General features: G+C 64.3%; 54 protein-coding genes (2 of these 54 only partly in view). 35 read left to right on the top strand and 19 right to left on the bottom strand.

Features of this window, described 5'->3' with window-relative positions:
• From ACVIJ6_RS34060 to ACVIJ6_RS34035, 6 genes are all read left to right on the top strand, one after another.
• Positions 1 to 768, top strand: partial view of a glycerol-3-phosphate dehydrogenase gene (locus tag ACVIJ6_RS34060; protein WP_456776310.1) — the 3' portion only. Its footprint begins 741 nt before the window's first position; the window shows 768 of its 1,509 coding nt (coding positions 742-1,509); its start codon lies off the left edge, out of view; the stop codon is at positions 766 to 768.
• Positions 769 to 1,031: 263 nt separating this feature from the next.
• Positions 1,032 to 1,982, top strand: coding sequence for a PDR/VanB family oxidoreductase (locus ACVIJ6_RS34055; protein WP_456776309.1), 951 nt, complete (start codon positions 1,032 to 1,034; stop codon positions 1,980 to 1,982).
• 18 nt (positions 1,983 to 2,000) lie between these two features.
• Positions 2,001 to 3,341: an aromatic ring-hydroxylating dioxygenase subunit alpha gene (locus ACVIJ6_RS34050; RefSeq protein WP_456776308.1), complete on the top strand. Its 1,341-nt coding sequence runs from the start codon at positions 2,001 to 2,003 to the stop codon at positions 3,339 to 3,341.
• Positions 3,338 to 3,814, top strand: coding sequence for an aromatic-ring-hydroxylating dioxygenase subunit beta (locus ACVIJ6_RS34045; RefSeq protein ID WP_456776307.1), 477 nt, complete (start codon positions 3,338 to 3,340; stop codon positions 3,812 to 3,814). The genes ACVIJ6_RS34050 and ACVIJ6_RS34045 overlap by 4 nt, the downstream gene beginning before the upstream one ends.
• Positions 3,815 to 3,821: 7 nt before the next feature.
• Positions 3,822 to 5,438 (top strand): ATP-dependent acyl-CoA ligase, encoded by a 1,617-nt coding sequence (locus ACVIJ6_RS34040; protein WP_456776306.1) that lies wholly within the window; start codon positions 3,822 to 3,824, stop codon positions 5,436 to 5,438.
• A 5-nt stretch (positions 5,439 to 5,443) separates the two neighbouring features.
• Positions 5,444 to 6,184 carry an SDR family NAD(P)-dependent oxidoreductase gene (locus tag ACVIJ6_RS34035; RefSeq protein WP_456776305.1) on the top strand — a complete coding sequence of 247 codons (741 nt, stop codon included), beginning with the start codon at positions 5,444 to 5,446 and terminating at the stop codon, positions 6,182 to 6,184.
• Between the two features lie 10 nt (positions 6,185 to 6,194).
• Here the strand turns inward: ACVIJ6_RS34035 and ACVIJ6_RS34030 are convergent, their stop codons facing one another.
• The 4 genes from ACVIJ6_RS34030 to ACVIJ6_RS34015 are packed head-to-tail and all read right to left on the bottom strand — an operon-like array spanning position 6,195 to position 10,938.
• Positions 6,195 to 6,677, bottom strand: a complete 483-nt coding sequence (locus tag ACVIJ6_RS34030) for a MarR family winged helix-turn-helix transcriptional regulator (protein WP_456776304.1) — start codon at positions 6,675 to 6,677, stop codon at positions 6,195 to 6,197.
• Entirely contained in the window at positions 6,677 to 7,171 is a 495-nt protein-coding gene (locus ACVIJ6_RS34025) for a MarR family winged helix-turn-helix transcriptional regulator (protein WP_456776303.1), read from the bottom strand. Before ACVIJ6_RS34025 ends, ACVIJ6_RS34030 begins: the two co-directional genes overlap by 1 nt.
• 51 nt (positions 7,172 to 7,222) lie before the next feature.
• Positions 7,223 to 8,782, bottom strand: coding sequence for an indolepyruvate oxidoreductase subunit beta family protein (locus ACVIJ6_RS34020; protein ID WP_456776302.1), 1,560 nt, complete (start codon positions 8,780 to 8,782; stop codon positions 7,223 to 7,225).
• Entirely contained in the window at positions 8,779 to 10,938 is a 2,160-nt protein-coding gene (locus ACVIJ6_RS34015; protein ID WP_456776301.1) for a thiamine pyrophosphate-dependent enzyme, read from the bottom strand. The genes ACVIJ6_RS34020 and ACVIJ6_RS34015 overlap by 4 nt, the downstream gene beginning before the upstream one ends.
• A 280-nt stretch (positions 10,939 to 11,218) precedes the next feature.
• Between ACVIJ6_RS34015 and ACVIJ6_RS34010 the strand changes: the two genes are divergently transcribed.
• The 4 genes from ACVIJ6_RS34010 to ACVIJ6_RS33995 are packed head-to-tail and all read left to right on the top strand — an operon-like array spanning position 11,219 to position 14,424.
• On the top strand, positions 11,219 to 12,325 hold the full coding sequence (locus ACVIJ6_RS34010) for a cupin domain-containing protein (protein WP_456776300.1): 1,107 nt from the start codon (positions 11,219 to 11,221) through the stop codon (positions 12,323 to 12,325).
• Between the two features lie 40 nt (positions 12,326 to 12,365).
• Positions 12,366 to 13,274, top strand: a complete 909-nt coding sequence (locus ACVIJ6_RS34005) for a fumarylacetoacetate hydrolase family protein (RefSeq protein ID WP_456776299.1) — start codon at positions 12,366 to 12,368, stop codon at positions 13,272 to 13,274.
• Entirely contained in the window at positions 13,274 to 13,711 is a 438-nt protein-coding gene (locus tag ACVIJ6_RS34000; protein WP_456776298.1) for an acyl-CoA thioesterase, read from the top strand. The genes ACVIJ6_RS34005 and ACVIJ6_RS34000 overlap by 1 nt, the downstream gene beginning before the upstream one ends.
• The gene (locus tag ACVIJ6_RS33995; protein ID WP_456776297.1) at positions 13,708 to 14,424 is read left to right on the top strand and encodes a hypothetical protein; all 717 of its coding nucleotides are present in this window, start codon (positions 13,708 to 13,710) and stop codon (positions 14,422 to 14,424) included. The genes ACVIJ6_RS34000 and ACVIJ6_RS33995 overlap by 4 nt, the downstream gene beginning before the upstream one ends.
• A gap of 70 nt (positions 14,425 to 14,494) precedes the next feature.
• On the opposite strand, the gene ACVIJ6_RS33990 is transcribed toward ACVIJ6_RS33995, so the two are convergent.
• The 4 genes from ACVIJ6_RS33990 to ACVIJ6_RS33975 are packed head-to-tail and all read right to left on the bottom strand — an operon-like array spanning position 14,495 to position 19,205.
• Positions 14,495 to 15,208 (bottom strand): ABC transporter ATP-binding protein, encoded by a 714-nt coding sequence (locus ACVIJ6_RS33990; protein WP_456776296.1) that lies wholly within the window; start codon positions 15,206 to 15,208, stop codon positions 14,495 to 14,497.
• On the bottom strand, positions 15,205 to 16,974 hold the full coding sequence (locus tag ACVIJ6_RS33985) for a branched-chain amino acid ABC transporter ATP-binding protein/permease (protein WP_456776295.1): 1,770 nt from the start codon (positions 16,972 to 16,974) through the stop codon (positions 15,205 to 15,207). Before ACVIJ6_RS33985 ends, ACVIJ6_RS33990 begins: the two co-directional genes overlap by 4 nt.
• Positions 16,971 to 18,014 (bottom strand): branched-chain amino acid ABC transporter permease, encoded by a 1,044-nt coding sequence (locus ACVIJ6_RS33980; RefSeq protein ID WP_456776294.1) that lies wholly within the window; start codon positions 18,012 to 18,014, stop codon positions 16,971 to 16,973. The genes ACVIJ6_RS33985 and ACVIJ6_RS33980 overlap by 4 nt, the downstream gene beginning before the upstream one ends.
• A 42-nt stretch (positions 18,015 to 18,056) precedes the next feature.
• A complete protein-coding gene (locus tag ACVIJ6_RS33975) occupies positions 18,057 to 19,205 on the bottom strand; it encodes an ABC transporter substrate-binding protein (RefSeq protein ID WP_456776293.1) in 1,149 nt (382 codons plus the stop codon).
• Positions 19,206 to 19,798: 593 nt separating this feature from the next.
• Between ACVIJ6_RS33975 and ACVIJ6_RS33970 the strand changes: the two genes are divergently transcribed.
• Genes ACVIJ6_RS33970 through ACVIJ6_RS33940 form a run of 7 tightly spaced genes read left to right on the top strand, consistent with a single transcriptional unit; the run spans position 19,799 to position 27,179 of the window.
• Positions 19,799 to 20,629: an aspartate/glutamate racemase family protein gene (locus ACVIJ6_RS33970; protein WP_456776292.1), complete on the top strand. Its 831-nt coding sequence runs from the start codon at positions 19,799 to 19,801 to the stop codon at positions 20,627 to 20,629.
• Positions 20,616 to 21,044: an organic hydroperoxide resistance protein gene (locus tag ACVIJ6_RS33965; protein WP_456776291.1), complete on the top strand. Its 429-nt coding sequence runs from the start codon at positions 20,616 to 20,618 to the stop codon at positions 21,042 to 21,044. The genes ACVIJ6_RS33970 and ACVIJ6_RS33965 overlap by 14 nt, the downstream gene beginning before the upstream one ends.
• A gap of 17 nt (positions 21,045 to 21,061) precedes the next feature.
• On the top strand, positions 21,062 to 22,246 hold the full coding sequence (locus ACVIJ6_RS33960; protein ID WP_456776290.1) for a thiolase family protein: 1,185 nt from the start codon (positions 21,062 to 21,064) through the stop codon (positions 22,244 to 22,246).
• Positions 22,243 to 23,484 carry an SDR family NAD(P)-dependent oxidoreductase gene (locus tag ACVIJ6_RS33955; protein ID WP_456776289.1) on the top strand — a complete coding sequence of 414 codons (1,242 nt, stop codon included), beginning with the start codon at positions 22,243 to 22,245 and terminating at the stop codon, positions 23,482 to 23,484. Before ACVIJ6_RS33960 ends, ACVIJ6_RS33955 begins: the two co-directional genes overlap by 4 nt.
• 34 nt (positions 23,485 to 23,518) lie before the next feature.
• Positions 23,519 to 24,301 carry a cyclase family protein gene (locus tag ACVIJ6_RS33950; RefSeq protein ID WP_456776288.1) on the top strand — a complete coding sequence of 261 codons (783 nt, stop codon included), beginning with the start codon at positions 23,519 to 23,521 and terminating at the stop codon, positions 24,299 to 24,301.
• A 59-nt stretch (positions 24,302 to 24,360) separates the two neighbouring features.
• Positions 24,361 to 25,515, top strand: coding sequence for an ABC transporter substrate-binding protein (locus tag ACVIJ6_RS33945; RefSeq protein ID WP_456776287.1), 1,155 nt, complete (start codon positions 24,361 to 24,363; stop codon positions 25,513 to 25,515).
• 26 nt (positions 25,516 to 25,541) lie between these two features.
• On the top strand, positions 25,542 to 27,179 hold the full coding sequence (locus ACVIJ6_RS33940) for an ATP-dependent acyl-CoA ligase (RefSeq protein ID WP_456776286.1): 1,638 nt from the start codon (positions 25,542 to 25,544) through the stop codon (positions 27,177 to 27,179).
• 81 nt (positions 27,180 to 27,260) lie between these two features.
• On the opposite strand, the gene ACVIJ6_RS33935 is transcribed toward ACVIJ6_RS33940, so the two are convergent.
• Both ACVIJ6_RS33935 and ACVIJ6_RS33930 read right to left on the bottom strand, forming a co-directional pair.
• On the bottom strand, positions 27,261 to 27,818 hold the full coding sequence (locus tag ACVIJ6_RS33935; protein ID WP_456776285.1) for a MarR family winged helix-turn-helix transcriptional regulator: 558 nt from the start codon (positions 27,816 to 27,818) through the stop codon (positions 27,261 to 27,263).
• A gap of 254 nt (positions 27,819 to 28,072) precedes the next feature.
• Complete coding sequence (locus ACVIJ6_RS33930) at positions 28,073 to 29,041, bottom strand: GlxA family transcriptional regulator (RefSeq protein ID WP_456776284.1); 969 nt, start codon at positions 29,039 to 29,041, stop codon at positions 28,073 to 28,075.
• Positions 29,042 to 29,166: 125 nt separating this feature from the next.
• Here ACVIJ6_RS33930 and ACVIJ6_RS33925 point away from each other — a divergent pair, with 125 nt between their 5' ends.
• Positions 29,167 to 29,961, top strand: a complete 795-nt coding sequence (locus ACVIJ6_RS33925) for an SDR family NAD(P)-dependent oxidoreductase (RefSeq protein WP_456776283.1) — start codon at positions 29,167 to 29,169, stop codon at positions 29,959 to 29,961.
• 150 nt (positions 29,962 to 30,111) lie between these two features.
• On the opposite strand, the gene dinB is transcribed toward ACVIJ6_RS33925, so the two are convergent.
• Together dinB and ACVIJ6_RS33915 are read right to left on the bottom strand one after the other, a co-directional pair.
• A complete protein-coding gene (dinB, locus tag ACVIJ6_RS33920) occupies positions 30,112 to 31,215 on the bottom strand; it encodes a DNA polymerase IV (protein WP_456776282.1) in 1,104 nt (367 codons plus the stop codon).
• 125 nt (positions 31,216 to 31,340) lie between these two features.
• Entirely contained in the window at positions 31,341 to 32,222 is an 882-nt protein-coding gene (locus ACVIJ6_RS33915) for a LysR substrate-binding domain-containing protein (RefSeq protein ID WP_456776281.1), read from the bottom strand.
• A gap of 108 nt (positions 32,223 to 32,330) precedes the next feature.
• Here ACVIJ6_RS33915 and ACVIJ6_RS33910 point away from each other — a divergent pair, with 108 nt between their 5' ends.
• The 5 genes from ACVIJ6_RS33910 (at position 32,331) to ACVIJ6_RS33890 (ending at position 37,906) form a co-directional block, all read left to right on the top strand.
• Positions 32,331 to 33,080 (top strand): SDR family NAD(P)-dependent oxidoreductase, encoded by a 750-nt coding sequence (locus ACVIJ6_RS33910; RefSeq protein WP_456776280.1) that lies wholly within the window; start codon positions 32,331 to 32,333, stop codon positions 33,078 to 33,080.
• Between the two features lie 14 nt (positions 33,081 to 33,094).
• A complete protein-coding gene (locus ACVIJ6_RS33905) occupies positions 33,095 to 33,943 on the top strand; it encodes a transketolase (protein WP_456776279.1) in 849 nt (282 codons plus the stop codon).
• A complete protein-coding gene (locus tag ACVIJ6_RS33900; protein WP_456776278.1) occupies positions 33,943 to 34,956 on the top strand; it encodes a transketolase family protein in 1,014 nt (337 codons plus the stop codon). The genes ACVIJ6_RS33905 and ACVIJ6_RS33900 overlap by 1 nt, the downstream gene beginning before the upstream one ends.
• 80 nt (positions 34,957 to 35,036) lie before the next feature.
• A complete protein-coding gene (locus tag ACVIJ6_RS33895) occupies positions 35,037 to 36,050 on the top strand; it encodes a TRAP transporter substrate-binding protein (RefSeq protein WP_456776277.1) in 1,014 nt (337 codons plus the stop codon).
• Positions 36,047 to 37,906, top strand: coding sequence for a TRAP transporter large permease (locus ACVIJ6_RS33890; RefSeq protein WP_456776276.1), 1,860 nt, complete (start codon positions 36,047 to 36,049; stop codon positions 37,904 to 37,906). Before ACVIJ6_RS33895 ends, ACVIJ6_RS33890 begins: the two co-directional genes overlap by 4 nt.
• 159 nt (positions 37,907 to 38,065) lie before the next feature.
• On the opposite strand, the gene ACVIJ6_RS33885 is transcribed toward ACVIJ6_RS33890, so the two are convergent.
• Together ACVIJ6_RS33885 and ACVIJ6_RS33880 are read right to left on the bottom strand one after the other, a co-directional pair.
• Positions 38,066 to 38,470 (bottom strand): hypothetical protein, encoded by a 405-nt coding sequence (locus tag ACVIJ6_RS33885; protein ID WP_456776275.1) that lies wholly within the window; start codon positions 38,468 to 38,470, stop codon positions 38,066 to 38,068.
• An 11-nt stretch (positions 38,471 to 38,481) separates the two neighbouring features.
• Positions 38,482 to 38,703 (bottom strand): hypothetical protein, encoded by a 222-nt coding sequence (locus ACVIJ6_RS33880; protein ID WP_456776274.1) that lies wholly within the window; start codon positions 38,701 to 38,703, stop codon positions 38,482 to 38,484.
• Positions 38,704 to 39,206: 503 nt separating this feature from the next.
• On the opposite strand from ACVIJ6_RS33880, the gene ACVIJ6_RS33875 reads away from it, so the two are divergent.
• The 7 genes from ACVIJ6_RS33875 (at position 39,207) to ACVIJ6_RS33845 (ending at position 45,308) form a co-directional block, all read left to right on the top strand.
• A complete protein-coding gene (locus tag ACVIJ6_RS33875) occupies positions 39,207 to 39,410 on the top strand; it encodes a hypothetical protein (RefSeq protein ID WP_012043401.1) in 204 nt (67 codons plus the stop codon).
• 30 nt (positions 39,411 to 39,440) lie between these two features.
• Positions 39,441 to 40,379, top strand: a complete 939-nt coding sequence (locus ACVIJ6_RS33870; protein WP_456776273.1) for a TauD/TfdA dioxygenase family protein — start codon at positions 39,441 to 39,443, stop codon at positions 40,377 to 40,379.
• 170 nt (positions 40,380 to 40,549) lie between these two features.
• Positions 40,550 to 41,395, top strand: coding sequence for a CmcJ/NvfI family oxidoreductase (locus ACVIJ6_RS33865; protein WP_456776272.1), 846 nt, complete (start codon positions 40,550 to 40,552; stop codon positions 41,393 to 41,395).
• 163 nt (positions 41,396 to 41,558) lie between these two features.
• Positions 41,559 to 42,677 (top strand): methionine ABC transporter ATP-binding protein, encoded by a 1,119-nt coding sequence (locus tag ACVIJ6_RS33860; protein WP_456776271.1) that lies wholly within the window; start codon positions 41,559 to 41,561, stop codon positions 42,675 to 42,677.
• Positions 42,667 to 43,332, top strand: a complete 666-nt coding sequence (locus ACVIJ6_RS33855; protein WP_456776270.1) for a methionine ABC transporter permease — start codon at positions 42,667 to 42,669, stop codon at positions 43,330 to 43,332. Before ACVIJ6_RS33860 ends, ACVIJ6_RS33855 begins: the two co-directional genes overlap by 11 nt.
• Before the next feature lie 185 nt (positions 43,333 to 43,517).
• Positions 43,518 to 44,300, top strand: a complete 783-nt coding sequence (locus tag ACVIJ6_RS33850) for a class II aldolase/adducin family protein (RefSeq protein ID WP_456776269.1) — start codon at positions 43,518 to 43,520, stop codon at positions 44,298 to 44,300.
• Positions 44,301 to 44,531: 231 nt separating this feature from the next.
• Positions 44,532 to 45,308 (top strand): MetQ/NlpA family ABC transporter substrate-binding protein, encoded by a 777-nt coding sequence (locus ACVIJ6_RS33845; protein ID WP_456776268.1) that lies wholly within the window; start codon positions 44,532 to 44,534, stop codon positions 45,306 to 45,308.
• Here ACVIJ6_RS33845 and ACVIJ6_RS33840 read toward each other — a convergent pair.
• Positions 45,290 to 46,714: an FAD/NAD(P)-binding protein gene (locus tag ACVIJ6_RS33840; protein WP_456776267.1), complete on the bottom strand. Its 1,425-nt coding sequence runs from the start codon at positions 46,712 to 46,714 to the stop codon at positions 45,290 to 45,292. The two genes, ACVIJ6_RS33845 and ACVIJ6_RS33840, sit on opposite strands and share 19 nt — an antisense overlap.
• Positions 46,715 to 47,157: 443 nt before the next feature.
• On the opposite strand from ACVIJ6_RS33840, the gene ACVIJ6_RS33835 reads away from it, so the two are divergent.
• The 5 genes from ACVIJ6_RS33835 (at position 47,158) to ACVIJ6_RS33815 (ending at position 51,769) form a co-directional block, all read left to right on the top strand.
• A complete protein-coding gene (locus ACVIJ6_RS33835) occupies positions 47,158 to 48,756 on the top strand; it encodes an FAD-dependent oxidoreductase (protein ID WP_456777140.1) in 1,599 nt (532 codons plus the stop codon).
• Positions 48,753 to 49,130, top strand: coding sequence for a 4Fe-4S binding protein (locus tag ACVIJ6_RS33830; RefSeq protein ID WP_456776266.1), 378 nt, complete (start codon positions 48,753 to 48,755; stop codon positions 49,128 to 49,130). Before ACVIJ6_RS33835 ends, ACVIJ6_RS33830 begins: the two co-directional genes overlap by 4 nt.
• Positions 49,127 to 50,347 (top strand): LLM class flavin-dependent oxidoreductase, encoded by a 1,221-nt coding sequence (locus ACVIJ6_RS33825; RefSeq protein WP_456776265.1) that lies wholly within the window; start codon positions 49,127 to 49,129, stop codon positions 50,345 to 50,347. The genes ACVIJ6_RS33830 and ACVIJ6_RS33825 overlap by 4 nt, the downstream gene beginning before the upstream one ends.
• 139 nt (positions 50,348 to 50,486) lie before the next feature.
• Entirely contained in the window at positions 50,487 to 51,341 is an 855-nt protein-coding gene (locus ACVIJ6_RS33820) for an NADPH-dependent oxidoreductase (RefSeq protein WP_456776264.1), read from the top strand.
• A 41-nt stretch (positions 51,342 to 51,382) separates the two neighbouring features.
• A complete protein-coding gene (locus tag ACVIJ6_RS33815) occupies positions 51,383 to 51,769 on the top strand; it encodes a tautomerase family protein (RefSeq protein WP_456776263.1) in 387 nt (128 codons plus the stop codon).
• A gap of 116 nt (positions 51,770 to 51,885) precedes the next feature.
• Here the strand turns inward: ACVIJ6_RS33815 and ACVIJ6_RS33810 are convergent, their stop codons facing one another.
• From ACVIJ6_RS33810 to epsC, 4 genes are all read right to left on the bottom strand, one after another.
• Entirely contained in the window at positions 51,886 to 52,731 is an 846-nt protein-coding gene (locus ACVIJ6_RS33810; protein ID WP_456776262.1) for a MetQ/NlpA family ABC transporter substrate-binding protein, read from the bottom strand.
• Positions 52,732 to 52,808: 77 nt separating this feature from the next.
• Complete coding sequence (locus tag ACVIJ6_RS33805; RefSeq protein WP_456776261.1) at positions 52,809 to 54,152, bottom strand: LLM class flavin-dependent oxidoreductase; 1,344 nt, start codon at positions 54,150 to 54,152, stop codon at positions 52,809 to 52,811.
• Between the two features lie 64 nt (positions 54,153 to 54,216).
• Entirely contained in the window at positions 54,217 to 54,444 is a 228-nt protein-coding gene (locus ACVIJ6_RS33800) for a hypothetical protein (RefSeq protein WP_456776260.1), read from the bottom strand.
• Between the two features lie 248 nt (positions 54,445 to 54,692).
• Positions 54,693 to 55,104: the final stretch of a serine O-acetyltransferase EpsC gene (gene epsC, locus ACVIJ6_RS33795; RefSeq protein WP_456776259.1), read on the bottom strand. Its footprint extends 548 nt past the window's final position; the window shows 412 of its 960 coding nt (coding positions 549-960); its start codon lies beyond the right edge, outside the window; the stop codon is at positions 54,693 to 54,695.

Raw genomic sequence — 55,104 nt, 5'->3', positions numbered from 1 at the left:
GTGGTGCCGAAATTCTGGAGCGGATCGCAGGCCTATCTGTTGCAGAACACCGACCGCCGCGTAATCTTCGTCAATCCCTATGAGAGCGACCTCGCGTTGATCGGTACCACCGACATCGTGCACAATGGTCGCGCCGAGGACGTCGCGGTCGATGACGGCGAGGTCGATTATCTCCTGGCCGTGCTCGACCGCTATTTCCGCGCCGCGCCGGGCAAGGGCGACATCGTTCATGCATTCTCCGGCGTGCGGCCGCTCTATGACGACAATGCCGACAACCCGTCCGCGGTGACGCGCGACTACGTGTTCGAGGTGCATGGGGCGGCCGATCAGCCGCCGCTGCTGTCGATCTTCGGCGGCAAGATCACGACCTTCCGCCGCCTCGCGGAGCAGGCGCTGGAGCGGCTCGCGCCGTGGTTTCCGCAGCTGGCGCCGGCGTGGACGGCGGGCGCCTGTCTTCCCGGCGGCGACCTCGGTGGGACGTTCGAGCAGTTCCTGATCGATCTCGCGCGCGACTATCAGGGACTCCCGCGCGAGCTGGTGGCGCATTATGCGCGGCTCTATGGCAGCAGCGCGCGGGATCTGCTCGGCGCCGCCCGCAGCCCGAACGATCTCGGCCGTCATTTCGGCGGCACCTTCTATGAACGCGAGCTCGCGTATCTGCGCGAACGAGAGTGGGCCGTGACCGCGGCCGATGTGCTGGACCGGCGCACCAAGCACGGGCTGCATCTGACCCGCAGCGAACGCGAGGCGTTCGAGCTTCAGTTCTGAGGCGGTGCGAGCGCCGGTGCGATCCCGGGCCGGCGACCGGCCCAATGCGACGGCATTCACCGGGGCGATGTGCTGCTATTTTTACCTGGAGGGCCGTCATACCAGCCGCTACGCTTCAAGCGGCGGCAGATTGCTCTTGCGGTGCATCCGAGACTGCCCGGGAGAACCGTGCAGAGCGGGCTGTCGACAATCGGCCCCGACGATTGACAGTCAATTATTACACCTCTAAAAATATGCAAATTCATATAATGTGAGATGCCGGAATGGAGACGCATCCGCTGACGCTCAAGGTGCTGTCGATCGCTGCGGAGACACCGCACGTTCGGAGCCTTGTGTTCGGCGTGGAAGGCGATGCCGTCCCGGAATGGCAGGCCGGGGCACATATTCGCGTCGCCCTCCCGAACGGTGGAGACCGGCCGTATTCTCTGCTGGCCCTGCCGGACTTGCCGGCTGGCGCGCTGGCGCTCGGCGTGTTGCGCGAGGCCGCGTCGACCGGCGGCTCGCAATACATGCACGCGCTGAGAGCGGGCGATGTCGTGAAGGCGTCCGCGCCGGTCAACAACTTCGCCTTGCATGCCGACGCCGCGCCGGCGCTGCTGTTCGCCGGCGGCATCGGCGTCACTCCCATTCTCTCGATGGCTGCCGAGTTGAGCGCGCAAGGACGTCCGTTTCGGCTGCATTATGCGGGACGGGCGCCGGGAGGGCTCGCCTTCCTGTCACAGTTGCAGGCGATCTGTGGTCGCAGCCTTTCGATCCATTATGACAGCGACGAGACGCGGCTGGACATCGAGGCCGCCCTTGCCGCGGCAGCGCCCGGGTCTCACGTCTATGTCTGCGGCCCGGCAGGCATGATCGAGGCCGTGAAGGCCGCGGCGCTGACGAAGGGCGTCTCGCAGGATCGCATTCATTTCGAGCTGTTTCGGGCCGAGGCGCCCGGTTCACCCGACCGGCCGTTCGAGGTCGAGCTGAGATCGACCGGGCAGGTGGTCACGGTCGCGGCAGACCAGACGATCATTCAAGCGTTGGAGGCGGCCGGGCTCGATGTCCTCTATGATTGTCAGCGCGGCGATTGCGGCATCTGCCAGTGCGGCGTGATCGCGGGCGTTCCTGATCATCGCGACGTCATCCTTAGCGATGAGGAGAAGCGCTCCAACAGGCTGATCCAGATTTGTGTGTCGCGTGCGAAATCAGACCGGCTGGTGTTGGATCTTTGAACAGAGTCGAGGCTCGCCATGGGAAGATACGGGAATGATGCCGGCGCCATCATGGCGCTGGTCCGCAAGGCCGAGGTTCATCGCGACGTCTATGTCGATGCCGAGATCTTCGATCTTGAGATGGAGCACCTGTTTCCGAACAGCTGGATCTATATCGGGCATGCGAGCCAGCTTGCGAAGCCCGGAGATTTCATCACCGCCAATGTCGGCCGCCAGCCGCTGATGGCCAGCCGCCATAGCGATGGCGCCGTCCACGTCTTCTACAATCGGTGTCCGCACAAGGGCGTCAAGATCGCCTCGGAGCCGTGTGGCAACACTGGAAAATTCTTCCGCTGCCCTTATCACGCCTGGTCGTTCAAGACCGACGGCTCGCTGCTCGCCATCCCCTTGAAGAAGGGATATGAGGGCACCGGCTTCCCCGATACGCAAGCCAATGAAGGATTGGCGAAGGTCAAGAACGTCGTGGTCTATCGCGACTTCATCTTTGTCCGTCTGAGTGCTGAAGGCATGTCCTTCGAGGACTATTTCGGCGAAAGCCTCTCGACCATCGACAACATGGTCGATCGCTCTCCGGAAGGAAAGCTCGCCGTCGTGGCCGCGTCGATCCGCTACATGCACAACTGCAATTGGAAGATGCTGGTCGAGAACCAGACCGATACGTGCCATCCGATGGTTGCGCATGAGAGCTCGGCCGGCACCGCGGTGAAGGTCTGGAAGCGCGAGCAGCGCGACTCGACCGAGACGCCGATGGCGGTGCAGCTCTACGCCCCGTTCATGAGTCCTTACGAGTTCTACGAGCAGAGCGGCATCAGGATCTGGCCGAACGGCCACGGCCATACCGGCGTCGCGAATTCCATCCACTCGAACTACTCGGATGTCGAGGGGTATGTCGAGCAGATGGTCGCCACCCATGGCGAGAAGCGCGCGCATGAGATCCTGGGCGAAGTCCGGCACAACACGATCTACTTCCCGAACATCATGGTGAAAGGCGCGGTGCAGATCCTGCGCAATTTCATCCCGATCGCGGTCGACAAGACCCTGGTCGAGAGCTGGGTGTACCGGCTCGTCGGCGCTCCCGACAAGCTCTATGAACGCGCGCTGATGTACAACCGCTTCATCAATGCACCGACCTCGATCGTCGGTCATGACGATCTCGAAATGTATGAGCGGGCTCAGGAAGGCCTGAAATCGAACGGCAACCAGTGGGTCAATCTGCAGCGGCTGCACGAGTCCGACGAAGCGGATGACGTCACCGCCGTCATCAATGGCACCTCGGAGCGCCAGATGCGCAACCAGTTTCATGCCTGGGCCAAGTTCATGACCATGAACATGGACAAGCGCGTCGAGGCCGCCGAATGATCACCGACAAGAGCATCACCGATTTCATCTATCGCGAGGCCGAGCTTCTCGACACGATGCAGTGGGACGCGTGGCTCGCTCTGTTCCACGACAGCGGGCGCTATTGGATGCCGCTGGAATGGCAGCAGCAGGATCCCGTGCTGCAGCCGTCCTTGATGTATGAGGATCTGCTGCTGCTGAAGGTGCGTGTGGAGCGATTGGCGGGCGAGCGAACCTTCAGCCAGAAGCCGAAGAGCCGCTGCCATCATCTGCTGCAGGCGCCGACGATCACAGCCTGCGATCCGGCCAATGGAGTGTTCAAGGCGCGGACCTCCTTCATCTACACCGAGACCCGTGGGGATGTGCTGGAACGCTATTCGGGGTGGGCGTCGCACGACCTGATCGAGAGCGATGGTCACCTGAAAATCAAGCTGAAGCGGATCGATCTCGTCAATTTCGACGCCCCGTTTGGCAACATTCAGCTCTTCATGTGAGGGCCCCTTGACGACTTCTTCTTCCGTCTACGCCCGCTTTCGCGACACCGCGCTACGGTTCGGTCCATCGGCATTTCTCAACGTGCTGACGGAGACCGCCACGAATTACGGCATCGCGGCCGGTGAGATCAGCTATGCCACCATGCTCGCGCGGGTGGACGCGTGGCGGGCTGCGTTCGCAGAACAGGGCTATGGCGAGGGCCATCGGGTCGGGCTGCTGCTTCAGAACAGACCGGTGTTCGTCGAGTTGTGGTTCGCGCTCAACGCGCTCGGGGTATCGGTCGTCCCGATCAACCCGGACCTGCGGCTCAGCGAGCTCGAATACATCATCGCGCATTCAGAGATGAATGCGGCCTTCGTCCTTGCCGAACGGCGCGAGGAGGTGGAAGCGGCTGCGCGCAATGCCGGCCGTCCAATCCCGGTGGTGACGGTTGATGACGACATTCCCGCGCCCTTTGGCGGCCCGCGTCCGTCCCGGGCGGGCGTCGCATCCTCCGAATGCGCCTTGCTGTATACGTCGGGGACGACAGGTCAGCCGAAGGGCTGCGTGCTCAGCAATACCTACTACCTCTACAGCGGAGACTGGTATCGGGACGTCGGCGGGTTGATTGACCTCAGGGCTGGCGGAGAGCGCATGATCACGCCGTTGCCGCTGTTTCACATGAACGCCATGGCGGTATCGCTGATGGCGATGCTGTCGGTCGGCGGCTGTCTGACGATGCTGGATCGCTTTCATCCGCGCTCCTGGTGGGACTCGGTCAAGGAAAGCCGCGCGACCTGCCTGCATTATCTGGGCGTCATGCCGTCGATGTTGATGAGCGCGCCGGCATCGGCGGAGGATCGGGCGCATTCAGTGCGCTTCGGCTTCGGGGCCGGCGTGGACAAGCTCCTGCATGCGCCGTTCGAGGCGCGTTTCGGCTTCCCGCTGCTGGAAGCCTGGGCGATGACCGAGACGGGAAGCGGCGGCGTCATCGCCGCCAATGTCGAGCCGCGCAAGGTCGGCACCAGCTGCTTCGGGCGGCCGTCCGCCGACGTCGAGATCCGCATCGTCGACGACAGTGGCAATGAGGCGCCGGCGGGATCGCCGGGCGAATTGCTGGTGCGGCGGGCGGGCCCGGATCCGCGCTACGGATTCTTCCGGGAGTATCTGAAGAATCCGGAAGCCACTGCGGAAGCGTGGCAGGGCGGATGGTTTCATACCGGCGATATCGTCTCCCGCGATGACGACGGCGATCTGCATTTCGTCGATCGCAAGAAGAACGTCATTCGCCGGTCGGGCGAGAATATTGCCGCGGTCGAGGTCGAGTCGGTCCTCAATCGCCATCCTGCGGTCCGGCAGGCTGCGGTGGCAGCGACACCTGATAAAGTCCGTGGCGACGAGGTCGCGGCGGTCATCATTGCGGAGCAGGGCGGTGCGGACCGCAAACTGGCCGAGGAGATCGTCCGCTGGAGTCTCGAGCAGATGGCCTATTACAAGGCTCCGGGCTGGATCTGCTTCGTGGACCGTTTGCCGCTGACGGCAACCGAGAAGATCCAGCGCGGCGGACTGAAGGATCACGTCGCCAGACTGATGCAGGATGGCGCGTTCTTCGATGTGCGTGATCTCAAGCGGCGGCAGGTGTGATGACCATGCAGCAGACCTCCGGTCAAATCCGGACCACGCTCATCACCGGTGGAAATTCCGGGATCGGCGAGGAATTGGCAAAAAGGCTCGTCGCGAGGGGGCAGCGCGTGGTCTCGGTCGGCCTGGACAAGCCGGACTGGACGCATGACTTGCTGGCGGCCTATCGCGCCGACCTGACCAGCATCGACGCCACGCGCGCGATCGCGCAGGAGATCTGCCAGGCCCATGCCATTGATTGTCTCGTGCACAATGCCGGCGTGATCCTCCCCAATCTGCTGCCCGATACCAGGCCGGAAGATATTCTGACGCTTGCGCAGTTGCATCTGGGGGCGCCGATGCTTCTGACACAGGCTGCGTTGGACGGAATGCGCGCGCGTCGGTTCGGGCGAATCGTCTTCGTGAGCTCGCGGGCTGCGATGGGGGCGGTGACGCGCTCGGCCTATTCCGCGACCAAGGCCGGTGTCCATGGGATGGCGCGGACCTGGGCGCTCGAACTTGCGTCCGGGGGCATTACGGTGAACGTCGTCGCCCCAGGCCCGATCCTGACGGAGAATTTCTGGGGCGTCATTCCCAAGGGATCGGAGCAGCAGGAGCGGATGGCGCGCAACATCCCCGTAGGGCGGCTCGGCGCGCGCGAGGATGTCGCCCACGCCATCGAATTCTTCCTCGACGAGCGTTCCGACTTCGTCACCGGCCAAGTGCTTTATGTCTGCGGCGGCGCCAGCCTGGTCGGCCTCGGTCCTTGACCGCTGCAGGTCAGATGTCGTTCTGCCGGATGTTGGCAACCATCTTGGCGAGAACGCGCGCGCAGATCTCGATCTCGTCGGGGTCGATGCCCGCGGTCAGTCGATCATAGTTGCGCTCCATGATCGGCCAGACCTTTCGCAGCAAGGCTTCGCCGTCCGGAGTGAGGCCCACGACCCGTCGGCGCTGGTCTTCCTCGGCAATCTCCCGCTTCACCAGGCCTGACGTCACCATGGATTCGACCATACGGCTTGCGGTCGACTGCTCGGTCACGGCGAGAACGGCGACCTCGTTGACGGTGAGGGTCTTGTAGATGAACAGCACCGACAAGGTTCGGAATACAACGTTGTTGATGCCGTGCTCGCTGAGATCACGGTTCTGATCGAGGTTCCAGCGATTGGCGAGACGGTTGAGGAGATAGGGAATGTAGCTCTGCAGCTGGTCTCGCGTCCGGGGTGGTCCCGATTTCCAGCGATTCCTGGAGTCCTTGGCCATTAGGTCCTGCGATTCTGATTTTTCTGCTCGGAGCGGACTTTGGAGGAGATCGACCGCATGATCGAAAGCGCGGCCTCCAGTTCGTGAGCCGGGACATTCTCCAGGCGCTGTCGGAGATGCTCATTGTGCACGCCGGCCGCCTTCCTGAACACCGCTTCGCCCTTGGGCGTCAAGCGAACAATGAACGAACGCCGGTCCTCGCTCGACATCTCCCTGCTGATGAGTTCGTCGGCCGCGAGACGTTGCACCAGCCCCGACACATTGCCGCCCGACACTTTCAGGTTCTGCGACAACCGCCCGAGCGTCAGACCGTCAGGATAGCGGGCGAGCTGAGCGAGCGCATCGAACTTCGCCAGCGACAAGCCCTGTTCCGCGATCATCGCCGCATTCAGGGCGGCAAACAGCTCGCCGTGGAGAGACAGAAGTTGCAGCCAGAACCGGGTCTCGGTCTGGCCGGGGGCGGGCGTGGTGGCCTTCTCGCGTGCTGCAGGCATGGCGTCCCATTGAGTAGGGTCTGTGAACGGCAAGACGCGCGGCCGGCGCGATCAGGCGAAAGACTTGATGGTCTGGATCACACCATCGAGCTCGGTACCCGCGCTGTCCTTCAGCGCGGCTTCGCGCAGCCGCCGTGCCCAGTCGGCGGCATCCTCGCGCCGCTCGATCAGCTTGATCGCTGCGAGCGTGCGGTCGAACTTCGAAAGACCTCTTCCGTGCGTATCGGAATATCCCTTCACCAGACGGCGGCATTGCAGGATCTCGACGCCCAGCTGGTAATTGCTCTGGATGGCCGCGGTGGCTGCCGCGAGCCATTCGTCCCGGTGCGCCGTCTCGACAGCGTGACGCAGGGTGGCGCGGCGCAGGCCGCGAAGTCCGCCGACGGCATAGAGGGCAAGAAACCAGGGGAGGGAATAGGTCCGGACCCGGCGCCCTTTGCTGATTCGGCGGTCGAGCCAGCCGACGAGACGAGGCTGGCCGCCGAGCCAGCGGCCGAGGCGCGCCGGCAGCATGCCGATCACCTCCTCCATGCGGGGATGCATGAATTCGGTCGTCTGCAGCACGGAATCCTGCGACAATTCGAGTTCATTCGCGATCCGTGCGCGGCGTCCCGCCCGTGTCTTCAGATCGGCGACCCGGATGACGTCATCATAGGCCATGGCGTTGGCGAGGTATTTCGCCGCGGCCTCGGTGAAGGCGAACGCCTTGTCGCCGCCACCGCATTGGCGGTCGGCCGCCAGCAGCCTGTCGAGCAGATCGAGATATTCGCTGCCGTAAGCGAGATCCTGGAAGTCGATGACCTTCTTCAGTCCGGCCAGCGCAATGGCCTGCACCGGGGCCGGGAATTGCTGCTTGAGGCGCGTGACAAGGGCGGCGAGATCCGGCTCCATCGGAGCGGGAGCCGGGCGGGTGGCCTCCGCCGGTTTTGGTGCCGCGGCCGCGAAGGACCCCGTCTGAACCTGGGCGAGGGCGGCATCGAAGGTCCGCAGGCTGGCATTCGCGCCCTTGCCGCCGGCGCGGATCACCGTGCGAAAGCTCTCCACATTGAATGGCAGAACGCCGGCCGCCGCGAGTGCGCCGAACATCGCCGCCGAAATGACGCTGCCATGGGCGATCGCCAGCGCATTCATGTCGAAGACGATCTCGGTCTTGGCCGCGACGCCGATCGCGCCCGTCACCGCGCCCTGGTCGGCGATGCCATTCCCCGGCGCGATCTTCTCGGCGATCGCGAATGAGCGGTGATCCGACGCGATCAGCGTGGTCCGGTCCGGGGTCACCAGGCCGCGCAGGATCGAGCGGCCGGCCTCCATGAATTCAGCCGCCATGACCACGTCGACGTCGCCGGGGGTCGGCGTGAGCGCGAGCACAGGCTTGCGGCCATCGAGCGGCGGCATCGCTTCGATGTAATAGATGGTCGCGCCGGTGCGTTGGGCGACGCCGGGAACCGATGTCGATTGCGCGACCCAGCCCTCGTCCTCGGCGAGCTGAACGATCCAGTCGGTGAGCACGCCGCCGCCCTGCCCACCCATCGCGACGATGGCAATCGAGATCGGCCGTTCGGTGGCATCGCCAGCCGCGGGAAGCGCCAGGCGGGTGGATTCGTCTCTCATGCCAGCGCCTCGAGCACGGGGCGCTTGCGGTCTCGCCGCTGCTGCAGCCAGCCGATCACGGCCATGCTCAGCTTGGATTTGAATCTGTCCCAGCGCGACGGATTATGGATGACATCGGCGCGGTAAAAGGACGGGCAGAGCACGGCCGCCTCCGCGACCTCGCCGCAATTGCCGCAGCCGACGCAGGAATTGTCGATGGCGGCGACGGGATCATCCCGCAGCGGATCGTCGAGCTGCTTCACGGACAGCGACGGACAGCCGGAGAGCCGGATACAGGCATGATCGCCGGTGCAGACGTCTTCATCGACGCCGAACCGCTCCTTCACGGTGCGCACACCGTCCTTGATGGCCTTGTTGATCTGCGGCCGCACGCGACGCTGCTTGTTCAGCATGCATTCGGAGGACGCCACGATGACCTTCGGGCCTTCCGCCAGCGTGGTCAGCGCCTCCTTGAGGGTGTCGCGCATCCGGCCGACGTCATAGGTGCGGTCGATCTGCCGGACCCATTGGCCGCCAATGCCCTTGACAGCTTGCACGATCGAATTGTTGGTCTTGCGCCGCGTATTGATCGCGCGCGACGACAGGATGTCCTGGCCGCCGGTGGCTGACGTGTAGTAGTTGTCGACGATGACGAACACGCCGTCATGCTTGTTGAACACGGCATTGCCGATGCCGCTGGTCAGTCCATTGTGCCAGAAGCCGCCATCGCCCATCACCGCGATCGCGCGCTTGTCGGCCTTCACGTTGAAGGCCGAGGTCGAGGCCGGGCCAAGGCCGAAGCCCATGGTCGTCGCGCCGATGTTGAAGGGCGGAAGAATCGAAAACAGATGGCAGCCGATATCGGCCGAGACATGGTGCTGGCCGAGCTCCTCCTCGACGAGCTTCATGGCAGCGAAGATCGGCCGCTCCGGACAGCCGGTGCAAAGGCCGGGGGGACGGGCCGGCACGACCTGTTTCAGCCTCTCCACGGCTGGATGGTTGAGCACGGGCGTGGCATCGGGAGCGGGCGGCCGATTGCCGAGCAGCCTTGGCTCGCACCTCTCCAGAAAGTCGCGGACGCCGCCAAGCAGGACCTGCGCAGTATAGTCGCCCCCCATGGGCAAGACGTCCTTGCCGTGAATGCGCGCCTGAATGTCTTTGCGCCGGAGCACGGTGTTGATGGCTTGTTCGAGATATTCCGGCTGACCTTCCTCGACGATCAGCACGGCCTCCTTGTCCAGGCAGAACTCCGCGACCTCGCTGTCGATCACGGGATAGGTGACGTTCATGACGTAGAGCGGAACCTGGGTGTTGCCGTAAGCGTCGGAGAGGCCGAGATATTGCAGCGCGCGAATGACGTTGTTGTACATCCCGCCCTGCATAATGATGCCGACCTTGCCCTGCTTCGGCCCGAACTGTTCGTTCAACCTGTTCTCGTGAACGAACCGGATCGCCGCCGGCATCCGGGTCTTGATTTTCTCCTGCTCCTGCTCGTAGGCCGCTGGCGGCAGCACGATGCGGTTGACGTCGCGCTTGGGATTGTTCAGGGCGTCTCTGATGGTGTGGCGCGGCTTGATATTGTCCTTGCAGACGAAGCTTCCATGCATGTGGCAGGCGCGAACACGAACCTCGAGCATGACAGGCGTGTTCGAATATTCCGAGAGCTCGAAGCCCTTCTCGATCAGATTGACGATGCATTCATGATCGGGGCGTGGGTCGAGCAGCCACATCTGCGACTTCATCGCGAAGGCATGCGTGCGCTCCTGCATGATCGAGGAGCCTTCGCCGTAATCCTCGCCGACGATGATCATCGTGCCGCCGGTGACGCCGCCTGACGCGAGGTTGGCAAGCGCATCGGAGGCGACATTGGTCCCCACGGTCGATTTCCACGCCACCGCGCCGCGCAGAGGATACATCACCGACGCCGACAGCATCGCCGCTGCAGCCGCTTCGTTCGCTGAGCTCTGGAAGACGACGCCAAGCTCATCGAGCACGTCCTTGGCGTCGGCGAGCACGTCCATCAGATGCGAGATCGGCGATCCCTGGTAGCCGCCGACATAGGCTACTCCCGACTGCAGGAGCGCTTTGGTGATTGCGAGGATGCCTTCGCCGCGAAAGGTGTCGCCGTGCCCAAGCCGGAGATCCTCGATCTCGCGCGCAAAAGAACGTTCCGCCATTGCACCCTCCAGAAATATGCGATATCATAATTTTATATGTGAAATAAGTCAACGCGGTTAAGCGTTGCCGATCCTTCCGGAGCATCGCTCCGGGACGTTACCACAGGCCGGTGACAGCGGTCCGGATGCTGAAACACTCTTGTTTCAGGGCTGCCGCGGTCCAGGCCTCATCCCGCCTGTCTCGACGCAAGCGCGACCGCTGCCAAGGCCGCATTGGTGACGAGGCCGCCGCCAGCAGATGCCGTGACGCACACGCCGTCACGCACACATGGAGGGAAGAATGCGCGAGAACGTCATCGGTCGGGCCAATGTCGAGGATACGCCCGAGCTGCAGGCCTACTACAAGGATCTGGAGAAATACGAGGCGGGTGCGCTCTGGACGGTCGCCAACAAGATCGAGCCGTGGCAGCCGCAATCGGCGTCCGTTCCCGTGCTCTGGCGTTACCAGGATCTGCGCGAGCATGTGCTCCGGTCGGTGGAACTGGTCTCCCCGGAGAAGGCGGGACGCCGCGTGATCTATCTCAACAATCCGGGCCGCCGTGACGTGTCGGCCGCGGTCGGCTGGCTGTATTCCGGCCTGCAGGTGATGCATCCCGGGGAAGTCGCGTCCGCGCATGCGCACTCCGCCTCAGCCTTGCGCTTCATCATGGAGGGGACGGGCGCCTACACCATTGTCGACGGTCACAAGATGACGCTCGGGGCGCGCGACTTCGTGCTCACCCCGAACGGGACCTGGCACGAGCATGGGGTCGAGGCCGGCGGCTCCGTCTGCATATGGCAGGACGGTCTCGACATTCCGCTGGTCAACGCGCTGGAGGCCAACTTCTTCGCGGTGCATCCAAAGATCCAGCAGGAGGAGTCCGGCTATCCCGTGGACGACATGACCAAGACCTGGGGCAATCCTGGTCTTCGTCCGGCGGATACGCGTTGGTCGAAGGGCTATTCGCCGATGTTCAAATATGAATGGGAGCCGACTTACGACTCCTTGCAGAAGTATGCCGCCGCGACCGACGGGTCGCCCTATGACGGAATTCTGATGAACTACGTCAATCCGATCTCCGGCGGGCACGTGATGCAGACGATCGGCGCCAGCATGCAACTGCTCCGGCCCGGTGAAAAGACCAAGTCGCATCGGCACACCGGCAGCTTCATCTACCAGGTCGCCAAGGGGCGGGGGTATTCGATCGTCGCCGGCAAACGGCTGGATTGGCAGGAGCGCGATATCTTCTGTATCCCGTCCTGGGCCTGGCACGAGCATGGCAATGCGTCGGACAGTGACGATGCCTGCCTGTTCAGCTTCAACGACCTCCCGGTCATCGAGGGGCTTGGGTTCTATCGGGAAGAGGCCTACGGCGACAATTCAGGCCATCAGCCCGCAGCGGCCTGAGCCTTTAACAGTTCCACCAGAAAAGCCGGATCGTCACGTCATGCGCCTTGTTACTTACACCTTGGGCTCCAGCGGCGCCCGCCTGGGTGCCCTCGTCAATGGATTGATCGTCGATGTCGAGCGCCTGGGTGCCTCGCGCCATCTCTCCTGGCCGAACGACATGCTGTCGTTCATCGACAATAGCGTCACGCTTCTTCCCGCGCTCGGGCAATGCCTGGACAGCGCAAGCGGATCTCTGCCGAGCGGTTCTGCCGTTCCGGTCGAGGACGTGAAATTGCTGGCTCCCATTCCCCGTCCGCGAAAGAACATTTTCGGCATCGGCCTCAACTACCGCGCCCATGTTGCGGAATCCGCCAAGAGCCTGGACACGGACAAGGATCTGCCGAAGCATCCGGTGGTCTTCTCCAAGCCGCCGACGGCGGTGATCGGGCCGGGGGCGGCCATCCAGCACAATGCGAGGATGACGCAGCAGCTCGACTGGGAGGTGGAGCTCGCGGTGATCATCGGCAAGACCGCAACGCGCATTGCGGTCGCAAATGCGATGAAGCATGTCTTCGGCTATTCGGTGATGATCGACATCTCCGCGCGCGACAATCGTCGCGCCGGCCAGTGGATCTTCTCCAAGGGCATGGATACCTATGCGCCGTTCGGCCCGTGCATCGTGACGGCCGACGAGATACCCGATCCGCACGACCTGCGTCTCTGGCTCACCAAGAACGGACAAACGAAGCAGGAGTCGAATACCAAGTACATGATCTTCGACATTCCAACTCTGATCGCGGACATTTCTTCGGGCATGACGCTGGAGCCCGGCGACATCATCGCGACCGGAACGCCCGACGGCGTCGGCGCCGGAATGACACCGCAGGAATGGTTGTGGCCGGGCGACGTGGTCGAGGCCGGCATTGACGGTATCGGCGTCATCAGGCACCCGGTGGTGGCGATCTGATGAGCCGGTTCTCATTCGAGCGCGAGCTGAGATTCGGCGACTGCGATCCTTCAGGGATTGCCTACTTCCCGTCCTATCTCGACATGCTCAATGGAGTTGTCGAGGAGTTCTGGGCGAAGATCGGTTTCCCCTGGCAGGAGTTGATCACGGTCCGCAAGATCGGGACACCCACGGTGCATCTCGACTGCGATTTCTCGTTCCCGTCGCTGTTCGGCGACCGGCTGACCTTCGAGCTCCAAGTCAAGCGCGTCGGCCGGGCATCGCTTCAACTGGGCCACGTCATATCGGGATCGGATGGCACCCGATGGACCGCAAATCAGATCCTGGCTGCGACATCCTTGGTTGATCGCCGTGCCATTCCATGGCCGGACGATGTTCGTGCGGCGCTCGTGAAAGGCCTGGAGATCTCGGCCGACGGAGCGCGATCCATCGCATGATCTCTTTCTTCATGACCTTCGCTGACACGGCGGGCGAGCGGCGCATCAGTGCCGAGGATCTTGCGGCCGCCATCGAAGCGGTCGCGTCGCTCCCGGATATGAGGGAAGGGCTGCTGTTTACGCCACTCGAGCAGTCCGTCGACCATCCCTATCGCGCCGACGGTGCCGGGCCGGCATTTGCACTGCAATTGCGGTTTCCGGACCTGCCGACCTGTGAGGCTGCCCTGAACAGGGGCGGCATTCTCGCTGGCCTGGCAACGGGCAGGGGGCTGTCGAGCCTCGCTGGATTGGACGTCGCGCATCAGGTGATGGTGACGCGGCGTTTCCCTGTCGATGTTGGCACGCATTCGGACGGCACGGTGAGACCGTGCAGCTATCTCGTTCATTATCCGGGGCCAGCCGAGGACATGAACGCCTGGAATCGGCACTATATCGAGCATCATCCCGCGATCATGCGGACGTTTCCGGATGTCCGCCAGATCGAGATCTATACGCGGGTCGATTGGATCGACCGGCTGCCCTCACGACGCGTCGAGCACATGCAGCGCAACAAGCTGGTGTTCGACAGTCCGGAAGCGCTGTCGCGGGCGCTGAGCTCCGATGTGATCAAGCGGATGCGGGACGACTTTCTCCGCTTCCCGCCATTTGCGGGCGGCAACAAGCATTTTCCGATGCTGACCACGACGGTCCGTCCCGGCACGGCACATCCATAGCGTGGCGTAACGTTGCTGCCCGCTTGGACCAGTTGTCCGCGCGCGGCGGACAGCCCGTCACAGCATCGCGTCAATGGCCGCCGAGATAGGCTGTGATCAGCCGGGGATCGTGGATCAGGTCCTTGGCCGGGCCCGACTGGACGATTTCGCCGGTCTCGAGCACATAGCCGTAATCGGCCGTCTCGAGTGCGGCGCGGGCGTTCTGCTCGACCAGCAGGATGGACACGCCGAGATCGCGCAAGGACGCGATGGTGCGGAAGATTTCGCGCACGATCAGCGGAGCAAGGCCAAGGCTGGGCTCGTCCAGCATGAGCAGCTTCGGCTTGGCCATCAATGCGCGCCCCAGCGCCAGCATCTGGCGTTCTCCGCCGGAGAGTGTTCCGGCAGTCTGGCGTTGCCGCTCGCGAAGCCGCGGGAACCGATCATACACCTCGTCGAGCGCCTGGCGGACACAAGAGCGATCGCGCAGGCTGTAGGAGCCGAGCAGGAGATTGTCGGCGACCGTCATGTCGGAGAACAGCTCGCGCTTTTCCGGAACGAGACACAGCCGCCGCTCGACGCGGTTTTCGACCGACATCCTGCCGATCTCGCTGCCCTGAAAACTGATGCGGCCGCGCGACGCGAGCAGCCCGATTGCCGCCATCAGCAGCGTGGTCTTGCCGGCCCCGTTCGGGCCGATCACCGTGACAATCTGTCCTTCTTCGACCGATAGCGACACGTTGCGGACCGCTTCGACATGGTCGTAACAGACGGTCACATCCGTCATGGCGAACATCGGGCTCACGCGACGCCTCCGAGATAGGCCTCTTGAACCCGTTCGTCGTTCCGGATCGCAGCGGGGTCGCCTTCACAGAGCTTGGATCCGAAATCGAGCACCACGATCCGGTCGACCAGGGACATCACGAACTCCATGTCGTGCTCGACGATGAGGATGGTCAGGTGGTCATTCCGCAGCGACCTGAGCAACTCGGCCAGCCGCAGCTTCTCCTGGCGGCGGAGTCCTGCAGCCGGTTCGTCGAGCACCAGCAGCGCCGGGTCCGCCGCGAGGGCCCGCGCGATCTCCAGGATGCGTTGATTGCCGAGCGGCAGGTTGCCGGCGATGTCGAACGGCTTGTCGCCGAGCCCGACGCGCTCCAGCTGTCGCAGCGCTTCGAACTGCGCACTGGCTTCCTCGCGTCGGTTGAGCCGCAAGGCGCTCGCGAACAGGCCGGTGCGGGTCCGAGCATAGGTGCCGAGCATCACGTTTTCGAGCAGGCTCATCCGCGGCCTGAGCTTGACGTGCTGAAACGTTCTGGCGATGCCCGCCTTGGCGATGCGCGATTGCGCCTCACGGGTGATCGAGCGTCCGGCAAAGACGATGTCGCCCTTGTTGACGCGCAGCGCGCCCGTGAGGCAGTTGAACATGGTGCTCTTGCCGGCGCCGTTCGGCCCGATCACGGCCAGGATCTCCCCGGAGCGCACGTCGAAGCTCACATTGTTGACGGCGACAAGGCCGCCGAAACGCCGCTCGGCGCTGTCCACTTTGAGCAGCAGCTCTCCAGGCGCAGGCTGTGCACGGCGCGGCAGGGCAGGCGCGGGTTGCGGCCGGTCGCGACGCAGCTTCGGCAGATAGCGCCCGATGAATGGCACGATTCCCTGTCGGGCCCATTGCAGGAACAGGATGAACAGCGCGGAGAAGGCGACGATCTCAAGCTGGCCAGATGCCCCCTTGGCGATCAATGGCAGATAGTCCTGGACGCTGTTCTTGAGCAGCGTCACGATCGCGGCGCCGACGACACCACCGAGCAGGCTTCCTGCGCCGCCGACCATCGACATCATGAGGTATTCGATGCCCATGCCGGCATCGAACGGACCCGGGCTGATGAAACGGCTCATATGGGCGTAGAGCCAGCCCGACAGCGCCGCCAGAAACGCTGCAATGACGAAGATCAGCAGCTTGATCCGAAACGCGCTGATGCCCAGGCTCTCGACCAGCGTATTGCCGCCCCGCAGCGCGCGCATCGCGCGGCCGAGGCGCGAGTCCAGCAGATTGTATCCGATCCAGAGAACGGCTGCGACGATGCTCCAGATCAGGAAATAGACCTGCGCGCTGGAGACCAGGGCATAGGATCCGAAGCTGATCGGCGGAATCGATGCGATGCCGTTGAAGCGCCCGAGCCCTTCCACATTGCCGAACAGGAAGCCGATCGCGAGCCCCCATGCCACGGTGCTGAGCGAGAGGAAATGACCCTGCAGCCGCAGGGTGGCGAGCCCGAGAAGGGTCGCGATGCTGCAGGTCAGCGTCAAGGCCAGCAGGAGGCCGACCCAGGGGGATTGACCGTTGAGGGCCGACACCCAGGCGGTTGCATAGGCCGCGATCCCCACGAAAGCCGCCTGTCCGAACGAGACGATGCCGCCGACGCCGGTGAGAAGCGCGAGGCCGATTGCGACCAGCGAATAGACGCCGATATAGTTCATCAGCGTGATCGTGAACGGGGGCAGGAGGAAGGGCGCGACGGCAAGGCACAGCACCGCCACCAATGCTGCAAGCTGGACGTGAAGACGGGTCATTCCTCGATCTCCTCCTCGGAATGCAGGGAGGATAGGGACCGCCAGATCAGAATCGGGATCAGGAGCGAGAACACGATGACATCTTTCAGCGCGCTGCTCTCGAAGGATGCGAAGCTTTCGAGAATGCCGACGCCCACGGCGCCGATCGCAGCGCCAGGATAGCTGGTCAGGCCGCCCACGATCGCGCCGACGAAAGCCTTGAGGCCAATCAGGAAGCCGGAATCGTAGAACACGGTGTTCACCGGCGCGATCAGGATGCCCGACACGCCGGCCATCAGCGATCCGAGAAGGTAGGCGATGGTACCGGCGCGTGCGGGCCGGATTCCCATCAGGCGCGAGCCGGTCCGGTTCACGGCGGTGGCGCGAAGCGATTTGCCGACCAATGTGAAGTCGAAGAACAGATAAAGCAGGCCGCTGAAGACGAGCGCGGCGATCACGATCAGCATGGTCTGACCGGAGATGAGAATGCCCGCGATCTCAGTGGACAGCGAGGTCAGCGGTTCGGTGCGCACGCCCTCAGGTCCGAAAAACAGCAGGCCAAGACCAACCAGCGCGAAATGCAATGCGACCGAGACCGTCAGCAACAGCAGCACCGTCCCGTCGGCGATCGGACGAAACACGATCCGGTCGAGAAGGGGAGAGATCGGGGTGATCAGCATCAGCGCGAGCACGAGCCGGACCGCCAGCGGCGGATCCATGCGCGTCACGATCCAGGCTGCGCCGACGATCGCGCATGGCAAAGCGAGATAAAGCAGCAGCGCGCGCGGTACCAGCCGCGGCTCGTTCGTGCGCAGCAGCGAAATGATTTCTACGATGGTTGCGAGGCAGGCCAGCACCAGAACGAGCGTTCCGGTGCCGGGAAACCGCTTCGCATCGAGAGCAGCCAGCGTCAGCGCGGTGAACGCGGCAATATCGCCGAACGGAATGAAGATCACGCGGGTGACCGTGAAGATCAGCACGGTTCCGATCGCCACCAGCGCATAGACCGCGCCGGTGGCGATGCCGTCGATCGCAAGAATGGCGGCGATATCGCTCGTCATGACCGCGCGCTTCCCCGTTCCGAGTGGTGGCCAGACTTTGAATTATGGCGCATACTTCCACGCGCCATCGGTCAGGCGAACGATGACGAGAGATCGTTCGTCCACGCCCGTGACCGCTCCCGGCTTGAAATTGTAGATGGCGTGGACGCCGGGCAGTTCCCGGGTGCTGAGAATTGCGTCGCGCAGGGCGCCGCGGAATGCGCCGGTGCCGGGCTTTGTGGTTTTGAGCGCCTGTTCGGCGGCGTTGGCGAAGATGAGCCAGGCGTCGAACGAATAGGCGGAGAAGCCGTCCGTCGTCGGAATATTATGGGTCTTCTGGTAGACCGCGCGGAAATCCAGCGCGAGCTTCTTGGCGAAATGATCGTCCGGGAGCTGCTCGGCCACGATCACCGGGCCGGCCGACACCTGGATCCCCTCGGCGGCCTTGCCGCCGACATGGACAAAATCCGGATTGACCAGGGCGACCGTGCCATACGTCTTGCCCTTGAAGCCTCGCTCGGCCAAGCTGAGGAGAGGCAGCGCACCCTGCGTGCCCGAGCCGCCGTCGAGGACGGCATCCGGCCGGGCCGCGAGCACCTTCAGCGTTTGCGCCGTCACCGACGTGTCCGTCCGAGCATAACGCTCGTTGGTCTGCACCTTGATGTCGTCGGTGGCTTCGGCCGCCTTCGCTCCGTTGTAGACGAGATCGCCCCAGGCGTCGGAGAAGCCGATATAGCCGATGTTCTTCATGCCGTCGCGCTTCATGCGGTCTGCAACGATCTTGACCAGCAAGGAGGCGGGTTGCGGGACCGAGACGACCCATTGCTCCGGCGACTCTGGCAGCTTGCCGATCGGCGATACTGCGATCATCGGCACCTTCAATTCGCTGGCGACGGCGGCCATCGCGATGGTCGAGGGAGCCGTGGCCGTGCCAATCAGGAGGTCGACCTTCTCTTCCTCCACGAGCTTGCGCGCATTGCGGGTTGCGGCGGACGGGTCGGATCCATCGTCCAGCTGGATCAGGCGAATGGTCTCACCATTGATGACCTTCTTGTATTCATACGCCGCCGCGATACCGCGGCCATACGGAATGCCGATCGAGGCGCCGGGGCCGCTCAGCGATGTCACGAAACCAATGGTGATGTCGGCCTGAGCAGCTGTTGCCGCAAAGACGCTGGCGACAAGCGCGAGTATGCTCACAGTCCTTCGCATTTGCGTTCTCCTCCTGGGTTGACCGGTTGGGAAAGCTTGCTCCCCATCGGGAGCTGACACAATGATAGGAGACAATGCTGCAGCGCCGCAGGCCGGGCGCGCCGATGAAGGGCTGCTTGGCGGGCGTCAGCGGTCATGGCATCGGCCGCTGTCGAAGCCGCGTTGCCATGCGAGAGACTCAGGAGATTGTTCGGGCATCGTCTGAAGAGCGCTGCAGCCGCGACGCGAGAGCGACGATGCTGCCGGCTGCTCTGTGGCTGTCCAGGCGATCGAGAGTCTCAAAATCGGTGCCCTGCAACATCGGTGTCTGGGTCCAGCGGCTGCGCCGATGGATTAGTTAAAGCCTAAAGTATTTTCTGCGAAGCCGTCAACACGCGCCGGCGTTTCGTAAGAAAAAAATGTGATTGCATACATTTTCGTCAGGTTGCGCCGATTGCCGCGCCATGGGTTGCCGAGCAATGTGCAGCCTGACCGGTCGTCGTCCAGCGGCCCGCGTATCCCCGCTGAGCGCATTGACGCACCAATTAGTTTATGATTGAAATTTCTGCGGCGGCAGTCGAGGATGGATCTTCCGACGTCCGGGGAGAAGGGCGATGCGCATCTTCTGGCAGAGCTTCGTTGATGCGAGCGTGAATGCGCCCTACATGGCGCGGCTGTCGGAGTACCTCAACACGATCGCGGCGCCCGGTACGAGCGTTCACGTCGAGGGGATCTCGCCGCCTGATCGCGAGTTCGGTCGCCTCGCGGAATTGCGCTGCGCGGTTCAGGCCATCGATAACGGCATCGCGGCCGAACAGCGCGGGTTCGATGCTTTCGTCATGGGACACTTTCAGGATCCCGGGCTTTATGAGCTTCGCTCCGCGCTCGACATCCCGGTGATCGGGACAGGGGAGGCGACCCTGCTTGCCGCCTCGCAGCTCGGCAGGCGGCTTGGCCTGGTGACGCTCGATCCCGTCTTCGAGGTCTGGCATTATGAGCAGGCCGAGCGTTACGGTCTCGGTGGTCGCATCGTCCACGTCGTCGGACTTGGTTGCAAGCCAGAGGATTTCGCAGCCGCGTTTGCCGGCGACCAGGAGGCGCAGGCGCGGATGATCGGTGACTTCGTGGCGTGTGCGCGTCCGCTGCTAGAGCGCGGCGCTGATGTGGTGATTCCCGCCGGCGTGCTGCCGGGGTTGTTGATCGGGCGTGAGCGCGGTTTGAAGATCGATCACGCGCCGGTGGTCAATTGTGCGGCGGTTGCCTTGAAGAATGCCGAGATGTGGGTGCAGCTCAGGCGACTCAACGGGACCGAGCCGAGTCGCGGCCCCAGCTTCAGCCGGGCTAGTGCGCTCGCTCGCGAGGATTTTCGCGCGCTGCTCGTTCGCAACAAGCAATCGTACCGGGAGCCGAGTCCGGTGGTGGAGACCAAGAATGGTGCAGCCTGAGAAGATCCTCTACGAGGCCGAGGTCACGGCGACGGGCGGTCGCGACGGGAAGGCGGCGAGCGCGGACGGCTTGCTGTCGGTGTCGCTGTCCTTGCCGAAAGCGTTGGGCGGGCCCGGTGGCGAGGGAACCAATCCGGAGCAGCTCTTTGCTGCCGGCTATGCGGCGTGTTTTCTCGGCGCGGTCAAACTCGTGGCCCGTACCAGGAAGATTATGCCGTCCGCCGAGCCGTCGGTCACGGCGAAGGTGGGGATGGGCCCGATCCCCGTTGGCTATGCGCTTGCGGTCGAGCTCAAGGTCAGCCTGCCGGGCGTCGAGCGGTCTCTGGCCGAGGAGATCGTTGCTGGCGCGCATGAGCGCTGCCCCTATTCGAACGCGACGCGTGGCAATATCGACGTGAAGCTGACGGTGGTCTGAAGCGCGAATCCGGGCGGATGACAGTGGAGAAGTCGCAGCGCGCATCCTACGACGGGGTCGTGGTGGCCGTTCCGGTCACGATCCCTTACGTGCGCTATTCGATCGAAAGCGCGCAATGGTGGATCGGCCGCGCCTTGAGCGCGCTCGTTGCGCAAGCCGGGATCAAGAGTTCCGATATCGACGGCTTGTGCGTCTCCAGCTTCACGATGGGGAATGACAGCGGCGTCGGTCTGACGCAACATTTCGGTCTATGCGTGCGGTGGCTTGATACGATCCCGCTCGGCGGCGCCAGCGCGATCGCCGCGGTGAGGAAGGCGGCGCGGGCGGTCCAGGCACGTGACGCCGATATCGTGGCTTGCGTGGCCGGTGATACCAATCATGTCGATTCATTCCGGCAGACGCTCGAGAATTTCTCCCGTTTCAATCAGGACGCCGTTTATCCCTACGGAGCAGGCGGAGCGAATGCGAGCTTTGCGTTGATTGCGCGCAATTACATGCGCACCTACGGTGTGACGCGCGAGGATGTCGGCAGGATCGCCGTCGCGCAGCGCGCCAACGCGCTCCGGAATCCGGACGCCCTGATGAAGACGCCGCTTTCGATCGAGCAATATCTCGCCGCCCGCCCGATTTCGGATCCGATTCACCTGTTCGATTGCGTCATGCCGTGCGCCGGAGCCGAGGCGTTCCTCGTGATGCGGGACGACACGGCGGCATCGCTCGGATTGCCGGCCGCACGCGTGCTTTCGACGATCGAGCGGCACAACGCATTTGCGGATGATCCCATGCAGCTGCGAGGCGGCTGGGCCAAAGATATCGGAGAACTCTACGCCATGGCCGGGGTCACGCCCGACGATCTCGATGTCGTTCAGACCTATGACGACTACCCGGTCATCACCATGATGCAGTTCGAGGATCTCGGCTTTTGCAGGAAGGGAGAAGGGGCGGCCTTCGTGCGCGAGCACGATCTCACCATCGATGGCGACTTCCCGCACAATACGTCGGGCGGCCAGCTCTCGGTCGGGCAAGCCGGTGCGGCCGGCGCCTATCTCGGATTCGTCGAAGGACTTCGGCAGGTGCTGGGAACGGCAGGGCCCACTCAGGTGAAAGCGGCGCGGCTCGCTCTGGCGTCTGGCTTCGGAATGATCAACTATGATCGCGGTCTCGCCTCGGGGGCCGTGATCCTGGCGGGACCTGCGCGATGATCAACCCGATCGATCCTCCCCGGCGCAAGAACCCGTTGCTGCGGACGCGGCTGCCGGCGTCGCCGCCGCGGGCGCGCAGCCGAAAGTCGCATGGCTTCACGCGAGCGGCCGCCGAAGGCCGCTTCATGCTGCAACGATGCGCCGCCTGCAACACCTTTGCCTATCCGGCGCGCGACGCCTGTCCGTCGTGCCTGTCGGCGGATCTGCCTTTCGTCGATGCGCCCCGGTGCGGCATCTTGCTGGCGGAGACGACGGCGCGCGTTCCGAGCGACGTCTATTTTCGTGAGCGGGCGCCCTGGCGGATCGGTCTGGTCAAGATGGACTGCGGACCGACGATCGTCGCGCATCTGCACGCCGATTGTTGCGAAGGGGCGCCCGTTCGCATGTCGTTTCAGCTCGACAAGAGCGGTCAGGCCGTCGCCTTCGCCCGGCCCGAGGAGGAGACTCCCAACATGGACGATGACCGGCAGTGGCGGGAAATGACGGCTGATCCCAAATTCCGGCGCGTGCTCGTCACCAACGGTCGCACTGCCATCGGACTGGAGACGGTCAATGCGCTCAAGGCCGCCGGCGCGAAGACGGTGTTTGTCGGCGTTGCCGAGCCGTGGCGTCCGTTTGCTGGCGAGCCACTCCTCCGCAAGCTGGATGGGATCGAGATCGTCGCGCTGGACGCCTCCGATGAGAAGTCGGTGGCCGATCTCGCCGCTGATATCGGCGGTAAGGTCGACATCCTCATCAACACGACCGAATATATCAGGCCCGGTGGCGTGCTCGACCGCAAGGGCACCGCGATTGCCCGCGAGGAGGTCGACCAAGCCTATCTCGGCTTCATGAATTTGGCGCAGGGGTTCGGGCCGGCGATGCGGATGCGGGGCGCGGATGGCGTCAACAGCAGCGCTGCCTGGGTCAACGTCCTGTCGGTCTATGCCTTGGCCAACTGGCCTGCTTTCGGCGCCTATTCGGCCTCACAAGCCGCCTGCCTTTCGCTCTCTCATTGCCTGCGCGCGGAGTTGCGGCCCGGTGGCGTCAAGCTGACGAACCTGTTCACCGGACCTGTCGATACCGAGTGGTTCCAGATGGTGCCGCCACCGAAGGTCGCTCCCCGCGCCATTGCCCAGGTGATCGTGTCTGCGCTCAAGAGCGGACTCGAGGACGTCTATGTCGGAGACGTTGCAGAAGAAATCCGCCAGCGACTTGCCGCCAATCCGAAGGCGCTCGAGCGCGAGCTCGACCGATGATCTCGCAATCTGAACCAAGCCGGGAACCATGACCATGCACAGCTCGAACCTTCTGGAGCTAGCAGGCGCGATCTCTTCCGGCGCAGTCCGCGTCGTCGATTTGACATTCACGCTCAGTCCGGATTTTCCGGTCATCGTGCTGCCTCCGGAATTCAGCCCGGCGGCGCCGGTTCGGATCCAGGAGCTGTCGCGCTACGATGCCCGCGGCCCGGCCTGGTACTGGAACAACGTGTCGTTCTGCGAGCACACCGGAACTCATTTCGACGCGCCGATCCATTGGTTCACCGGCAAGGATCTGCCGAACAATGCGGTCGATACAATGCCTCCGAAGGACATGCTGGCTCCGGCCTGCGTCATCGACTGCTCGGTTCAAGCAAAGCAGGATCCTGATTTCCTCCTGACCATCCCCGTGGTCGAGGCCTGGGAAGCCCAGCATGGGCGGATTGCCGAGCGCAACTGGGTTCTGCTGCGGACGGACTGGTCGAAGAAGGGCTGGCGTGACTACGCAAATCTGCGCGATGACGGCGCACATACGCCGGGCCCGAACCCGGAAGTGATGAAGTGGCTGGTCGAGGAGCGCGGCATCATCGGCTTCGGCACCGAAACCATCGGCACGGACGCCGGCCAGGCTGGCCATTTCGATCCGCCATATCCAGCACATCATTTCCTGCATGGGGCCGGCCGCTATGGCCTGCAGTGTCTCTGCAATCTCGACCTGCTTCCTGCCAAGGGAGCCGTCATCATCGCGTCTCCGCTGAAGATTCAGAACGGATCAGGCAGTCCGTTGCGCGTGATCGCGCTAGTGTCGTCGAGCTGAAGCCGGCTGCGAATACTTGATGTGATCACAATATTGCAAACCGCCGGAACAGGTGCCGCATGCTAATCAAGAGCTGGTTGACTTCTTTTGCCTTGCTGCTCGGCCTTTCACAGGTCGCGCAGGCGGACATCCTTGTCGGCTTCGTCACCGGCCTCAGCGGGCCGGTGTCATCGATCGGGATACCGAACGCCAAGGGGATCGCGGCCGGCCAGGCCTATGTCGGAGAGATCGGTGGTGAGAAGGTCCGCGTCATTCAGCTCGACGATGGCTCCGACCCGACGTCCTCGACGCGCAATACCCGCAAGCTTGCCGAGCAGGAAAAGGTCGACATCCTGATCGGGACCTCAGGAGCTCCGCAGACGCTGGCGATGGCGACGGCCGCGATCGAGATGAAGGTGCCCATGATCGCGGTGTCGCCGATCGCGCCGGTGCCGCCCGGCGATGGCGGGCCGTGGGTCGTTCAGACGCCGCAGCCGACGCCATTGCTGGTGCAAGGCATCGTTGATCATATGAAGTCGCGCGGGCTGAAGAGCGTCGCTTTCATCGGTTTCTCCGACGCGTTCGGCGACCTCATGTACGATTCATTGTCCGTCAGCGCGAAGGCGGCCGATATCAAGGTCGTGGCCAATGAGCGCTACGCGCGCTCGGATTCGTCCGTCACAGCGCAGTTGTTGCGCGCGCTCGCCGCACGGCCGGATGCCATCATGCTGGGCGGGACGGGGACCCCTGGTGCGTTGCCGGTGATTGGCTTGTCCGAGCGCGGCTACAAGGGGCCGCTCTACGGCAATCACGGACTGATCAGCGCTGATTTTCTGCGGCTGGCGGGCAAGGCGGCGAACGGCATCATCTGTCCGACCGGACCGGTCACCGCTGCCGAGCAGCTTGCGGCAGACAATCCCATTCGAGAGGTCGCCTTGGCCTTCCGCGCGGCCTTCGCGAAGGCCAATGGCGAAGCGCCGACTGATTCATTCTCATCCTATTCGTTCGACGGCTGGCTGGTGTTCGCCGACGCGGCGAAGCGTGCGTTGGCGACGGGGGCCAAGCCCGGATCTCCGGAATTCCGCTCCGCGCTCCGTCAGGCGCTGTTCACCACCAAGGATGTCGTCGGGACCCAGGGCGTCTACACCTTCACGCCGGCCGATCGGCATGGTGTCGATGAGCGCGCGCGCATCATGGTTCAAATCGAAGACGGTCACTACAAATTGCTGCCATGATGGTCGGCGCTTGAGCGGAGTGGTAGGTGCGGACAGACGCATGTGATCCCGTCGAGGACAGCGGCGCCTTGCCGAGCTGGGCGCGCGCGGTCGCGCGATTCTCGTCGTCCGAAAGGGTGCTTCCGGCGATTCTGCAACGGCAGGCGGAACATCATGGCGAACGGGTATTATTCGTGTCCGGGGAGGTAAGCTGGACCTATGCGGACACGGTCGAGATTGCCGCCGCATCCGCACAGACGCTGATCGAGGCCGGACTCAAGCCGGGCGATCGCGTCGCTTTGATGTGCTCGAACCGGCCGGAGTTTCTTCGGGTCTATCTCGGCTGCGCCTGGCTTGGCGCGATCGTCGTGCCGATCAATACGGCGCTGCGAGGTCTTCAACTGCATCACGTGTTTCGCAACTCGCGCCCCACGCTCTTGGTCGTCGAAGCTCCGTATCTCGCGGCGATCGAGACGATCGAGCCTGATGTTCAACTGCCGCCGTCGATCTGGACGATCGGATCTGCCGTGGAGACCGGGCTGTCAGCGATCCCGCTGCCGCCGCTCGGCGCCGGTGCATGCGCCGGCGCGGTACGCCCGGCCGACACGGTCGCCATCCTCTACACCTCCGGCACGACCGGGCCTTCGAAGGGAGTTTGCTGCCCGCAGGCCCAAATGTTCTGGTGGGGCATCTATTCGGCGCGGGCGCTCGGCATCCGCGAGGGCGACGTGCTGTTCACGACGCTGCCGCTCTTTCACACCAACGCGTTGAACGCGTTTTATCAGGCGATGCTGAACGGATGTACCTACGTCCTGGAGCCGAAATTCTCCGCCTCAGGTTATTGGGCGGCGGCGCGACGACACCAGGCAACCGTGGGCTATCTGCTCGGCGCCATGGCCTCGATGCTGCTGGCGCAGCCGAAGCGGGAGGAGGAGGCCACGCACGGCCTGCGCGTCGCGCTTGGCGGCGGTGTGCCGGCGCAGGTGCATCAATCCTTCCTCGAGCGGTTCGGCGTTCCCTTGCTCGACGGGTACGGGTCTACGGAAACGAACTTCGTATTTGCGGGAACGATTCCAGCCGATCGTCCGGGGACGATGGGCTATCTTGCGGATGGGATCGAAGCCCGGATCGTCGATGAGGACGATACGGAACTGCCTGACGGCGAGGCTGGCGAACTCGTTCTGCGCGCCAATGAGCCATTCGCTTTTGCCAGCGGATATTACGGCATGGCCGAGAAGACCGTCGAAGCATGGCGGAACCTGTGGTTTCATTCCGGCGACCGCGTTGTCCGTGAGCCGAGCGGACATTTTCGCTTCATCGATCGGATGAAGGACTCGATCCGCCGGCGCGGGGAGAACGTATCGTCCTGGGAAGTCGAGCAGGCGATTCAGGTACATCCTGCCGTGGCGGCCTGCGCCGTCTATCCGTTGCCATCGGAGCTGGGGGAGGATGAGGTCGCCGTCGCCGTTCTGCTCGAGCCCGGGCAGACCTTGGAGCCTGTCGACGTCGTCAGGCATTGCGAGGTGATGATCGCCTATTTCGCGGTGCCGCGCTATGTGCGCATTGTTGCGCAGATGCCGCTGACGGAGAACGGCAAAATCAAGAAGGGCGTGTTGCGCGAGGCCGGTGTGACCGCCGATACGTGGGATCGCGACGCGGCGGGGATTCGGGTTCGGCGCCCGTGATTGTCTTGCCTGCTGCTGCTCGATAGTCGTCCTGCATTTTTCGCAAACGAGCTCAGCCGAGCCAACTGATCGCGTGGCGACCTATCGTTTTCGTGTCGTTTGCTTGACGGCTCCCTTCAAATCATCAAGCTCCAAGGTCAGCCCATCGAGCCGTTCTGGCGGAAATTGCGCCAGCAGCTCGGCGAGCCACGCACCGTGCCGCTTTGCCATGCGCCTGAATGCTTTGCGGCCCTCGACCGTCATGCAGATGATCTGGACGCGCCGGTCCAGGTTCGAAGGCGTCCGGGTGATGTAGCCATCCTCGACCAGACGGTCGACGATCGGGGTGAGATTGCCGGCAGAGACCATCAAGCGCTTGGGCAACTCGCCCAGGACGAGTCCGCTGGGTTCGCGATCGAGCTGAGCCAGCACGTCGAAGCGCGGCATGGTGAAATCGAATTCCTCGCGAAACCGACGCCTCAACTCTCCCTCGATCAGCGTCGTGCAGGCGAGAAGCCGCAGCCATAGCCGTGTCTGTGCCCTGTGCTCAGCCTCCTGATCGGTGCCGGTCCTGGACGAAACGGGCGTGGCCTCCTTGAGCGCCAAATCGACTTTCCTCTCGGCCCGTTTCACGTCGTGACAGCCCCCGCTCGTGTCCATCTGAATTACTTCGTACCAAAAGTAAATTCAAGGCTCAGCCAATTGGGGGCAGCGCGGAAGCAATGGCGTTGACCTGTGCGGCTGATTTCGAAAGACCAGAAGTTGGGGCAGCCTCTCGCGCATATGCCAGCATCGGGATCGAGCACGAGCTTGGCATCCGGTGCCAGCTGCGACAGCACGTAGCAGCGGTATGTCGGCGGCATGACGTCGGGAGCGCGCTCGCCACCGCCATTGACTGGCGCAGCAGCGCCCATTCAGGACATGTCGTCTGCCGTCTCGTGAGGCTCGCCCTCGATCAAGCGTAGGCTTCGACGCAGGCTCTGTGGTGGCTGGCCGAAAAAGCGCAGAAAGGCGCGGCGCATCCGGTCGCGATCGGCGAAACCGGTGTCGCGTGCCACGACGTCAAGGGAATGCCGTCCTTCTTCCAGCATCGCCTTGGCAGCTTCGAGCCTGAGACGCTCGACCGCCTTGGCCGGTGACTGTCCCGTCTCTTCGCGGAAGATGCGGCTGAACTGGCGCGGGCTCAGGCTTGCGGCCTCAGCCAGCTCCTCGACATTCAAGGCGTTGCGCAGATTTTCCTTCGCGTAAGTGAGTGCGCGCCGCACGCGGTCGGAGCGCGGCTCCAGGTCCAGCAGCGCCGAAAATTGCGACTGGCCGCCCGGCCGGCGGTGATAGACCACGAGGCGCCGCGCGACGGTGCGCGACAAGTCGGCGCCGTGATCCTCCTCGATCAGCGCAAGCGCCAGGTCGATCGCCGCGGTCATGCCGGCCGACGTCCAGACATTGCCATCGGAGACAAAGATGCGATCGTCATCGACCCTGACGGCGGGATAGCGCTGCTGAAGGTCGCTGGCATGTGCCCAATGCGTCGTCGCGCTGCGGCCATCGAGCAGCCCGGCTTCGGCGAGCAGGAAGGCTCCGGTGCAGACGCCTGCGACGCGGCGGCACTTCTGGCCAGCCTCGGCGATATAGGCGCGCAACCCCGGGCTCGAGGGCCGCGGCCGCAATTCACCCACCACCATCAGCGTGTCGGGAAAGTCTCCCAACGGTTCAGTGTCGATCCGCACGCCCAAGGTCGACCGGATCGGGCCGCCCTTCTCGGACATGACACTGACGCGATAGATCTTCTCGCCGCTCTGGATGTTGGCGAATTCGAACGCACTCGAGGCGGCCATCGCCATGATCTGAAAGCCATCTTCCATGATGAAGCCGATGTGACGCATGATGATACCGCCGCCGTGTCCTGATTTGCCGGTTATATGACATTTGAGACGGGGAAATCCAGGGCTAGATATCTCGCATCACCGTTCCAGCCGCTTCGGCAGGACGCTAGCGAGGGAAGTCGGCCATGACCAGTCAAGCCAAAGGTACCGTCCTGATCACCGGAGCATCGTCCGGGATCGGCGCGATCTACGCCCAGCGGTTCGCCGCGCGCGGCCACGACCTGATCCTGGTCGCCCGCAACCAGGATCGGCTCGGCGCGCTCGCCGACAAGCTGATCAGCCAGCACGGCGTGAAGGTGCGGACGCTCGTCGCCGATCTGACCGATCGCGCCGGCCTGAGCCAGGTCGAGAACGTCCTGAAGACCGACGCCTCCATCACGCATCTCATCAACAATGCCGGGTTCGGCAGTGCGGCGCCGCTTGCCAGCGCCTCGGTGGACGAGATGGAGAAGATGGTCGCCATCAACGTCACCGCGCCGCTGCGGCTCACCTACGCGGCGGTCCCGCAATTCGTGGCGCGCAAGCAGGGCACCATCGTCAACATCGCCTCGATCGTTGCGATCGGTCCTGAGATTCTGAATGGCGTTTATGGCGGCACCAAATCCTTTGTGCTGGCCTTCAGCCAGTCGCTGCGCAAGGAACTCGCCGGCACCGGCGTGCACGTGCAGGTGGTGCTGCCCGGCGCCACGGGCACCGAGTTCTGGGACATCGCAGGTCTGCCGGCCAGCAATCTGCCGAAGGAATGGGTGATGTCGGCGGCCGATCTGGTCGATGCGGCGCTGCGCGGCCTGGATCGCGGTGAGTTCGCCACGGTGCCTTCGCTCGCGGATGGCGCCGAGTTCGAGGCCTGGGAGGCCGCGCGGCAGACCATGCTGCCGCATCTGTCGAGCGCCGTGGTTGCGGAGCGCTATCGCGGCTGATGCGATCTATCCGGTGCGGCGGTTTTCGCCGCGCCGTTCGGACCGAAGCTCCCGCAGCCGTTCAATCTGCGGGAGTTTGGGTGGCTGCTCGATTTGGACAAATCAAACTCGTCATTAGCCAACCGGCGGCGCTGTCAACGTAGCAGCCGCTCACAGCCCGAAATCCAGTTGGGGCTCTGCGGCGTCCTGATGCTGCAGGGATGAGAGTGAGACGCCCAATAGCCGCACCGGCTTCGGCAGCGGCATTTCGGCCTGAAGCAGCCCAATGGTCAACCGCTCCAGATCGGCGTGACCAGCCACCGGCGACAGCAGCGACCGGCTGCGGGTGATGATCTCGAAGTCGGAGAATTTCACCTTGAGCGTCACGGTCCGCCCGCTTTTGCCGGTGCTTTCGCAATGGCGCCAGACCTTGTTGATCAGCGGGCGCAACTCCGCGACCATGGGCTCCGGTTCCGTCAGGTCCACGACGAACGTGGTTTCCGCACCGACCGATTTCCGGATGCGGTCGGCCCGGACCGGACGCTCGTCTATTCCCCGCGAGATCCAATAATAATACGCGCCGGACTTGCCGAAGTGCTGCTGCAGGAAAGCGAGCGACTGGCGGCGGATGTCGAGTCCGGTCCGGATTCCGAGCGCGTTGAATTTCGCCGCTGTGGCCGGGCCGATGCCGTGGAATTTCCCGACTGGCAAGGTCTCCACGAAAGCAGGGCCCATCTCCGGAGAGATGACGTATTGACCGTTGGGCTTGCGGTGATCCGAGGCGAGCTTCGCCAGGAATTTGTTGTAGGAAATGCCGGCCGAGGCATTGAGACCCGTCTCGCTCTTGATCTTCTCGCGGATCTGTAAGGCGATGTCTCGCGCCAGCGGGATGCCTTGCAGGTTCTGGGTGACGTCGAGATAGGCTTCGTCAAGCGACAGCGGCTCGATGAGCGGCGTGTGCTCGGCGAAAATCGCGCGAACCTGCAGGCTGATGGCCTTGTAGACCTCGAAGCGGGGCTTCACAAAAATGAGGTCCGGACATTGGCGCTTCGCGGTTACCGACGGCATCGCCGAGCGAACGCCGAACCTCCGGGCTTCGTAGCTTGCGGCAGCCACCACGCCACGCTCGCGTGAACCGCCGACCGCCACCGGCTTGCCGCGAAGCTCCGGATTGTCCCGCTGCTCGACGGACGCATAGAACGCATCCATGTCGATATGGATGATCTTGCGGATCACCGATGGCTGGGCATCCTGGTCAGGATCGGACGTTGGCATGCCGCATTGTACGAAATCCCGGGATGCGAGTCTGCTGGGCTCCAGCCTGCACCTTGCGACGACGCCTCGTGGGATCAGGCCGTCCCAAATGAGCAGAAGGGAGACGGGGTACTCCTGCGGGCTTCTCAGCGCTCTCGATGCAGCTCGGATGTGATCCAGTCGGCGAAGGCGCGTACGGCACTCCGTTGGTAGCCGCTGCGCGGCACGACCAGACGATGCCCCACGTAACGGATGTCGGTCGCGCGGCCAGCTAGCGGCGCGACGAGCCGTCCCGATGCCAGCTCGCGCTCGGCCAGCAAGGTGGATTCTAGCGCGACGCCGAGACCTTCGGCGGCGGTCGCAAGCGCGAGGAAACTGCGGTCGAAGCGCATGCCATGCAGGGCGGGGGACTCGAGACCATTGGCCGCGAACCATTGATGCCATTGAACCTGCTTCATGTCGGAGCGGATCAGCGTCCGTTCCAGCAGATCGGCGGGCTGCTTGATCGTTGCTGCCAGCGCCGGCGCACAAAGCGGCGTGACCGTCTCCTCCGCCAGCGGAACGATCTCGACGCCTTCGGCATGCGGCTGGCCATACACGATGTCGATGTCGAAATCGTCGGTCTTGAACCGGGCATAGTCGGTATTGGCGGCCAGCCGCACCTCGAGCTTGGGGTGGGCGGCGAGAAACCGCGCCAGACGCGGCGTCAGCCATTGCGCCGCGAAGCTCGGCGCCGAATGGACGCGGACCAATTGCGGACCACGCGCGGCGACCTCTTCGAGGCCGCGGCGCAACTGATCGAACGCGGCGCCGGCGTGGCGCATCAGGTTCTCGCCGGCCGGCGTCAGCCGCACCGCGCGGGCCGTGCGCTCGAACAGGACCGTGCGCAAGGTCGCCTCCAGCTTGCGGATGGCGTGGCTGACCGCACTCGGGGTCAGGTGAAGCTCATTCGCTGCATCGCGAAAAGAACCCGTCCGCGCAGCGGCCTCAAATGCCTTGATTGACGAGATCGGGACGTTGGACAGCATCCCACAAGTGAACCAGATTCATCTATCCGTGACAACTGCGCGTTTGTCGCCGCCGCTCCGGCCAGCCATGGTCAAGCCCAACACAACGACACTTTGGGAGGACCAGGGATGCTGCTCAGCGGCAAGACGGCGATCATCTCGGGCGCAGCGTCCAGGCGCGGCATCGGGCTCGCGACCGCGCGGAGGTTCGCTGCCGAAGGGGCGCGCGTCGCCATCCTCGACATCGACGCCGCGGCGGCGGCCGATGCGGCCGCGACGCTCGGCGATGCGCATCTCGGACTCGGCTGTAATGTCGCCGACAAGAGCTCCTGCAATGACGCCGTCGCGCAAGTCATCGCCAAGTTCGGCGTCATCGACATTCTCATCAACAATGCCGGCATCACCCAGCCGGTCAAGCTGCTCGACATCACGCCGGACGACTGGGAGCGCATCCAGGACGTCAACCTCAAGGGCGTGCTGTTCCTGTCGCAGGCGGTGATCCCGCATATGCGCAGCCGCAAGCAGGGTTCGATCGCCTGCATGTCGTCGGTCTCGGCGCAGCGCGGCGGCGGCATTTTCGGCGGCCCGCATTACTCCGCGGCGAAGGCCGGCGTGCTCGGCCTCGCCAAGGCCATGGCGCGCGAATTCGGCACCGACGGCATTCGCGTCAACTGCGTGACGCCGGGCCTGATCGGCACCGACATCACGGCCGGCAAGCTGACCGACGAGATGAAGGCCAAGATTCTCGAGGGCATTCCGCTGAACCGCCTCGGCACCGCCGACGATGTCGCCGGCATCTACACCTTCCTGGCGTCTGACCTGTCCGCCTACGTCACCGGCGCGGTCATCGACGTCAATGGCGGCATGCTGATTCACTAGCAAGGTCTGAGACAATGGATACCGCAACTCATCGGCTCGTCAACGCGCCGACCTTGGCGCAGCGCGCCCACAACATCCGCCGCCATGCGCTGCGCATGGGCGAGGTGCAGGGGCAGGGTTATATCGCGCAGGCGCTCGACATCTCCGACGTGCTGGCAACGGCCTATTTCCACGCAATGCGCTATCGGCCCGAAGATCCCAATTGGGAGGAGCGGGACCGCTTCCTGCTGTCCAACGGCCATTACGCGATCGCGCTCTACGCCGCGCTGATCGAGGCCGGCATCGTTCCCGAGGCCGAGCTTGAAACCTATGGCAGCGACGACAGCCGGCTGCCGATGTCCGGCATGGCGTCCTACACGCCCGGCATGGAGATGTCAGGCGGCTCGCTGGGGCTGGGGCTCAGCATCGCCGTCGGCATCGGGCTCGGCTTGAAGCGCAAAAACTCGACCTCACGCGTCTACACCCTGTTTTCCGACGGTGAGCTCGACGAGGGCTCGGTGTGGGAGGCGATCTCGTCCGCCAGCCACTACAAGCTCGACAACCTGATTGCGATCGTCGACGTCAACAATCAGCAGGCCGACGGGCCCTCGACGCAGGTCATGGGTTTCGAGCCGCTCGTCGATCGGCTGCAGGCATTCGGCTGGTTCGTGCAGCGCGTCAACGGCAATGACCTCGATGCTGTGGTCGCCGCTTTCGACGCCGCCAAGACCCACGAGGTGCCGAGGCCGCGCATGATCGTGGCCGACACGCTGATGGGCAAGGGCGTGCCGTTCCTGGAACAGCGCGAGAAGAACCACTTCATTCGCGTCGAGCCGCATGAGTGGCAGCTCGCGATTGCCGCGCTCGACGCCGGGAGGCCGTGATGAAATCGACAAGGCCCGCACCAGATCTGAGCAAGCCGCGTCTGACGACATCGGCGATGATCGCCTCGATTGCCTCCGAGGGCCAGCGCACCAGGCCGGCGCCGTTCGGCCACGCGCTGGTCGAGCTGGCGCGCCGCCGGCCCGATGTGCTCGGCATGACCGCGGACCTTGGCAAGTACACTGACCTGCACATCTTTGCGAAGGAATTCCCCGAGCGCTATCATCAGATGGGCATGGCCGAGCAGCTCCTGTTCGGTGCCGCGTCCGGCTTGGCCGCCGAAGGGTTCATGCCGTTTGCAACCACCTACGCCGTATTCGCCTCGCGCCGCGCCTACGATTTCATCCATCAGACGATCGCCGAGGAAGATCGCAATGTGAAGATCGTCTGCGCGCTGCCCGGCCTGACCTCCGGCTACGGCCCGAGCCACCAGGCGGCCGAGGATCTCGCGCTGATGCGGGCGATGCCGAACATGACCGTGATCGATCCCTGCGACGCGCATGAGATCGAGCAGGTCGTGCCGGCCATGGCGGCGCATCAGGGCCCGGTCTATATGCGGCTGCTGCGCGGCCAGGTGCCGCTCATTCTCGACGAATACGACTACACATTCGAGCTCGGCAAGGCCAAGCTGCTGCGCGACGGCCGCGACGTGCTGATGATCTCCTCCGGCCTGATGACCATGCGCGCGCTCGAGGCGACCAAGGCGCTGTCCGATGATCGCGTCGACGTCGCCGTGCTGCACGTGCCGACCATCAAGCCGCTCGATGTGGAGACCATCCAGCGCGAGGCCGGCCGGACGGGCCGCCTGGTGGTGGTCGCCGAAAATCACACCGTGATCGGCGGCCTCGGCGAGGCCGTCGCCGGCCTGCTGATGCGGGCGGGCGTGCATGTGCCGTTCCGGCAGATCGGCCTGCCGGACGCGTTTCTCGACGCAGGCGCGCTGCCGACGCTGCACGACCGCTACGGCATCTCGCTCTCGGAGGTCGCAAGGCAGGTGAAGGCCTGGCTCAAATAGCGGGCCATCCGCTCTCATTGATCCACCGGCGCGCTGCAGCGCCGGATCATAACAAACAATGTCATATCGGAGGGACGGCAATGCGCAAGGGGACGACGCGTCGGAAACTGATCACGGCAGCTGCTGCTCTGCCTTTCACATTCGCGATATCGCGCTACGCGAACGCGGCCGAGTTCACGATGAAACTCGCGACCGGGCAGGATCCGTCGCATCCGGTCAACAAGCGGGCGCGAGAGGCCGCCGACCGCATCAAGGAAGCCAGCGGCGGCCGCCTGGAGATCAATCTCTATCCGGCCAATCAACTCGGTTCGGATACGGACCTGATCTCGCAGGTCCGGGTCGGCGCGGTCGATGCGATCAATATCGCGAGCTCCGTGCTCGCCACGCGCGTGCCGCTCGCCGGCATCGTCAACACCGGCTTCGCCTTCTCCTCTTACGATCAGGTGTGGAAGGCGATGGACGGCAGCCTCGGAGATCACATCCGCAAGGACATCGAGAAGACCGGCGCGATCGCGCTCTCCAAGCCCTGGGACAATGGCTTCCGCCAGGTCACGTCCTCGACCCGTGAGATCAAGACGCCGGACGATCTCAAGAGCTTCAAGATCCGCGTGCCGGCTGCACCGATCCTCACAAGCCTGTTCCAGGCGCTCGGCGCAGGTCCGACGCCGATCAATTTCAACGAGGTCTACACTTCGCTGCAGACCAAGGTGGTCGAGGGGCAGGAGAATCCGCTGCCGATCATCGCCACCGCCAAGCTCTACGAGGTCCAGAAATACTGCTCGCTCACCAGCCACGTCTGGGACGCCTATTGGATTCTCTGCAACCGCACTGCGTTCGCGCGGCTGCCCGCCGATCTGCAGGCGATCGTCGCCCGCGAGTTCAACGCATCGGCCGACGACGAGCGCGCCGATATTGCCGCGTTGAGCCAGAGCCTGCGTGCCGATCTGGCGGCGAAGGGCTTCACCTTCGTCGATGTCGACAAGACCGCGTTCCGTGCCGCGCTTGGCAAGAGCAGCTTCTACAAGGATTGGCGCGGCAAGTTCGGCGAGGAGGCCTGGACGATCCTGCAGTCGAATGTGGGAGAGCTCGGATGAACAGCGTCGACGTGTCTCTGGCTGCCTCCACCAAGCACGGCGTCGTCGATGGTCTCGAACGGGCGCTGACGAAGCTGATCGAGATTCCAGCGATCATCGCCCTGGTCGCGGAAGTCGGAATTCTGTTCACCGGCGTGACGTCGCGCTTCGTCTTCAACCGGCCGCTGACCTGGGCCGATGAGCTCGCGTCGATCACCTTTCTCTGGCTCGCTATGTTCGGCGCAGTGCTCGCGCTCAGCCGCGGTGAGCACATGCGGATGACGGCCCTGGTCGACCGCGTCAGCCCGCGCCTGCGCGCGGTGCTGGAATGTCTCGCTTTGATGGCGCCGGCATTGTTCCTGGGGATCCTGCTGCATCCAGCCATCGACTACGCCAACGGTCAGTCCTTCGTCGAGACGCCAGCGCTCGGCCTGTCCGACAGCCTGCGGGCCGGCGCCGTGCCGGTTGGTATCGGCCTGATGCTCGCGACCGCGCTGCTGCGCATGACCCGCCACGCCTCGCGCGATCTCGCGATCGCGCTGGTGCTGCTGGCCACAGTCGCGCTTGTACTGTGGGGCGCAGCACCGGCGCTGAAGGCTCTCGGCAATTGGAACCTGATCGTCTTCTTCGCTCTCCTGCTTGGCGCTGCCGTGCTCGCCGGCGTGCCGATCGCGTTCTGCTTCGGGCTCGCCACCGTTGCCTATCTGCTGACGGTCACGACCGCGCCGCTCGAGGTCGTCACCAGCCGCATCGACGAAGGCGTCTCCTCGCTGGTGCTGCTCGCGATCCCGCTGTTCATCCTGCTCGGCCACCTGATCGTGATGACCCGGATGGCCGAGGCGATGGTCGGCTTCCTCGTGTCGCTGGTCGGGCATGTCCGCGGCGGGCTGTCCTATGTGCTGCTCGGCGCCATCCTGCTCGTCTCCGGCATCTCCGGTGCCAAGACGGCCGACATGGCCGCGGTTGCGCCGGTGCTGTTTCCCGACATGAAGCGGCGCGGCATCCATGATGGCGAGCTGGTGTCGCTGCTCGCCGCCTCCGGCGCGATGGCCGAGACCATCCCGCCGTCGATCGTGCTGATCATCATCGGCTCGGTGGCCGGCGTCTCGATCTCGGCGCTGTTCACCGGTGGCATCCTGCCTGGTCTTGTGTTGGCGGCGGCCTTGGCAATCGTTGCCAAGCGGCGCATGGTCGAGCCGGAGAGCGTCATTCGTCCGCGGCCGTCCTGGGGGATGATCCGCTCGGCGCTCATCACCGCGATCCCCGCTCTGCTGCTGCCGGTGCTGATCCGGACCGCCGTGACGGAAGGCGTGGCGACCGCGACCGAGGTATCGACCATCGGCATCGCCTACGCCATCATCGTCGGGCTGCTCGTCTATCGCCGCTTCGACTGGCGCAAGCTCTACCCGGCGCTGGTCCACACCGCGGCCTTGTCGGGCGCGATCCTCTTCATCATCGGCGCGGCCACCGCCATGGCCTGGGCGCTGACGCAATCGAACTTCTCGCATGCGCTGGCGGCGATGATGACATCCGTTCCTGGCGGCAAATACGGCTTCCTCCTGATCTCCATCGCCGTGTTCGTCCTGCTCGGCAGCATTCTCGAAGGTCTCCCCGCGATGGTGCTGTTCGGGCCGCTGCTGTTCCCGGCCGCCAAGCTGCTCGGCGTGCATGAGGTGCACTACGCGATGGTGATCATCCTTGCGATGGGCATCGGACTGTTCGCGCCGCCCTTTGGTCTCGGATACTACGCGGCGTGCTCGATCGGCCAGATCGATCCCAATGCCGGACTGACGCGCATCTGGCCCTATCTCGGCGCGCTCGTGCTGGGCCTACTGCTGGTCGCCTTCATCCCCTGGCTGTCGATCGGATTCCTCTGAAGTATCGTGGCGCAGCGGGTGAAAGCTCTTGGTGCCACGCATGTCCTGCGCGGGGCCAATCAGCGGATCCGTCGCGGCGGATCCTCATCCGCCGGGCCTGCGCTCGGCCGGGCCTCGCATGATAGCCGCGGACGATCTAGGAAGCCCGCTTCGATGCGGTCAGATCCAATAGGGTGAGCGCGGAATGAACTCCTTCGCGACCATGATCGCGCTGTCCTCGCATAGCTCGAGCGCGAGCTTCTGCGCCAGCATGACGTCTCCGGCTGGCAGGTCGCCGACCGGCACGAAACAGAGGCCCCGGCGTGCGCGTCCCTTGTCGTCGAGCAGGCAGACATTCATCGCCGAACCCGTGTAGATCCGATAGCGGCTGCCGCTCTGGGAGCCAATGACGTCGAAGTATCCGCGGGCGGTGAACTGCTTCCACTGCAGTGGCGTCAGCCATTGCTGCAACAGGCGCCGCGAGCGGCCGTCGGGCGTGCGGTGGGCCTGGTGGTGGCAGAACAGGTTTTGCACCGCGAGCCGGCGCAGCAGGGCGCGCTGCTTTGATCGAATGGTCGCGAACATGATCGGTACTGCTAACCGCCGACGAGCCGCGGGAAGAACACGCTTTCTTCCACGCCCGGGTCGAACGAACGGATGATCTCCAATCGTCCAGATGCGATGCGCGCCGTGGCGGTGAAGCCGCGGTCGGTCAGATGCCGGAAAAGCCGCTCAGCTTCCGCGACCTGCGCCGCATTTGCCGGGTCGAACGGGTAGCGGCTGTCACCTGTTCGATCCATCACGATCTGGACTGCCATGGGGTGAGTCTCCCTCAGGGATGATGAGACGTCGCTTCGTCTAGGACCGCAACCGGCGGCGGACGGAAGGGTTCCTGTCGGAGATCGCTATGGATCGGCACAAGAGAGTCCGACCCATGATCGGGCATCGCTCAGTGCGGCGCACGCGCGTCATCGTCCTGTGCAAATTAGTCGCAATCCGAGCTGGCGGACGTGGCGAGCGAAATTTGCTTTGGCATGTCTGGTCCTGAAACAAACGATGCGCTGGTTCACGATCTTTGAAGTTCCATTTCATTGACCGGACGGCGTGCGGCGCGGATATTCAGCGCCGTCATCGCTCAACCCTGGATCACCGAAATGAGAACCAGAACCGCAGCCCGTTGCCTGGTGCGCAAGCGCCTTGCCGGACGCTGCTTCTCTGCGGCGACCGGGGCCTGTTGCTGATCGCTGCAGCCGAACGCAACGCCTTCAATATATCAGCAGATCAGACAGGAGCGCCGCAGGCAGGCGGCGAACGATCAATCATGTCCAAAGCCTATATCATCGAGGTCCATAACCGCACCGCAGGCATCGTCACGGCTGACGAGCGCGGCTTCAGCTTTTTCTCGTCCGAGCGCGCTTTCGACAGCCTCGACGGGCAACATTTCGCCTCGGCGCGCGATGCCGAGCGCGCAGCCCGCGCGCTCCTGACCGTCCGTGGCGGCCGCGTGCGCAGGGCGGCTTTCTGATTTCATCACGCATTTCGAGGAAGACATGTCATGAGTTTCTACCGGGACTTCAACGACAAGCTGGCCATCCAGGCCTGGAACAGCGCAAGGCGCGAGCCTTACCGCACGATCGAGGTGCGGCAGCTCAGTCCGACTGTCGGCGCGGAGATCGGCGGCGTCGATCTCTCGAAGGATCTGCCGGACGAGCAATTCGCGGAGATCCAGCGCGCGCTCGATGAGAATCTCGCGATCGTGTTCCGCGATCAGGATATTTCGAAGGATGACCACAAGCGCTTCGCGCGTCGCTTCGGCAAATCGTTGCACCGGCACGAACTGGCCGCCACGCGCTTTCGCCATGATGGCCCGTTCGATCCGGAATTCCTGTCGTGGAAGACGGATGCGAATTCGCGCTTCACCGCCGGTGACGGCTGGCACCCGGACGTGTCCTGCGATCCGAGCCCGATTCGTGTTTCGCTGCTGCGCGTGACCAAGACACCGCCGCTCGGCGGCGATACGGCGTTCGCCAATATGTATCTGGCTTATGAATTTCTGTCGGATCCGATCAAGCAGCTGCTTGAGGGCCTGACCGCCATTCATGACGGCTCATTGGCGTGGACCGCAGGCTATGGCGCCAAGCCCGATCCCGGCAAGACCTATCCGCAGTCCGAGCATCCGGTGGTGGTGAGCCATCCGCGCACGGGTCGCAAGTTCCTCTATGTCAATGCGTCCTTCACCTCCCACATCGTGCAATTGACACGGCGGGAGAGCGACGCGCTGCTGCAGCTGCTGTTCCGTCATATCGAGGGCCAGCTGGCGCTGCAGACACGTGTGCCGTGGCGCCCCAACTCGCTTCTGGTCTGGGACAATTGGGCAAGCCAGCACCACGCCGTCTGGGATTACTATCCGGAAGAGCGGTGGGGTGAGCGTGTGTCGGTGGTGACCGGCGAAATCCCGCGGGCGCGACTCGGTCTGAGCGAGGCGGCCGAGTAGGGCGCGCGGCGCAGAGGAGAAATCAGTCGACAGCGGCGCGCTGCGCGACGTGTCATGCTACCGGCCGTGTGGCCGGTAGCAGGTTCGTTGCTATTTTTGCCGGCGGGTTGCCGGGGCGGACGGCACGAACCAACATGCATGCATCAGCATGAAGTTGCCTGGAGACAGCCATGAGCCTGGTCGAGAGAAAGATCGAATCGCTGCCCCTCGTTCTCGCCGAGCTCAATTATCTTGCGCCGACCTCGGCCAAGCCGCGCACCTACGCCTTTGATCCGCCGCCGGGCGAGGCGAAATCGACCGCCGTGCCGGAGCCGCGCCAGGTCGCCGTGTTCAATGGTCGTCCCATTGCGCAGTCGTTCTCGCTCGACCGTGAGGGTTTCGCCCTGGTCCGTCACCCGACCTTCGTGCGCGACTTCACCAATGAGAAGGAGATCCGCAACGTCTATTATCCGGCCGTCGAGGCGTTCATTCGTGCGACGTTGCGGGCTGACCGTGTCGTGATCTTCGATCACACCATTCGCAAGCGCGTCCCTGGCGCGCCCGATGTCCGCAACAGCGGGCCGCGCCAGCCGGCGACGCGTGTGCATGTGGATCAGACCGAGAGATCAGGCGCCGATCGGGTCCGTGAACATCTCGGCACCGAGGCGGAGGAGCTGCTGCGCGGCCGGGTGCAGGTCGTCAACCTTTGGCGGCCGATCATCGGCCCGTTGCGCGACACGCCGCTGGCGATGTGCGATGGCACGACCGTCGCGCGCGATGATCTGGTCGCCTCCGACCTGATCTATCCCAATCGCAACGGCGAGACCTATTCGGTTACCTATAATTCGTCGCATCGCTGGTTCTATTTCCCGGAGATGATGCCCGACGAAGCGCTGCTGCTGAAATGCTATGATTCGGCAACCGACGGGCGCACGCGCTTCGCGCCGCACACCGCTTTTGTCGACCCGACGACGCCGGCTGACGCGCCGCCGCGCGAGAGCATCGAAGTGCGGACTCTCGTGTTCCACCGAGAATGAACACGCGGCGAGAAGGATGGCATTTCACCGCCGTCATCCTCCCGAGAAGCTTCATCCAAATTGGGCGCTTTTTCTGAAATTGCCTTGAGCCGGATCGCAGGCGATGTTGACGCCAACGCGTGCGCTGCAACACGCCAAGCCAAGGTCAGCCCAAGGTCACTCCATGAATGCTCATCCATCCATTGCCGAGCCGATCCGGCCGGCAGAGCCTGCCGTGCCCGAAGGTCTCGTCGCCGAGCCGATGGTCCGCTTCGAGCGATTGTCCAAGACCTATCGCGCCTATCGCGACAAGCCAGCCGTCGAGGCGCTCAAAGAGGTCGATTTTGCGATCGCCCGCGGCGCGATCACCGGCGTGATCGGACGCTCCGGTGCCGGCAAGTCGAGCCTGGTCAGGCTGATCAACGGGCTGGAGAAGCCGACCACGGGCCGCGTCGTCGTCGATGGCCGCGACATCTCGGCGCTGCGCGGTCAGCCATTGCGGCTTGCGCAGCGCTCGATCGGCATGATCTTCCAGCACTTCAACCTGCTGTCCTCGCGGACGGCGGCCGACAACATCGCGCTGCCGCTGGAGGTCGCCGGCTGGTCGAAGGCGGACATCAGGACGCGCGTCGCCGAACTGCTGGAGCTCGTCGACATCGCCGACAAGCACGATCGCTACCCGTCGGAACTGTCCGGCGGCCAGAAGCAGCGCGTCGGCATCGCGCGTGCGCTGGCAACGCGGCCGAACGTCTTGTTGTCGGATGAAGCGACGTCGGCGCTGGACCCGCAGACCACGCGGGCGATCCTCGATCTGCTCGCGAACATCAACCGCGAGCTCGGCGTGACCATCATCCTCATCACCCACGAGATGTCGGTTGTCCGCCAGCTCGCGAAGGAAGTCGTGGTGATCGACGACGGCCGCGTGGTCGAGCGCGGCCATGTCGCCGACATCTTCACCCATCCGAGGCATCCGACCACGCAGACGTTCCTCGCGGAAGTGCTCGGCGACGCCGTGCCGGTGTCGCTGGCCAGCCGCCTCGTGCAGCAGCCGGCGCCGCTCGGACAGGCGGTCATCCGCGTTCAGGTGCGCGGCTCCCACGCGGGCGATACCCTGGTGGCGCGTCTGGCGCGCGAGCTGTCGGTCGACGTTGCGCTGTTGGCGGCGCGCATCGACGAGATCGGCGGCCAGCATGTCGGCTCGCTGATCCTGGGCGTTCCCGGCGGCGAAGCGGCGGCACGGCAGACCCTGGCCTATCTCTCACAGCACCAGTTCGCAGCGGAGCGCCTCGGCTATGTCTCCTGAGCTCATCAATCTGATTATCCAGGCCACTGGCGAAAGCCTGTTCATGGTCTCGACCGCGGCGCTGGTCGCGACCTCGCTCGGGCTGCCGCTCGGCATCTTCCTGGCGACGAGTCGCAAGGGGGAGCTGTTCGCAGCGCCTTCGGTCAATGCGATCCTTGGCGTCGTCGTGAATGCCACTCGCTCGACGCCTTTCATCATCCTCGTCGTCGCCATCATTCCGTTCACGCGTCTGGTTGCCGGCACGTCGATCGGATCGGGCGCGGCGATCGTGCCGCTGACCGTGGCCGCCACGCCGTTCATCGCGCGGCTGGTCGAGGCGGCCATTCGCGAGGTCGATGGCGGTCTGATCGAGACCGCATCCTCGTTCGGCGCGACGCCGCTGCAGATCGTGTTCAAGGTCCTCATTCCGGAAGCTCTGCCCGGCCTCGTCCTGGCTCTGACGCTCGCGATCGTCAGCCTGCTCGGCTATTCGGCGATGGTGGGGGCGGTGGGCGGCGGCGGCCTCGGCGATCTCGGCATTCGTTATGGGTATCAGCGCTTCATGCCGGAGATGATGCTGGCCGTGGTCGTCGTCCTGATCGCGCTGGTGCAGACCGTGCAGACCGTCGGCGATCATCTGGCGCGCCGGCTGAATCGGCGGCTGCGGCATCGCTGAGCCGTGGCGCCCCGTCCAGGCGCGGCGGAGATGGTTTGGACCGAGCCTGACGGAGGAGGGCTTGCCGGTATTGCCGGCGAGCCCCGATCTTTGAAAAGATTGTCTCGCAAGGTTCGTTCTACCATGACGGCAGTGGGCTCGTCGCCCGGCATGGCGCGAGGGCTCGATGCAAGAGGTGAAACGACATGAATGAGTTCGTCGAACGACCCCGGAAATTTGCGCTCGTCGAGCGTCAGCCAGCAGCGACCTTCGCGGAGGAGCGGCTGCATCGCAAGCAGCGGCTGGCGGCGACGTTCCGCTTGTTCGCCCGCTACGGCTTCGACCAGGGTTTGGCCGGCCACGTCACCGTGCGCGACCCGGAATTCCCCGACCGGTTCTGGATCAATCCGTTGTCGGCGCATTTCAGCCAGATCAAGGTGTCCGATCTGCAGCTCGTCGATCACGACGGTAATATCCTGATCGGCGACAAGCCGATCAACCAGGCCGGCTTCGTTATCCATTCCGCGATTCATGCGGCCCATCCGCAGGTGATTGCCGCTGCGCATACGCATTCGACCTACGGGAAGGCGTTCTCGGCGCTCGGCCGGCTGCTCGATCCCTTGACCCAGGATTCCTGCGCCTTCTACGACGATCACGTGCTGTTTGATCCGTTCACCGGCGTCGTGCTCGATGCCGATGAGGGGAAGAAGATCGCAGCTGCGCTCGGCAGCAGGAAGGCTGCGATCCTGCAGAACCACGGCCTGCTGACGGTCGGCCCGACCATCGAAGCCGCGGCGTGGTGGTATATCGCGATGGACAATGCTGCGCGGACTCAGCTGCTGGCCGAGGCGGCCGGCCCGACCAAGCCAATCCCGCACGAGATTGCGAAACATACTGCGGGGCAGGTCGGCACTCACAAGGGCGGCTATTTCAGCTTCCAACCGCTGTGGGACTGGATCACGGCGCAGGAGCCGGACCTGTTCAACTGATCGAATTGCGCAGCCCGCATGCGCACAACGGCATGCGGGCTGATCGCGCGGAACATGATCTCCGGCGCGGGACGAGAACAAACCGGTCATGAAAGCCAGCGGCGGGAGAATATCCGGATCCGGTGGCGCGGATCCATAGCGTCTTCGTTGCTTTGTTCGCGGCTGCAATTGAACGCAAATGACAGCGGCGCTAGTGAGCGGCGGAACTTGTTTGTTTCGTTGGAGACTTGAATGCGCTTTCCTGTCGTTGCCCTGGCTGCCCTCGTGTCGCTGCTCACGCCCGTGCGGGCCGAGACCATTCGTGTCGGCGTCACCGCCGGGCCGCATGCCGAGATCCTCGACGTGGTGAAGAAGGTCGGCGCCGAGCGCGGACTCGACATCAAGGTCGTCGAATTTACCGACTACGTGATTCCCAACCAGGCGTTGGCGCTGAAGGACCTCGAGGCCAACTCGTTCCAGCACGAGCCCTATCTGAAGAACCAGATCGCCAAGACCGGCTGGAAGATCGTCAAGGTCGCGACCACCATCGCATCGCCCCAGGGCGTGTATTCGCAGAAGTACAAGAGCTTGGGCGAGCTGCCCGAGGGCGCCCGCGTCGCGATCGCCAACGATCCCTCGAATGGCGCGCGCGGGCTGATGATCCTGGCGTTGCACGGCGTGATCAAGCTGAAGGACCCCAACAACGTCGCAGCCACCGTGGCCGATATCACCGAGAATCCGAAGAAGCTCAAATTCGTCGAGCTCGATGCGGCGCAGCTGCCACGCGCGCTCGCCGACGTCGATCTCGTCTCGATCAACAACAATTACGCGGTCCAGGCAGGGCTCAACCCAGCCAAGGACGCGATCGCGCGCGAGAACGCCGAAGGGCCGTGGGTCAACATCCTCGCGGTCCGCGAGGAAGACAAGGACAAGCCCTGGGTCAAGCAGCTGATCGAGGCCTATCAGTCTGAGCCGGTCAAGGCATTCCTGGAGACCCGCTTCAAGGGGACCTATATCGCGACCTGGTGATCGGGCGCGGCGGCGAGTGCCGGCGCATCGCGCGGCGGCACCTCGATCGGCTGCGCTTGCACCAATCGATTGGCAAGCGCAGCGCACTGACTGCGGATGTCTGGGATGGCGATGATCTCCCAGAAGGCGGCGCGGGTCAGCGGGCCGATTGCGAACAGGCGTTGTGAGGGCGTGCCATCGGCGCCGACGACGGCGCAATCCGCCGTGACCTCGATGCCGATCCGGAGTGGATCACACCGCGCGAGCCCTTGATCGAACAGGCTGCGCACCGCCGGATTGGCGGTGGCGCGGGGATCCCTCACGATGCCCGTGCAGTCGATCACGGCGCCGACCTCCAGGGTCTCGATCTCGCTGCGGCCGCGGCGGCGATAATGCGCCCGTCCAGCGACGCTGCCGCCGTCGATCTTGACGAGCTTGGCTGCGGCGACGCTTAGCTGCCCATCGGCGATCGCGCTTGCGATACGCGCTTCGACCTCCGGCGCCATCCGGTGCCGATGAACGTCCCACCACGCCCGCGCGTGCTCCAGAAAGCCGCGCTTCGACGGCTGCGGCAGTTCGTGCCACAGCCGGTGACTGAACGGCCTGATCGCATCGATGACGCCGCGCCAGCCGCCGCCGTCAGCGACGTGGGCGGCAATGCGCTGGCGAAACCAGCGCAGCAGCGTGCTGCCGGGAGCGCCGAACGGAATCTCGTCCTCGCTGATCTTGCAGGGCGCGATACGCCGATGGCCCTTGGCCATGAGCCCGCGGCGCGACATCGCCACGATCGGGCCGCGATGGCCGGCGCGCAGCAGCGACAGCACGTAGTCCGCCATGGTCAGGCCGGTGCCCAGAATCAGCACCGTCGCACCCTGGCCGAAGCCCGGAACGGAAGGGGAGATCCATGGATCGGCGTGCCAGGCCGAGCGCGGGACGGCGGCATCGTGGCCGGTCGCGAGCACGGCGACGTCGCCGAGTTGACGCGTGCCGTCGGCGAGGCTGACGGTGACGCCGCTGGCGCCCTCGCTGACCGCGACACATTCGCCGCGAATGATGGTCAGACGGCGCACGCCATCCTCCTCGGCCAGGAACGGGGCGATGAGGCTCGCGATGTAATCGCCATAGAGCCGGCGTGGCACAAAGCAGAACGGGTCGGGACAGAACCGCTGTCCGTGCTCGTGAGTCGACAGCCAGCGCCAGAAATGGTCGGGATCCTCAGGCAGCGCGCTCATATTGGCAGCACGCACATTCAGCAGATGATCGGCATTGCCGGTGTGATAGGCGAGCCCGCGGCCGACCTCCGACCGCTTCTCGATCAGGGTGACGCGGATATCGGAACAGACTTGCTGCAGCAGTTGATAGGCCAGCAGAACGCCGGATGCGCCGCCACCGACGATGATCACGTGTCGTTCCGAAAAACGGCTCATGCAAAGATGCCTTTTCTCTCGTGTGCCGACGATACGTAGCGTTCATAATCTAACACGCAAAACACGGGCCGGATTCGGAAAGACGAATATTCTATCAGTCGCCCTGTTCCTGCCGGCATTGTTCCAGGAAAATCCAGATTGTTGTCGAGACTGTGCCGCGGCAGGCGGTGGTGCGATAGAATTGTTATACAGCCGAGCTCGCGCCATTGGCGGTTTCGGATGCTTGAGCCGCTCAACTGAAATTTTCTCGATCGGCGATTGCCGCGAGAATGGAGGCGCCGAAAATCGCGCAACTCTGAAATTGCCAGGGACGCTGCGCTGAATGACGATGCGCCGGCGTGCGTCGTTCGCGCACGGCTTCGGAGCTGGAACATGGTTGTGCGGCCCACGGGGATACAACGGACAGGAACCACGGGCTTGCCGAAGAGCAATCCGGTGGCGTGGTGACCGTCTCCGCGCCAGATCCATTGTCGCTCGCGGCCGACGTGCTCGTCATCGGCGGCGGCATGGCCGGCGCCTGGGCCGCGGTGTCTGCTGCGCGCTCGGGCGCTCGCGTGATCCTGGTCGACAAGGGTTATTGCGGCACCAGCGGCGTCACGGCGGCAGCCGGGCCCGGTCATTGGTGGGTCCCGCCGGGCGCGCGCGAGCAGGCTGTCAGCCAGCGCGTCGCTGCGGGACTCGGTCTCGGCGAAGCCGCCTGGATGCATGCCATCATCGAGGAGACCTGGCGCTCTCTGCCGACCCTGTCGGGCCACTATGCGTTCGGCATCGACGACGAAGGCCGCGCGAACCATCGCGCGGTGCGTGGTCCCGAATATATGCGCGCGCTGCGCGCCTTCGCCCAAGAGCATGGTGTCACCATTCTCGACCATTCGCCGGTTCTGGAATTGCTGGCGCGCAGCGACGGCTCGGTTGGTGGCGCCCGCGGCCAGCGCCGGCAGGATGGCGATCGTCCGTATCAGGTCGCAGCGGGGGCGACCGTGCTCGCGGCCGGCGGCACCAGCTTTCTGTCGCATCTGTTGGGATCACGGACAAACACCGGCGACGGCTATCTGCTGGCGGCAGAAGCCGGTGCCGAGCTTTCCGGCATGGAGTTCACCGCGGCCTACACGATCGCGCCGGCGCATTCGACGATGACGCGCAGCATGGCCTATTCCTTCGCGACCTACTACGATGGCGACGGGCGCGAGCTCGATCTGCCGTTCGGGCCCCAGCAGACGATCGGGCTCGCGAAGGCGCTGCTCGCCGGTCCGGTGTTTTGCTCGCTGCACCGTCTGCCCGACGACATCAAGGCGCGCCTGCATACGATCTCGCCGAACGTGCCATTGGTGTTCGACCGCTGGGGCATCGACCCTTATCGCGATCGCTTCGAGGTCACGCTGCACAATGACGGCACGATCCGCGGCCTCGGCGGCGTCAAGGTCGACGCCGTCGATGGCCGCACCGCGGTACCAGGGCTGTTCGTTGCCGGCGACAATGCGTCGCGTGAAAGAGTCGCCGGTGCAATCTCCGGCGGCGGCAATGTCAATTCGGCCTGGGCGCTGAGTTCTGGCATCCGGGCCGGGCAGGCTGCTGCGCGGCTGGCGCGTGAGATCGGACCGCCCGCGGCCGCGTTGAGGCCGCTCGGACAAGCCGGTCTGCTGCCACGCGGTCGTACCAGGGCCGTCGATCTCGATGCAATCAGGGCCGGGGTGCGCGCCGAGATGCACCCGTTCGAGAAGACGCTGTTTCGGCAGGAGGCGACGCTGGCCGCCTCGCAGCGCGCGCTCGACGGACTCTGGCGCGAGATCGTCGATCATGCAGCCGGCGAAACCTTGCGGTCACGCGAAACAGCGGCGCTGGTCGCGAGCGCGCGCTGGGCGGTCGCCACGGCACGCCGCCGCACCGAGAGCAGGGGCCTGCATCGCAGGGTGGATCATCCAGGGCTCGATCCGCAGCTTGCGGTGCGGCTGTTGAGCCGCGGCTTCGATCGGATTGAGGTCACTACTGATACGGCGCGGGAGCCGCAGTTCTCGGCGCGCGAGCTGGAAGCCGCATCATGATCGAGCTCATTGTTGCCGATCGCTGTACCGATTGTGGCGCCTGCGTCGAGGTGTGCCCGACCAATGTGCTGGAACGGGCGCCATCCGGGCCGCCGCAGCTGGCCCGGGTGGAAGATTGCCAGACCTGCTTCATGTGCGAGCTCTATTGCCGCGCCGACGCGATCTACGTCGCGCCCGATTGCGACCGCCGCGTGGCGATCACGCAGGAGGCGGCGGTTGGCTCGGGCCGTCTCGGCCAATACCGCAAGCATTCCGGCTGGGATGAATGGGCCGGTCAATTTCCGAACGAGCAATGGCTGATGGAGACCGTGTTTCGCCGCGCCGGCGAAGCGGCCGCGGACGCAGCCGGCGCAGACGATAAGAGGACAGCATGACGATGATCACGCATCGCCCGGGAGCACTGGTCGATCTCGACGGTTTCCGCGGCCCGGCCGATTGGCCCGAGAGCCCGCTGTCGCGCGCGCTGACGCAGCCGCTGCTGCTTGGCCTGTTCCTGCCGATCCAGGCGGGCGGCTGGAGCGCCTCGACCCTGCCGCGCACCACATCGTGGCATTTCGACTACAACCGCGATCTGGTGCTGACGGCGGAAAATCTTGGCTTCGATCTGGTGTTCGCGTTGTCACAATGGTTGCCGAAGGGCGGCTATGGCGGTGTGTTCACCGGCGAGGCGCTCGATTCCTTCATCACGACCTCGGCGCTGACCAGCCTGACCCGGCGCATCATCCTGATCTCGACGATTCATGTGCTTTACGGTCCGTGGCATCCGCTGCATCTCGCCAAATACGGCGCCACGCTCGACCACATCTCCAATGGCCGCTGGGGCATCAACGTCGTGACCGGCCACCGCGCCGCCGAGCATGAGGCGTTCGGCTGGAGCCGGATCGATCATGATCGCCGCTACGAACTCGCCGCCGAGTTTCTCGAAGTTCTGCAGCGGCTGTGGAGCGACACCGAGAACTACTCGTTCTCGGGCCAGTCGTCGTGGAAGCTCAACAACGCCTTTGTGACGCCGAAGCCGCGCTTCGGCCGGCCGGTGCTCGTCAACGCCACCGGCTCCGACGCCGGCATCGGCTTCGCCGCGCGCTATTCGGATATCGTGTTCATCACCAGCCCGGCGGGCTCCAGTTTCGAGGATGCCATTCCGGCGCTGCCGGCGCACACCGCCAGGGTCAAGCAGGCCGCGCGCGACGTCGGCCGCGAGGTCCGGACGCTGCTCAACCCGATGGTGATCTGCCGCGAGACCGAGCGCGAGACCTGGGCCTATCATGACGCGATCGTGGCCCATGCCGACCCGGTCGGCGATTTTCACAAGCTCGACAGCGACGCGCATGCCTGGCGCGGCCGCGTCGGCGTCGACGCGCCGAAGCGCCGGGCGATCGGCGGCAATATCGAGGTGATCGGCACGCCGGAGCAGGTGGTCGAGCAGTTTGTGCAGCTCAAGAAGGCCGGCGTCGACGGCCTGCAGCTGTCGTTCTACGACTTCAAGCCGGACCTCGACTTCTTCGGCCGCCGCGTGCTGCCGCTGATGGAGCAGGCGGGATTGCGTAAACCCGTGATTGAGCCGGTCGCTGCGGCCCAGGCCGCGGAGTAGTGGGGTGCTGCGATAGCGCACGCATGATCAACAGGGGATTGCCGTCGTCCGCGTGGTCGGCTTTGCTGCGCATCGACGCGCAGGCTGGACAAGATATTGACCGGTGCGAAACGCGCTCGGCATCACGTGAGGGACTGGAATGACGATCATCGAGACGAGGACATCGCGCGCGGCCGAGGACAGCCTCGCGGCGGCGCTGCACAAGCGTTATGGCGCGCATATTCCAAAGGTCGCCTCCGGTGCCGACGACATTCTCGGCCATCTGCTGGCGCACCGCTCGATCCGCAGCTATCGGCCGGATCCGGTGCCGCCGCACACCGTCGAGACCTTGGTGGCCGCGGCGCAGTCGGCCGCATCGTCCTCGAATCTGCAGACCTGGAGCGTCGTGGCCGTGGAGGATCAGGGGCGCAAGCAGCGCCTGTCGGAGTTCGCCGGCGGCCAGAAACATATCCGCGAGGCGCCGCTGTTCCTGGTCTGGCTCGCCGATCTGTCGCGGGCGGAGCGCCTGGCCAAACGCGAAGGACGCCCCGACGAGGGCATCCATTTCCTGGAGACGCTGTTCGTCGCGATCATCGACGCGGCCCTCGCAGCCCAGAATGCCGTGGTGGCGCTCGAGGCGCTCGGCCTTGGCTCGGTCTATATCGGCGCGATCCGCAACCGCCCGCAGGCGGTGGCCGAGGAACTCGGCCTGCCGCCGAACGTGCTCGCCGTGTTCGGCCTGTGCGTTGGCTATGCCGATCTCAAGGCCGGCGAGGACGTCAAGCCGCGGCTGCGCCAGAACGTGGTCCTGCATCGCGAACGTTATGCGCCTGCGGGCGAGGTCGAGGGCATCGCCGCCTATGACGAGACGTTGCGCGATTTCCAGACCAGCCAGGGTATCGCCGCTATCGGCTGGCAGGAGGCCGTGCTCAGCCGGCTCGGCTCAGCGAAGGCGCTCAACGGCCGCGACAGGCTGACGGAGGCGCTGCGCGCGCTCGGCTTCGGGTTGAAGTAGCGGAAGAGCGCTACGGCCTCGGTGGATTATCAGGAGAACGCATGCCAAGTACCAGGATTTCCACCGGTCTGTGGGCTCGCGGTCGCGAGAGTGAGGTAATAGATGCTGTTCAATCAGCGCTGTTCGCTGCACTCAAAATTCCTGACTATGATCGCGATGTGGTGCTGGATCTATACGATCCGGTGAGCCAGATCGTGCCGACAGGACGCTCCGATCGGTATACGCGGGTGGAAGTTACGCTCTTCACCGGTCGGTCATTGCATGCGAAACGGGGGCTATACCATGCGGTGGTCACCAACCTATCGGCTCTTGGCGTGCCCGCGACCGAGATCAAGACAATTCTGATCGAAGTTCCGGCGGAAAACTGGGGTTTGCGCGGCGGTGTGCCCGCATCCGAACTCGATCTGGGATTCAAGGTCGATGTCTAATATTGAGCTCCTGGTGAGGATAGGCCTTACGATGGTGTCTCGCGGAGATCGTCTGTTCCCCATTTGTAAAGAATGATGCGCGGCGGCCGATGATGATCACGAGCCGCCGGCACCGGTTACTTCATGTAGTCGGGCAGCGTGAAGCCGTCATAGAAGCGGTCGGCGAGGATGGCGGCCTTGAAGCCCGGTGACTTGTAGGCGGCGACGATGTCCTTGGCCCATGCGGTCTCGGCATTGTCGCGCTTGACTGCGACGACGTTGATGTAGGGCGCCGTCATCTTCTCCAGCGCGAAGGCGTTCGTCAGCTTCAGGCCGCTGAAGATCGCGAAATTGCCCTGGATCGCGGCGAAATCGACATCGTCGAGCGCCCGCGGCGCCTGTGCGGCCTCGAGCGGGATGATCTTGATGCCGCCGGGATTCTTGACGACATCGAGCTCGCTGACGTCGATCGGCTTGGAATCGCGGATCTCGACCAGGCCGAGATCGCGCAGGATCCACAGCGCCCGCTGCAGATTGACCGGATCGTTCGGCACCGCGACCTTGGCGCCGGCGCCGATTTTGGTGCCGAGCGGGTGCTTCTTGGAATAGATCCCCATCGGCGGCGTCGGCACGTGGACGATGCCGACCAGGTCGGTCTTCTGCCGCTCATTGTACGAGTTCAGGAACACCGTGTGCTGCATGACGTTCGCATCGATCTCGCTCTTGAACACGGCGTTGTTGGCTTCGAGGCCGGTCGAGAACTCGACATAGCGGATCTGATAGCCCTTCTTCGCCAGCTCGGGCGCGACGCCGATCTTGAACTCGTCGATATAGGGGCCGGGGACGAAGCCGACCTTCAGGTCCTTCTTCTCGGCCGATTGCGCCAGCGCGCAGTCACCGGCGGCGATCGAGAGGACGGAGGCAGCCAGCAGGCCGAGGAAACGCAAGCTCTTCAAGTATCGCAATCTCGTCAAATCATGCATGGGACTTCCAGATCTTGAACAAACGAAAGGCGGCACTGACGCCCTGCAAGGCGTCCGCGCCGCCCGGGTGACGGATCTCAGGCGATCGCCTGGACCGGATGGCTGTAGAGGCTGGCCGGCCGCTCCAGGCCGTAATGCTCGCGCAGGGTCTTGCCTGTGTACTCCTCGCGGAACAGGCCGCGCTTGCGCAGGATCGGCACGACGTGCTCGGCGAACAGGTCGAAGCCGCCGGGCAGCCAGGGCGGCATCACGTTGAAGCCGTCGGCGGCACCGTTCTCGAACCAGGTCTGGATGTTGTCGGCAATCTTCTCCGGCGGGCCGGCGATCACCCAATGGCCGCGGGCGCCGGCGAGACGCTGGATGAGCTGCCGGATCGTCGGCTTCTCGCGATCGACGATGTCGACCACGAGCTTGAAGCGGCTGGCGGCGCCACGCGCGCCGTCGGTTTCGATGAGATGGCGTGGGAACGGACCGTCGAGATCGAAGCCCGAGAGATTGAGCCCCAGCATCTGGCGCAGCTGCACCAGCGAGTACTCCGGCTGGATCAGGTCGTTGAACTCCTCCTGCAGCCGATCGGCCTCGGCCTGGGTCGAGCCGATGAACGGGCTGATGCCGGGCAGGATCTTGACGTGATCGGGATTGCGGTCGAGCGCCCGCGCCTGGCGCTTGATATCGGCGTAGAACTCCTGGGCGCTGGCCAGCGTCTGGTGCGCGGTGAAGATCGCCTCCGCGAAGCGGGCCGCAAAGGCGCGGCCGTCCTCGGACGATCCGGCCTGGACATAGACCGGCCGGCCCTGCGGCGAGCGCGGCACGTTGAGCGGCCCGCGCACGCGAAAATACTTGCCGACGTGGTTGAGCGGATGGACCTTGTCGGTGTCGGCAAAGATGCCGGCTGCCGGATCATTGACGACGGCGTCGTCCTCCCAGCTGTCCCACAGCGCGGTGACGACGTCGAGGAACTCCTTGGCGCGCTCGTAGCGCTCGTGATGATCAGGATGCTCGGGCAGGCCGAAATTCTGCGCCGCCTGCGGCGCGCTGGTGGTGACGATGTTCCAGCCGGCGCGGCCGCCGCTGAGATGATCGAGCGAGGCGAACAGCCGCGCCAGATTGTAGGGCTCGTGATAGGTGGTCGAGGCCGTCCCGATCAGGCCGATGCGGCTGGTGGCTGCGGCGATCGCCGAGAGCCAGGTGATCGGCTCGAAGCGGAAGCGCTGCGCATAGCGGACATTGTCGGCCAATGCCGGACCGTCGGCGAAGAAGATGGCGTCGAATTTATAGTGCTCGGCCGTGCGCGACAGCTGCTGGTAGTAGCTGATATCGAGCGCTCGGCTCGCCGCCGAGCCCTTATAGCGCCACGCCGCCTCGTGATGGCCGCCGGGATAGATGAAGAGGTTGAGGTTCAGTTGGCGACGCTGGCTCATGGGGCGCTCTCGTCTTGGCTCGCTGATGTCTTGTGTGGAGCGGTGATCGACTGACTGATGCTGGCTAATGCGGATCGCGGGCGAATGCGCCGCTCAGCTCGTGAGCCCATTGCAGGCGCCGGACGATGGGGCCGGCAAGCCGGCTGATGCCGGCGCGAGGGGCGAGACCTCGTTCGTCGTCCTCCAGGCGAAACTTGCCGGCATGGTCTTGGGGGCCACGAAGCGGCTCATCGGGACTGGAAAGCCCCGGCGTATCCTGCTGGAGGCTGATCGCGGCGAGAGGGTCAAACATCGTGCAATCCGTTGAAACGCGGCTGCCATCGCAACGACGGACGCCGGCTATGCTGGACGAAAATCTAGCGGCTCTGTCCCGATGCTGTCGATGAAATGGATTTGCATTGTTGACCACGGCGCGAGCATGATCACGTCGTCCTCATCAGGAACCAAGGAGCGACGTTTCGCTGCCCCATGCGCGGCGAACCATCAATCGATCCATGGCCAAGGCGGTAGCAACCGTCGCCGCCAGGGCAAGCGAGTCGATCAGGACTTCTGCAGCGCAGGCCCACCGACCTTGTTGCGCAGGGAGGCCTGGGTGACGACGCTGTTCGCAGGCACGTCATGAGTCAGCCAGACATTGCCGCCGATCGTCGATCCCCGTCCGATCGTGAGGCGGCCCAGGATCGTGGCGCCGGCATAGATGACGACATCGTCCTCGACGATCGGATGGCGGGCATCGCCCTTGATCAGCGTCCCGTCCTCCTCGGTGGGGAAATGGCGCGCGCCGAGCGTGACGGCCTGATAGATCCGGACGTGGTCGCCGATGATGGCGGTCTCGCCGATCACCACGCCGGTGCCGTGATCGATGAAGAAGCCGGAGCCGATCTGTGCGCCCGGATGAATGTCGATGCCGGTGCGTGCATGCGCGATCTCGGCGATCAGCCGGGAAACGAGA

Source organism: Bradyrhizobium sp. USDA 4369, from assembly GCF_054056435.1.
This window is presented reverse-complemented; position numbering and strand designations above follow the sequence as displayed.

Excerpts from the sequence above, each read along its gene's own strand:
- ACVIJ6_RS33805 (WP_456776261.1), bottom strand. The coding sequence starts at position 54,152 with ATGAGCCAGCGTCGCCAACTGAACCTCAACCTCTTCATCTATCCCGGC.
- ACVIJ6_RS34010 (WP_456776300.1), top strand. The coding sequence starts at position 11,219 with ATGCGCGAGAACGTCATCGGTCGGGCCAATGTCGAGGATACGCCCGAG.
- ACVIJ6_RS33900 (WP_456776278.1), top strand. The coding sequence starts at position 33,943 with ATGAAATCGACAAGGCCCGCACCAGATCTGAGCAAGCCGCGTCTGACG.
- ACVIJ6_RS33830 (WP_456776266.1), top strand. The coding sequence starts at position 48,753 with ATGATCGAGCTCATTGTTGCCGATCGCTGTACCGATTGTGGCGCCTGC.
- ACVIJ6_RS34015 (WP_456776301.1), bottom strand. The coding sequence starts at position 10,938 with ATGGCGGAACGTTCTTTTGCGCGCGAGATCGAGGATCTCCGGCTTGGG.
- ACVIJ6_RS33860 (WP_456776271.1), top strand. The coding sequence starts at position 41,559 with ATGAATGCTCATCCATCCATTGCCGAGCCGATCCGGCCGGCAGAGCCT.
- ACVIJ6_RS33810 (WP_456776262.1), bottom strand. The coding sequence starts at position 52,731 with ATGCATGATTTGACGAGATTGCGATACTTGAAGAGCTTGCGTTTCCTC.
- ACVIJ6_RS33890 (WP_456776276.1), top strand. The coding sequence starts at position 36,047 with ATGAACAGCGTCGACGTGTCTCTGGCTGCCTCCACCAAGCACGGCGTC.
- ACVIJ6_RS34020 (WP_456776302.1), bottom strand. The coding sequence starts at position 8,782 with ATGAGAGACGAATCCACCCGCCTGGCGCTTCCCGCGGCTGGCGATGCC.
- ACVIJ6_RS34005 (WP_456776299.1), top strand. The coding sequence starts at position 12,366 with ATGCGCCTTGTTACTTACACCTTGGGCTCCAGCGGCGCCCGCCTGGGT.
- ACVIJ6_RS33815 (WP_456776263.1), top strand. The coding sequence starts at position 51,383 with ATGCCAAGTACCAGGATTTCCACCGGTCTGTGGGCTCGCGGTCGCGAG.
- ACVIJ6_RS33945 (WP_456776287.1), top strand. The coding sequence starts at position 24,361 with ATGCTAATCAAGAGCTGGTTGACTTCTTTTGCCTTGCTGCTCGGCCTT.
- ACVIJ6_RS33850 (WP_456776269.1), top strand. The coding sequence starts at position 43,518 with ATGAATGAGTTCGTCGAACGACCCCGGAAATTTGCGCTCGTCGAGCGT.
- ACVIJ6_RS33980 (WP_456776294.1), bottom strand. The coding sequence starts at position 18,014 with ATGACGAGCGATATCGCCGCCATTCTTGCGATCGACGGCATCGCCACC.
- ACVIJ6_RS33985 (WP_456776295.1), bottom strand. The coding sequence starts at position 16,974 with ATGACCCGTCTTCACGTCCAGCTTGCAGCATTGGTGGCGGTGCTGTGC.
- ACVIJ6_RS33855 (WP_456776270.1), top strand. The coding sequence starts at position 42,667 with ATGTCTCCTGAGCTCATCAATCTGATTATCCAGGCCACTGGCGAAAGC.
- ACVIJ6_RS33975 (WP_456776293.1), bottom strand. The coding sequence starts at position 19,205 with ATGCGAAGGACTGTGAGCATACTCGCGCTTGTCGCCAGCGTCTTTGCG.
- ACVIJ6_RS33905 (WP_456776279.1), top strand. The coding sequence starts at position 33,095 with ATGGATACCGCAACTCATCGGCTCGTCAACGCGCCGACCTTGGCGCAG.
- ACVIJ6_RS33840 (WP_456776267.1), bottom strand. The coding sequence starts at position 46,714 with ATGAGCCGTTTTTCGGAACGACACGTGATCATCGTCGGTGGCGGCGCA.
- ACVIJ6_RS34050 (WP_456776308.1), top strand. The coding sequence starts at position 2,001 with ATGGGAAGATACGGGAATGATGCCGGCGCCATCATGGCGCTGGTCCGC.
- ACVIJ6_RS33930 (WP_456776284.1), bottom strand. The coding sequence starts at position 29,041 with ATGCGTCACATCGGCTTCATCATGGAAGATGGCTTTCAGATCATGGCG.
- ACVIJ6_RS34055 (WP_456776309.1), top strand. The coding sequence starts at position 1,032 with ATGGAGACGCATCCGCTGACGCTCAAGGTGCTGTCGATCGCTGCGGAG.
- ACVIJ6_RS33910 (WP_456776280.1), top strand. The coding sequence starts at position 32,331 with ATGCTGCTCAGCGGCAAGACGGCGATCATCTCGGGCGCAGCGTCCAGG.
- ACVIJ6_RS33875 (WP_012043401.1), top strand. The coding sequence starts at position 39,207 with ATGTCCAAAGCCTATATCATCGAGGTCCATAACCGCACCGCAGGCATC.
- ACVIJ6_RS33800 (WP_456776260.1), bottom strand. The coding sequence starts at position 54,444 with ATGTTTGACCCTCTCGCCGCGATCAGCCTCCAGCAGGATACGCCGGGG.
- ACVIJ6_RS33950 (WP_456776288.1), top strand. The coding sequence starts at position 23,519 with ATGCACAGCTCGAACCTTCTGGAGCTAGCAGGCGCGATCTCTTCCGGC.
- ACVIJ6_RS33965 (WP_456776291.1), top strand. The coding sequence starts at position 20,616 with ATGGTGCAGCCTGAGAAGATCCTCTACGAGGCCGAGGTCACGGCGACG.
- ACVIJ6_RS33960 (WP_456776290.1), top strand. The coding sequence starts at position 21,062 with ATGACAGTGGAGAAGTCGCAGCGCGCATCCTACGACGGGGTCGTGGTG.
- ACVIJ6_RS33925 (WP_456776283.1), top strand. The coding sequence starts at position 29,167 with ATGACCAGTCAAGCCAAAGGTACCGTCCTGATCACCGGAGCATCGTCC.
- ACVIJ6_RS33995 (WP_456776297.1), top strand. The coding sequence starts at position 13,708 with ATGATCTCTTTCTTCATGACCTTCGCTGACACGGCGGGCGAGCGGCGC.
- ACVIJ6_RS34025 (WP_456776303.1), bottom strand. The coding sequence starts at position 7,171 with ATGCCTGCAGCACGCGAGAAGGCCACCACGCCCGCCCCCGGCCAGACC.
- ACVIJ6_RS34035 (WP_456776305.1), top strand. The coding sequence starts at position 5,444 with ATGCAGCAGACCTCCGGTCAAATCCGGACCACGCTCATCACCGGTGGA.
- ACVIJ6_RS33955 (WP_456776289.1), top strand. The coding sequence starts at position 22,243 with ATGATCAACCCGATCGATCCTCCCCGGCGCAAGAACCCGTTGCTGCGG.
- ACVIJ6_RS33825 (WP_456776265.1), top strand. The coding sequence starts at position 49,127 with ATGACGATGATCACGCATCGCCCGGGAGCACTGGTCGATCTCGACGGT.
- ACVIJ6_RS33970 (WP_456776292.1), top strand. The coding sequence starts at position 19,799 with ATGCGCATCTTCTGGCAGAGCTTCGTTGATGCGAGCGTGAATGCGCCC.
- ACVIJ6_RS33935 (WP_456776285.1), bottom strand. The coding sequence starts at position 27,818 with ATGGACACGAGCGGGGGCTGTCACGACGTGAAACGGGCCGAGAGGAAA.
- dinB (WP_456776282.1), bottom strand. The coding sequence starts at position 31,215 with ATGCCAACGTCCGATCCTGACCAGGATGCCCAGCCATCGGTGATCCGC.
- ACVIJ6_RS33880 (WP_456776274.1), bottom strand. The coding sequence starts at position 38,703 with ATGGCAGTCCAGATCGTGATGGATCGAACAGGTGACAGCCGCTACCCG.
- ACVIJ6_RS34000 (WP_456776298.1), top strand. The coding sequence starts at position 13,274 with ATGAGCCGGTTCTCATTCGAGCGCGAGCTGAGATTCGGCGACTGCGAT.
- ACVIJ6_RS34030 (WP_456776304.1), bottom strand. The coding sequence starts at position 6,677 with ATGGCCAAGGACTCCAGGAATCGCTGGAAATCGGGACCACCCCGGACG.
- ACVIJ6_RS33865 (WP_456776272.1), top strand. The coding sequence starts at position 40,550 with ATGAGCCTGGTCGAGAGAAAGATCGAATCGCTGCCCCTCGTTCTCGCC.
- ACVIJ6_RS33820 (WP_456776264.1), top strand. The coding sequence starts at position 50,487 with ATGACGATCATCGAGACGAGGACATCGCGCGCGGCCGAGGACAGCCTC.
- ACVIJ6_RS33885 (WP_456776275.1), bottom strand. The coding sequence starts at position 38,470 with ATGTTCGCGACCATTCGATCAAAGCAGCGCGCCCTGCTGCGCCGGCTC.
- ACVIJ6_RS33895 (WP_456776277.1), top strand. The coding sequence starts at position 35,037 with ATGCGCAAGGGGACGACGCGTCGGAAACTGATCACGGCAGCTGCTGCT.
- ACVIJ6_RS33845 (WP_456776268.1), top strand. The coding sequence starts at position 44,532 with ATGCGCTTTCCTGTCGTTGCCCTGGCTGCCCTCGTGTCGCTGCTCACG.
- ACVIJ6_RS34045 (WP_456776307.1), top strand. The coding sequence starts at position 3,338 with ATGATCACCGACAAGAGCATCACCGATTTCATCTATCGCGAGGCCGAG.
- ACVIJ6_RS33870 (WP_456776273.1), top strand. The coding sequence starts at position 39,441 with ATGAGTTTCTACCGGGACTTCAACGACAAGCTGGCCATCCAGGCCTGG.
- ACVIJ6_RS33915 (WP_456776281.1), bottom strand. The coding sequence starts at position 32,222 with ATGCTGTCCAACGTCCCGATCTCGTCAATCAAGGCATTTGAGGCCGCT.